Origin of the sequence: Blastomonas sp. CCH9-A1 (assembly GCF_001557175.1) — a bacterium.
In the GTDB taxonomy this organism is placed as follows: domain Bacteria; phylum Pseudomonadota; class Alphaproteobacteria; order Sphingomonadales; family Sphingomonadaceae; genus Blastomonas; species Blastomonas delafieldii_A.
Genome location: NZ_LSHM01000008.1, coordinates 1 through 52042 on the forward strand (window position 1 = coordinate 1; position 52042 = coordinate 52042).

46 protein-coding genes and 2 pseudogenes are annotated in these 52042 nt (G+C 64.8%); 23 read left to right on the top strand and 25 right to left on the bottom strand.

Going from position 1 to position 52042, the window contains the following annotated elements:
- Window positions 1-924 precede the first annotated feature (924 nt).
- On the bottom strand, window positions 925-1923 hold the full coding sequence (locus tag AX725_RS02605) for an adenosine kinase (protein WP_060978048.1): 999 nt from the start codon (window positions 1921-1923) through the stop codon (window positions 925-927).
- A 120-nt stretch (window positions 1924-2043) separates the two neighbouring features.
- On the opposite strand from AX725_RS02605, the gene AX725_RS02610 reads away from it, so the two are divergent.
- Both AX725_RS02610 and AX725_RS02615 read left to right on the top strand, forming a co-directional pair.
- Complete coding sequence (locus tag AX725_RS02610) at window positions 2044-2727, top strand: EI24 domain-containing protein (protein WP_231729253.1); 684 nt, start codon at window positions 2044-2046, stop codon at window positions 2725-2727.
- On the top strand, window positions 2727-3089 hold the full coding sequence (locus AX725_RS02615; RefSeq protein WP_060978049.1) for a hypothetical protein: 363 nt from the start codon (window positions 2727-2729) through the stop codon (window positions 3087-3089). The genes AX725_RS02610 and AX725_RS02615 overlap by 1 nt, the downstream gene beginning before the upstream one ends.
- A gap of 1 nt (window position 3090) precedes the next feature.
- Here AX725_RS02615 and tatC read toward each other — a convergent pair whose 3' ends face one another.
- The 9 genes from tatC to AX725_RS02660 all read right to left on the bottom strand — a co-directional run bounded on the left by tatC (window position 3091) and on the right by AX725_RS02660 (window position 10361).
- The gene (tatC, locus tag AX725_RS02620; RefSeq protein WP_060978050.1) at window positions 3091-3915 is read right to left on the bottom strand and encodes a twin-arginine translocase subunit TatC; all 825 of its coding nucleotides are present in this window, start codon (window positions 3913-3915) and stop codon (window positions 3091-3093) included.
- Window positions 3912-4274 (bottom strand): Sec-independent protein translocase protein TatB, encoded by a 363-nt coding sequence (tatB, locus tag AX725_RS02625; RefSeq protein WP_060978051.1) that lies wholly within the window; start codon window positions 4272-4274, stop codon window positions 3912-3914. Before tatB ends, tatC begins: the two co-directional genes overlap by 4 nt.
- A gap of 49 nt (window positions 4275-4323) precedes the next feature.
- Complete coding sequence (locus tag AX725_RS02630) at window positions 4324-4572, bottom strand: twin-arginine translocase TatA/TatE family subunit (protein ID WP_060978052.1); 249 nt, start codon at window positions 4570-4572, stop codon at window positions 4324-4326.
- Window positions 4573-4602: 30 nt separating this feature from the next.
- On the bottom strand, window positions 4603-5238 hold the full coding sequence (scpB, locus tag AX725_RS02635; protein ID WP_060978053.1) for an SMC-Scp complex subunit ScpB: 636 nt from the start codon (window positions 5236-5238) through the stop codon (window positions 4603-4605).
- Window positions 5235-6059 carry a segregation and condensation protein A gene (locus AX725_RS02640; RefSeq protein ID WP_082731373.1) on the bottom strand — a complete coding sequence of 275 codons (825 nt, stop codon included), beginning with the start codon at window positions 6057-6059 and terminating at the stop codon, window positions 5235-5237. The genes scpB and AX725_RS02640 overlap by 4 nt, the downstream gene beginning before the upstream one ends.
- Complete coding sequence (gene nagZ, locus AX725_RS02645; RefSeq protein ID WP_060978054.1) at window positions 6056-7063, bottom strand: beta-N-acetylhexosaminidase; 1008 nt, start codon at window positions 7061-7063, stop codon at window positions 6056-6058. Before nagZ ends, AX725_RS02640 begins: the two co-directional genes overlap by 4 nt.
- Window positions 7064-7096: 33 nt before the next feature.
- Window positions 7097-7723: an SPOR domain-containing protein gene (locus tag AX725_RS02650; RefSeq protein ID WP_060978055.1), complete on the bottom strand. Its 627-nt coding sequence runs from the start codon at window positions 7721-7723 to the stop codon at window positions 7097-7099.
- Between the two features lie 48 nt (window positions 7724-7771).
- Window positions 7772-9496 carry an arginine--tRNA ligase gene (argS, locus tag AX725_RS02655; protein ID WP_060978078.1) on the bottom strand — a complete coding sequence of 575 codons (1725 nt, stop codon included), beginning with the start codon at window positions 9494-9496 and terminating at the stop codon, window positions 7772-7774.
- A gap of 199 nt (window positions 9497-9695) precedes the next feature.
- Entirely contained in the window at window positions 9696-10361 is a 666-nt protein-coding gene (locus tag AX725_RS02660) for a hypothetical protein (RefSeq protein ID WP_060978056.1), read from the bottom strand.
- Between the two features lie 181 nt (window positions 10362-10542).
- Here AX725_RS02660 and ispH point away from each other — a divergent pair, with 181 nt between their 5' ends.
- The 3 genes from ispH to rnhA are packed head-to-tail and all read left to right on the top strand — an operon-like array spanning window position 10543 to window position 12955.
- The gene (ispH, locus tag AX725_RS02665) at window positions 10543-11508 is read left to right on the top strand and encodes a 4-hydroxy-3-methylbut-2-enyl diphosphate reductase (protein ID WP_066114379.1); all 966 of its coding nucleotides are present in this window, start codon (window positions 10543-10545) and stop codon (window positions 11506-11508) included.
- Window positions 11508-12479, top strand: coding sequence for a homoserine kinase (gene thrB / locus AX725_RS02670; protein ID WP_060978058.1), 972 nt, complete (start codon window positions 11508-11510; stop codon window positions 12477-12479). The genes ispH and thrB overlap by 1 nt, the downstream gene beginning before the upstream one ends.
- Window positions 12480-12514: 35 nt before the next feature.
- A complete protein-coding gene (gene rnhA / locus AX725_RS02675; protein WP_060978059.1) occupies window positions 12515-12955 on the top strand; it encodes a ribonuclease HI in 441 nt (146 codons plus the stop codon).
- Between the two features lie 9 nt (window positions 12956-12964).
- Here rnhA and AX725_RS02680 read toward each other — a convergent pair whose 3' ends face one another.
- Together AX725_RS02680 and AX725_RS02685 are read right to left on the bottom strand one after the other, a co-directional pair.
- A complete protein-coding gene (locus AX725_RS02680) occupies window positions 12965-14116 on the bottom strand; it encodes a glycosyltransferase family 4 protein (protein WP_060978060.1) in 1152 nt (383 codons plus the stop codon).
- Between the two features lie 20 nt (window positions 14117-14136).
- The gene (locus tag AX725_RS02685; protein WP_060978079.1) at window positions 14137-15039 is read right to left on the bottom strand and encodes an alpha/beta fold hydrolase; all 903 of its coding nucleotides are present in this window, start codon (window positions 15037-15039) and stop codon (window positions 14137-14139) included.
- Between the two features lie 37 nt (window positions 15040-15076).
- On the opposite strand from AX725_RS02685, the gene AX725_RS02690 reads away from it, so the two are divergent.
- Complete coding sequence (locus AX725_RS02690; RefSeq protein WP_060978061.1) at window positions 15077-16492, top strand: protein adenylyltransferase SelO family protein; 1416 nt, start codon at window positions 15077-15079, stop codon at window positions 16490-16492.
- Between the two features lie 154 nt (window positions 16493-16646).
- On the opposite strand, the gene AX725_RS02695 is transcribed toward AX725_RS02690, so the two are convergent.
- The 5 genes from AX725_RS02695 to AX725_RS02715 form a co-directional block, all read right to left on the bottom strand.
- Entirely contained in the window at window positions 16647-17903 is a 1257-nt protein-coding gene (locus tag AX725_RS02695; RefSeq protein WP_208597901.1) for a DUF445 domain-containing protein, read from the bottom strand.
- A gap of 17 nt (window positions 17904-17920) precedes the next feature.
- On the bottom strand, window positions 17921-21079 hold the full coding sequence (locus AX725_RS02700) for an efflux RND transporter permease subunit (protein ID WP_060978062.1): 3159 nt from the start codon (window positions 21077-21079) through the stop codon (window positions 17921-17923).
- Between the two features lie 184 nt (window positions 21080-21263).
- Window positions 21264-22484, bottom strand: a complete 1221-nt coding sequence (locus AX725_RS02705) for an efflux RND transporter periplasmic adaptor subunit (RefSeq protein WP_081097143.1) — start codon at window positions 22482-22484, stop codon at window positions 21264-21266.
- A 309-nt stretch (window positions 22485-22793) separates the two neighbouring features.
- Entirely contained in the window at window positions 22794-23063 is a 270-nt protein-coding gene (locus AX725_RS02710) for a GlsB/YeaQ/YmgE family stress response membrane protein (protein WP_060978063.1), read from the bottom strand.
- 128 nt (window positions 23064-23191) lie between these two features.
- Window positions 23192-24238, bottom strand: a complete 1047-nt coding sequence (locus AX725_RS02715) for a hypothetical protein (protein ID WP_060978064.1) — start codon at window positions 24236-24238, stop codon at window positions 23192-23194.
- A 66-nt stretch (window positions 24239-24304) separates the two neighbouring features.
- Here AX725_RS02715 and AX725_RS02720 point away from each other — a divergent pair, with 66 nt between their 5' ends.
- The 3 genes from AX725_RS02720 to AX725_RS02730 all read left to right on the top strand — a co-directional run bounded on the left by AX725_RS02720 (window position 24305) and on the right by AX725_RS02730 (window position 26651).
- Entirely contained in the window at window positions 24305-25489 is a 1185-nt protein-coding gene (locus AX725_RS02720) for an aspartyl/asparaginyl beta-hydroxylase domain-containing protein (RefSeq protein ID WP_060978065.1), read from the top strand.
- A gap of 136 nt (window positions 25490-25625) precedes the next feature.
- Complete coding sequence (locus AX725_RS02725; protein ID WP_066046116.1) at window positions 25626-25916, top strand: hypothetical protein; 291 nt, start codon at window positions 25626-25628, stop codon at window positions 25914-25916.
- 60 nt (window positions 25917-25976) lie between these two features.
- Entirely contained in the window at window positions 25977-26651 is a 675-nt protein-coding gene (locus AX725_RS02730) for a spermidine synthase (RefSeq protein ID WP_060978067.1), read from the top strand.
- Window positions 26652-26657: 6 nt separating this feature from the next.
- Here AX725_RS02730 and AX725_RS02735 read toward each other — a convergent pair whose 3' ends face one another.
- A complete protein-coding gene (locus tag AX725_RS02735) occupies window positions 26658-27911 on the bottom strand; it encodes a Coenzyme F420 hydrogenase/dehydrogenase, beta subunit C-terminal domain (RefSeq protein WP_060978068.1) in 1254 nt (417 codons plus the stop codon).
- 139 nt (window positions 27912-28050) lie between these two features.
- Here AX725_RS02735 and AX725_RS02740 point away from each other — a divergent pair, with 139 nt between their 5' ends.
- The 4 genes from AX725_RS02740 to AX725_RS02755 are packed head-to-tail and all read left to right on the top strand — an operon-like array spanning window position 28051 to window position 32352.
- A complete protein-coding gene (locus tag AX725_RS02740) occupies window positions 28051-28386 on the top strand; it encodes an STAS domain-containing protein (RefSeq protein WP_060978082.1) in 336 nt (111 codons plus the stop codon).
- 46 nt (window positions 28387-28432) lie between these two features.
- Complete coding sequence (locus tag AX725_RS02745) at window positions 28433-29407, top strand: MBL fold metallo-hydrolase (RefSeq protein WP_060978069.1); 975 nt, start codon at window positions 28433-28435, stop codon at window positions 29405-29407.
- The gene (locus AX725_RS02750) at window positions 29382-31460 is read left to right on the top strand and encodes a CHASE2 domain-containing protein (RefSeq protein WP_082731371.1); all 2079 of its coding nucleotides are present in this window, start codon (window positions 29382-29384) and stop codon (window positions 31458-31460) included. The genes AX725_RS02745 and AX725_RS02750 overlap by 26 nt, the downstream gene beginning before the upstream one ends.
- 19 nt (window positions 31461-31479) lie before the next feature.
- Window positions 31480-32352 (top strand): HpcH/HpaI aldolase/citrate lyase family protein, encoded by an 873-nt coding sequence (locus AX725_RS02755; RefSeq protein ID WP_060978071.1) that lies wholly within the window; start codon window positions 31480-31482, stop codon window positions 32350-32352.
- On the opposite strand, the gene AX725_RS20305 is transcribed toward AX725_RS02755, so the two are convergent.
- Window positions 32353-32517, bottom strand: coding sequence for a DUF2256 domain-containing protein (locus tag AX725_RS20305; protein WP_081096952.1), 165 nt, complete (start codon window positions 32515-32517; stop codon window positions 32353-32355).
- Window positions 32518-32572: 55 nt separating this feature from the next.
- Here AX725_RS20305 and AX725_RS02760 point away from each other — a divergent pair, with 55 nt between their 5' ends.
- Window positions 32573-34228, top strand: a complete 1656-nt coding sequence (locus AX725_RS02760; protein ID WP_208597902.1) for an amidase — start codon at window positions 32573-32575, stop codon at window positions 34226-34228.
- A gap of 121 nt (window positions 34229-34349) precedes the next feature.
- On the opposite strand, the gene AX725_RS02765 is transcribed toward AX725_RS02760, so the two are convergent.
- On the bottom strand, window positions 34350-35861 hold the full coding sequence (locus AX725_RS02765; RefSeq protein WP_060978072.1) for an alkaline phosphatase family protein: 1512 nt from the start codon (window positions 35859-35861) through the stop codon (window positions 34350-34352).
- A gap of 154 nt (window positions 35862-36015) precedes the next feature.
- On the opposite strand from AX725_RS02765, the gene ppc reads away from it, so the two are divergent.
- Complete coding sequence (ppc, locus tag AX725_RS02770) at window positions 36016-38706, top strand: phosphoenolpyruvate carboxylase (RefSeq protein ID WP_060978073.1); 2691 nt, start codon at window positions 36016-36018, stop codon at window positions 38704-38706.
- A 15-nt stretch (window positions 38707-38721) separates the two neighbouring features.
- Here ppc and AX725_RS02775 read toward each other — a convergent pair whose 3' ends face one another.
- The 4 genes from AX725_RS02775 to AX725_RS02785 form a co-directional block, all read right to left on the bottom strand.
- The gene (locus tag AX725_RS02775) at window positions 38722-39141 is read right to left on the bottom strand and encodes a hypothetical protein (protein WP_060978074.1); all 420 of its coding nucleotides are present in this window, start codon (window positions 39139-39141) and stop codon (window positions 38722-38724) included.
- A 42-nt stretch (window positions 39142-39183) separates the two neighbouring features.
- Window positions 39184-39609: a hypothetical protein gene (locus tag AX725_RS02780; protein WP_066117356.1), complete on the bottom strand. Its 426-nt coding sequence runs from the start codon at window positions 39607-39609 to the stop codon at window positions 39184-39186.
- A 1-nt stretch (window position 39610) separates the two neighbouring features.
- The gene (locus tag AX725_RS20310) at window positions 39611-40483 is read right to left on the bottom strand and encodes a DNA/RNA non-specific endonuclease (RefSeq protein WP_081097145.1); all 873 of its coding nucleotides are present in this window, start codon (window positions 40481-40483) and stop codon (window positions 39611-39613) included.
- Between the two features lie 203 nt (window positions 40484-40686).
- A complete protein-coding gene (locus AX725_RS02785; protein ID WP_060979347.1) occupies window positions 40687-40965 on the bottom strand; it encodes a hypothetical protein in 279 nt (92 codons plus the stop codon).
- Window positions 40966-41195: 230 nt separating this feature from the next.
- Between AX725_RS02785 and AX725_RS02790 the strand changes: the two genes are divergently transcribed.
- Window positions 41196-42710, top strand: a complete 1515-nt coding sequence (locus tag AX725_RS02790; protein WP_060979346.1) for a lipopolysaccharide biosynthesis protein — start codon at window positions 41196-41198, stop codon at window positions 42708-42710.
- 21 nt (window positions 42711-42731) lie between these two features.
- Here the strand turns inward: AX725_RS02790 and AX725_RS02795 are convergent, their stop codons facing one another.
- Window positions 42732-44864, bottom strand: coding sequence for a S46 family peptidase (locus AX725_RS02795; protein ID WP_060979345.1), 2133 nt, complete (start codon window positions 44862-44864; stop codon window positions 42732-42734).
- Window positions 44865-45326: 462 nt separating this feature from the next.
- On the opposite strand from AX725_RS02795, the gene AX725_RS02800 reads away from it, so the two are divergent.
- The 7 genes and pseudogenes from AX725_RS02800 to AX725_RS21740 form a co-directional block, all read left to right on the top strand.
- Complete coding sequence (locus AX725_RS02800; protein WP_060979344.1) at window positions 45327-45638, top strand: STAS domain-containing protein; 312 nt, start codon at window positions 45327-45329, stop codon at window positions 45636-45638.
- On the top strand, window positions 45635-46003 hold the full coding sequence (locus AX725_RS02805) for a response regulator (protein WP_081097116.1): 369 nt from the start codon (window positions 45635-45637) through the stop codon (window positions 46001-46003). Before AX725_RS02800 ends, AX725_RS02805 begins: the two co-directional genes overlap by 4 nt.
- A complete protein-coding gene (locus AX725_RS02810; protein WP_060979342.1) occupies window positions 46000-48051 on the top strand; it encodes a chemotaxis protein CheA in 2052 nt (683 codons plus the stop codon). Before AX725_RS02805 ends, AX725_RS02810 begins: the two co-directional genes overlap by 4 nt.
- A gap of 4 nt (window positions 48052-48055) precedes the next feature.
- Entirely contained in the window at window positions 48056-48577 is a 522-nt protein-coding gene (locus AX725_RS02815; RefSeq protein ID WP_060979341.1) for a chemotaxis protein CheW, read from the top strand.
- Window positions 48578-48592: 15 nt separating this feature from the next.
- Window positions 48593-50536, top strand: coding sequence for a methyl-accepting chemotaxis protein (locus tag AX725_RS02820; RefSeq protein ID WP_066110724.1), 1944 nt, complete (start codon window positions 48593-48595; stop codon window positions 50534-50536).
- A gap of 111 nt (window positions 50537-50647) precedes the next feature.
- Window positions 50648-51178 (top strand): annotated as a pseudogene (locus AX725_RS21735) (MCP four helix bundle domain-containing protein); the annotation flags it as partial.
- 78 nt (window positions 51179-51256) lie between these two features.
- Window positions 51257-52042: pseudogene (locus AX725_RS21740) on the top strand (methyl-accepting chemotaxis protein); the annotation flags it as partial.

The window sequence follows — 52042 nt, forward strand, 5'->3', positions numbered from 1 at the left end:
CCTCCCAACCCTCCCTCCTAAGGGGAGAGGGCTTAACCGCCGTTCGCGTCTCCGCGTGAACAGATGTTTCGCGAAGACATGGAGGGGAACGCTTCCCGCCCGCCACATCACCCGATCCCCTGAGAAGGCAGGGGCCCATCTCCTGAAGGTTGCGATCAAGTGCGAGGGCAGGAGATGGATGCCTGCCTGCCTGCGCAGGCAAACGGAAAATCAACAGGTCCTCCCGCTCAGCCTGGACAGTGGGCACAACCCGCGACCGTTAATGGCCCCTTGCCCACGGTGGCCATATAGCGGGGCCTGTGACAGGCTCAGGCTGAGCGACGTTGGTGGTAATTTTGGGAGCGCTTTTAAAAAAAATCCGCCCCACTGGGAACGACGCCATTGCGGATGGGCACATCGCGTGTATGCCTACGCAAGAAATTGGAGCACCAAGGAAGTGCGGACCGTGAGCATTCTGAGATCAATTTCGCATTTGATTGAGAGAGAGATGAAGTTTTGGGGACGGCCGGTAATATCTATGCTTATCGGCTTAACCCCAATCATTCTCCTGGAACCTGTTTTTGAAGGACCGCCTTCGGCTGCGCCAGCCCCATATCTATATCTGGCACTGGGACTTACAGCCATTTTTGAGGCATTCGTCTTTTGGCTTTCAATAAAATTTGAAATTCAGAAATGGCGCGACCTACGAGCGCTCGATAAGGCTGAGCGGTCGGCAAAGAACAAGCGCTAAGCCTTCACGGCTTGCGAATTACCGCAACAACTCAATTCCCGAAAGCCTGCCAAATCTCTCCTGTTGCCACAGATCGAACTTACCTAAGTCCTTTCTTACGGCAGACATGACCAACAGCCGCAGAAAACTGCGACCTCCGGCTATTATTCCAATTTGGCCAACGGTCCGGCGATCACCCACGGACTCTTGCACCCTCAACCCAGCTTCTGAGCCACCAGCGCCTTCAAATCCGCCGAAGACCGTGCGCCGAAGTGCGAGATGATCTCGGCGGCGGCGATGGCGCCCATGCGCAGCGACGTTTCGACATCGCGGCCCTGCGCTTGGCCTGCCAGGAAACCGGCGGCGAACAGGTCGCCCGCGCCGGTGGTGTCGACGACCTTGTCGATCGGCTCGGCGGCGACGGCATAGCGCTGGCCCTCGTGGATCGCGATCGCGCCCTTTTCGCTGCGGGTCACGACCAGGGTCGGCAGCTTGGCCGAGACGGTGGCGACCGCCGCCTCGAAATCGTCGACCTCAGCGAGCGAGCAGATTTCGGCCTCGTTCGAGAACAGGATGTCGATCTGGCCGTTGCCCAGCAGATCGAGGAAATCGGCGCGGTGGCGGTCGATCACGAAGGCGTCGGACAGGGTGAAGGCGACCTTGCGGCCTGCCGAACGGGCGGCGTCGATCGCGGCGCGCATCGCGGCGCGGGGCTCTTCGGGGTCCCAGAGATAGCCTTCGAGATACAGCACCGCCGCTTCCTGGATCATCGCGGCGTCAAGCGCGCTCGCGGGCAGGAACTGCGAGGCACCGAGGAAGGTGTTCATCGTGCGCTGGCCGTCGGGCGTCACCAGGATCAGGCAGCGCGCGGTCGGCACGTCGCTTCCGGCGCGCACGGGCGTCGCGTAATCGATGCCGAGCGCGCGCACGTCATGCGCGAACACTTCGCCGAGCTGATCGTCGGCGACCTGGCCGATGAACGCGCACTTGCAACCCATCGCCGCCATGCCTGCGAGCGTGTTCGCCGCCGAACCGCCGCTGATTTCCTGCGCCGGGCCCATCGCCGCATAGAGCGAGGTCGCACGATCGGCGTCGATCAGCATCATGCCACCCTTGGTCAGGCCTTCCTTTGCCAGCAGCGCATCATCGGCGGGGGCCATCACGTCGACTATGGCATTGCCGATGGCGAGGACGTCGAAACGGGGGCTGGTCATGAAGGCTGTGCTTTCGATCTGGCGGAAAAACGGTTGCCGCGCGCCTATCGACTTGAAGCCAGCGGTTCAAGCCCGAATGCGGCGCGATTGACCGGGGGCGGGAATTGTCCGACACCGGCCATGATGCTGAACGCGTTTTTCAAGAGCCTGGGCCAGCTAGGCGACCGCGCGATCCTGGGCGCGCTGTTCTGGACGATTCTGTGTGCGGTGCTGATCTTCGTCGCTACCGGATGGGCGCTATGGCAGGGCCTCGCCTGGGTGATGGCGGAATATGGCGGGCCATTGTCCGGCTATGCCGCATGGACCGGCGTACTGGCGGCGGTGGCGACGATCATCGCCTTCTGGTTCTGGTGGCGCGTCGTGGCGATCGCGGTGCTGCAACTGTTCGCCGACCGCATCGTCATCGCGGTGGAGCGCAGGCATTACCCGCAAGCCGCCGCCAGCGCGCGCGACCTGCCGATCGGCCCTTCGATCGCGATGGCCTTACGCAGCCTCGGCCGCGCTCTGCTGTACAATGCGATCGCGCTGCCTTTTGCGCTCATCCTGCTGTTCACCGGAGTCGGCGCGCCGATGCTGTTCCTGGGCGTGAACGCGGTGCTGGTGGGACGCGATCTCGACGAGATGGTGGCCGCGCGGCACCCGCATCTGGCGCAAGAGCGCGCATCCCGGACCAGCCGTTTCGTGCTTGGGCTGATTGCCAACCTGCTGCTGCTCGTACCCTTGGTCAATCTGCTCGCGCCGATTATAGCCGCCGCGATGGCCACGCACCTCTTTCACCAGCGCGCGGCCGGGGGGAAGGTCTGATGCGTTATCCTGTCGTGCTGGCGCTCAGCGTCGGGCTGGCCGCCTGTGCCGCGCCACAAAAGGCGGTTGCACCGGTGCGTCCCACGCTCCCGGCGCGCAGCACGACCTTGCCGACCAAGGGGCTGGAGGCGGTGCTGGGCAAGGGGCAGCGCGATCTCGAGCGGATGTTCGGCACGCCCCGGCTCGACGTGCGCGAATTCGATGCGCGCAAGCTGCAATTCGTCGGCAATGCATGCGTGCTCGACGTGTTTCTCTATCCTGAAGGATCGGGCGGAACGCAGGTCGCGACCTATGTCGATGCGCGGCGCAAGGACGGCCAGTCGGTCGATCGCGCGGCGTGCGTGGACGCCTTGCGCAAATAGGCTATTCGGCGGGTTCCGACTGGGCAGCCGCTGGCGCTTCGGCTTCGGCGTCCTCGGCAGGCGCGTCCTTCACCGCCTTGCGATCGGTGAACCAGATCGCGAGGATGCTGAGCTCGTAGAGCAGGACCAGCGGGATCGCGAGCATCAGCTGCGAGACGACATCGGGTGGGGTCAGCACCGCCGCGACGATGAACGCGGCGACGATCATGTAGCGGCGCAGGCTGATCAGCTGTGCACGGCTGACGATGCCGGCGCGGTTGAGCAGCATCAGCAGCACCGGCAGCAGGAAGCTGATCCCGAAGGCGAGGATGAACTGCATGACCAGCGACAGATACGCATCGGTGCTGGGCAGCGCTTCGATCGAAAGTCCGCCCGCCTGTCCCTGGAATTTCAGGAAGAAATGGAAGGCCGTCGGCATCACGACATAATAGGCGAGCGCCGCGCCAGCGGTGAACAGCACTGGCGTCGCGAACAGGAAGGGCAGCAGCGCACGCTTTTCCTGCCGGTAGAGCCCGGGCGCGACGAACGCCCAGAGCTGGTTCATGATCACCGGGAACGACAGGCAGAACGCCGCGAAGATCGCCACTTTCACCTGCACGAAAAATGCCTCGTACAGTTTGGTATAGACGAGCTTGCCGCCGCCATCGCCAAAGGCTTCTTTCAGCGGCACGACAAGGAACGAGAAGATGTGCTCGGAAAAATAGAAGCAGATGCCAAACGAGACCAGCAGCGCGATGACGCAGCGGACCAGCCGCTGGCGCAGCTCGATCAGATGATCGAGCAAGGGCGCGCGCGAGGCGTCGATATCGTCATCGGTGGCGCTCACCTTTCGCCCTCGGTCACCGGTGTGGCGGGCGCAGGGATGGCCACAGGGGTTTCGGGCAGCGGTTCCATCGCCGGGGCCGGTTCGGATGCGGGCGCCGAAACCGGAGCCGCAGCGGGATTGGCGGCGGCATATTCGCGCATGATGCGCTCGTTATCCGCCTTCCACTTCTTTTCCATTTCCTCGAGTTCGACCTCGCGCACCATCGCGTCGATGCCACTGCGGAAATGGCGCGCCATGCCCTTGGCCTTGCCGATCACCTGCCCCACCTTGTAGAGCGCGCGCGGCAAGTCCTTCGGGCCGATCACCACGATCGCCACGATGACAATCATCAGCAATTCGGTCGATCCGATGTCCATCATGACATGGTCACGCCTTCATGCGGGCCGGTGCGACGGGTCGGCCCCAAAATCAACCAGGCTTGCGCTCTTCGGTCGTGGTCGTTGCCGTACCGTCGATGGTGCGCGCCGGAGTCGCCTCTATCTGCGCGACGGGGCGCTTGGGCTGAACCGGCTCGTCCTCGTCATCGGCCATGCCCTTCTTGAAGCTCTTGATGCCCTTGGCAACGTCACCCATGATCGAGGAAATGCGTCCGCCGCCAAACAGCAGGACGATGATGATCAGCACGATAACCCAGTGCATCAGGGAGAAGGATCCCATGGCAAATCTCCTGAAGGCCTCGGCGGCTATCTAGTCCCCCTCGCCCGGCTTTTCCAGCAATGAATCGGTTTCATCCGACGAATGGTCATCGCCTTCCTCGCCGTCGTCGGTGGCCAGCGCGCCTTCCAGCGCCAGATCGACCGGATCGAGCAGCCCGGCGGCCTTGAGGTCTTCCAGCCCCGGCAGATCGCGGCGGCTGGCGAGGCCGAAATGGGTGAGGAACGCAGGCGTCGTGGCGTAGATGAGCGGCCGTCCCGGCACCTCGCGGCGTCCGGCAGGGGCGACCCAGCCCTCTTCCATCAGCACGTCGAGCGTGCCCTTGCTGACCTGCACGCCGCGAATCGCCTCGATCTCGGCGCGGCTGACCGGCTCGTGATAGGCGATGATCGCCAGCGTCTCGGTCGCGGCGCGCGACAATTTGCGCGTCTGTTCGGTCTCGCGCCGCAGCAGCCAGGCGAGATCGGGCGCGGTCTGGAAATGCCAGCGCCCGCCGCGCTCCACCAGTTCGACCCCGCGGCCCGAATAGTCGCTGGCAAGCCGCTCGAGCGCGCCCGCAATATCGGCCTCCTCGCCGATCTGCGCGCGCAATTGCTCCGCCGTCTGCGGTTCGGTCGCCGCGAACAGCGCTGCTTCCACTGCCCGCACGATGGGATCGGGCGCGGTCATCCCGCCCGGCGCACCTGCAGCGGCGCGAAGGCCTCTTCCTGCGCCAGCTCGACCCGCCCCTGCCGCGCCAGTTCGAGCAATGCGAGAAAGGTCGAGGCCTTGGCCGAGCGCTTGAGCTGCGGATCGGCGGTCTCGGGCAGAAAGGCGCTGAGTTCGGTCCAGTCGAGCGCGGTGCCGAGCATGAAGGAGAGACGTGCCAGCGCATCTTCCAGCGTCATCACCTTGCGCGACTTGACCATGTGCACCACCGGCTCGCTGCGCTGCTTGACGCGGCCATAAGCGGCGAGCAGGTCGAATAGCGAGCAATCGTGGCGGGTGCGGGTAAGCAGCCGCAAGCCCTCGGCCTGGCCATGCACAAAGACATCGCGCCCCAGCCTGTCGCGCCCCAGCAGCCGCGCCGCCGCCTCGCGCATCGCCGAGAGCCGCTGGAGCCTGAGTTGCAGCCGCAGCGCCAGCTCTTCGGGCGAAGGTTCCACCTCGGGATCGCCGGGCAGCAGCAGCGCGGATTTGAGATAGGCGAGCCAGGCCGCCATGACGAGATAATCGGCGGCCAGTTCCAGCTTCAGGCTGGTCGCGCTCTCGATAAAACCGAGATACTGGTTGGTGAGTTCGAGGATCGAGATCTGGCGCAGATCGACCTTCTGCCGCCGCGCGAGATCGAGCAGCAGGTCGAGTGGGCCTTCCCAGCCGTCGACATCGATCAGCAGCGCCTCGGCCGCCGCGGTGGCTGGGGGCACGGGTTCGCGAAAGAAGATATAGTCGCCATCCGCCGGAGCGAGCGCCGATGGCGGCGCACCGGTGATGAGATCGGTCTCGTTCACGCCAGTGCCAGCAGCGCGTCGCGCCGGGCGATCAGCTCGGCCTGATGCGACCAGTCGGTTACCGGATTGATCGCCGCCCTGGCCCGATCGAGCCGTGCGCGCGACGCCTCCGAAATGTCGGGCAGCGCGTTCACGATGCCGATCATCTCGTCTATCCGCGCCCAGCAGTTGAGCGCGATATCGCAGCCCGCGTCGATCGCGCGCGCCGCGCGGTCGGGCACCTCGCCCGCAAGCGCCTTCATGTCGAGATCGTCGCTCAGCAGCAGACCGTCAAAGCCGATGCGCTTGCGGATGATGTTCTCGATGATCCACTCGGAATGCGTGGCGCACCGCTCCTTGTCCCAGGCCTCGAACAGGATATGGCCGGTCATGCCGATCTCGGCCTGGTTGAGCGCACGGAACGGGGCGATGTCCTGCTCGAGTTCGTCCTCGCTCGCGGTGACGCGCGGCAGTTCCATATGGCTGTCGACCATCGCGCGGCCGTGCCCCGGCATGTGCTTGATCGTGCCCAGCACGCCGCCGCGCTTCAGCCCGTCGAGCACCGCGCGGCCGAGTGCAGCCACGCGCAGCGGTTCCTGGCCCAGCGCGCGGTCGCCGATCGCGGGCGTGCCACCGGGAATCGCGACATCGAGCAGCGGCAGGCAGTCGACGGTGATGCCGACCTCGGCCAGATCGAGCGCCAGCGCCTCGGCATTGGCCCGCGCCGCCTCGATCGCGCTTGCCGGTGCAATGTCATAAAGCTTGTCGAAGGCACCGCCCGGCGGAAAGGCGAGCCATTCGGGCGGCTTCATGCGGGAGACGCGCCCGCCTTCCTGGTCGATCAGAATCGGCAGCCGGTCATCGCCGTGCAGATCGCGCAAACTATCGGTCAGCGCGCGGACCTGCGCGCGCGTGTCGATATTGCGCCCGAACAGGATATAGCCCGCAGGCTGGCTGTCCTTGAAAAAGGCGGCTTCGTCAGGCGACAGGCTGTGGCCGGCAAGGCCGAAGATAACGGGCTTCATGTGCCCCGGTTTACGACCGGACCGCTCGGGAAATCAACGCACGACGAGGCAGTTTTGCCCAGCTTTCTTCAGCTGGTCGCAAACCTGGTTCGCACTGGCGGGGGTGTCGAGCACCACGCTCAGCCGGAACACGGTGCCGCCATCGACCGTCGCCTGGACGATGCGCCGGTTGAGACCCGAGAGCACCTCGTGCCGCTGGGTCAGCTTGCCCCAGCCGTCGAGCGCGCTGGCCTCGTCGGTATAGGCACCCAGTTGCACCAGCGCGCTGCCCGCAGGCGGCGGCGCGCCAGCCGCATCGGCCAGCTGACCGGTCGGCTGCTCGCCCTGGCTGACCGCGAAGCTCGAATCGCCCGTGCCTTCGACCTTCTGTTCCTGACTGTCCTTGGGGCGCACCTTGTAGTCGCCCTCGGGCGCGGCGATCAGGCTGCCATCGCCTTCGGGCGCGCTGCCCGATCCGCCCAGCCAGTAGACCGCCGCGAGCACGATCGACAGCCCGACCAGGCCCATCAGGACAAATCCGAGAATCCGGGCGCCATTGCCGTCGTTCGAGGGCACGTCATCGACCGATTCCAGCCAGGGCAGCCGATCGTCGTCAGCATCCAGCCCCAATGGCTGGTCCCTCAGCTCGCCATCCATGCCATCATCCAGCCGGTTGCTCATCGATCCGCCCCATATTCGCACAAGTGCCTGGCCTCGGCGGGCGCGGCATCACATCTGCGTCGCCGCCTCCACCGCCATCAGACCCAGGCCGTTGGCGATGACTTGCCCGATATTCGCCGCCATGAAAAGCCTTGCGCCACTGGTCGCAGGATCATGCGCCAGAACGATACGCTTGTCGGTGCGATCATTGCCCAGATTGAAGAACGCATGGAAGGCCGCTGCCAGATCGCCGAGATAGAAGGCGATACGGTGCGGCTCGCGGTTGAGCGCTGCAGCTTCGACGATGCGCGGGAATTGCGCCGCGAGCGCGACCAGCGCCTGCTCTTCGGTGCCCAGGCTTTCGAGATGATCGGCAGAGGGCGCAAGCCCCTCGCCTGCGGCCTTGCGCAGGATCGAATGGATGCGCGCATGCGCGTACTGCACATAGAAGACCGGATTGTCCTTCGAGGCCTCGACCACCTTTTCGAAGTCGAATTCCATCTGCGCATCGGCCTTGCGGGTCAGCATGGTGAAGCGCACGACATCCTTGCCGACCTCGTTCACGACATCGGCGAGGGTCACGAAATTGCCCGCGCGCTTGGACATCTTGAGCGGCTCGCCGCCGCGCATCAGCTTGACCATCTGGACGAGCTTCACATCGAAGCGCGCCGCATTATCGGTCAGCGCCGCGACCGCCGCCTTGATCCGCTTGACCGTGCCGGCATGGTCCGCGCCCCAGATGTCGATCAGCTCGTCGGCATCCTGCAGCTTCTGGAAATGATAAGCGAGGTCCGCGCCGAAATAGGTCCAGCTGCCGTTCGACTTGCGGATCGGGCGATCCTGATCGTCGCCGAACGCGGTCGAGCGGAACAGCGGCAGCTCGACCGGCTCCCAGTCCTCGGCCACCTTGCCCTTGGGCGCTTCGAGCACGCCGTCATAGACCAGGCCCTTGTCGCGCAGCACGGCTTCGGCCGCCTCGGGCTTGCCCGCCGCCTGCAGATCGGCTTCGGACGCGAACACGTCGTGATGGATGCCGAGCAGCGCGAGATCGGCGCGGATCATGTCCATCATCGCGGCGACCGCGCGCTTGCGGAAAGGCACGAGCCATTCGCTCTCGGGCGCATTGGCCTGCACATCACCGAGCTCGGCGGCGAGTTCCTTGGCCAGCGGCACCAGATAGTCGCCCGGATACAGGCCTTCGGGCATCTCGCCGCTTTCTAGCCCCAGCGCCTCGCGATAGCGCCAATGCACCGAGCGCGCGAGTACATCGACCTGGCCGCCGGCATCATTGATATAATATTCGCGGATCACCTTGTGGCCCGAATATTCGAGCAGGGTTGCGAGCGCGTCGCCGACCACCGCGCCGCGGCAATGGCCCATATGCATCGGACCCGTCGGGTTCGCCGAGACATATTCGACATTCACCGTCTTGCCCGCGCCGAGCTGCGAACGGCCATAATCCGCACCCAGCGCCGCAATGGCATGGAGTTCGTCCGCCCAGACCGAGGGCGCAAGGCGCAGGTTGAGGAAGCCGGGCCCCGCGATCTCGACCCCGGTTACCGCCTCGATCTTGCGCAGCTCCGCCGCCAGCGCCTCGGCCAGCGCACGCGGATTGGTGCCCGCGGGTTTGGCGAGCACCATCGCGGCGTTGGTGGCAAGGTCGCCATGCGCCGCATCGCGCGGCGGCTCGACGGTCACGGCTGAGCGATTCAGCCCCGCGGGGAGCGTACCGGCGGCTTCCAGCGCGTCGAGCGCTTCATGCAGATGCTGGGTGAAACGGGTGTAGAGTGTCATGGTGTTGGCCTTGTCATCCAAACTCCTCGCCCCTTCAGGGGAGAGGACAACGAGACTTGGCCTGCTTGCAGGCCTAGTCACAGTCGGAGAGGGGCAAGAGCGAACCGCCAACGCGGCTCCCCTCTCCAACACGGCCTAGGTCAGCAAGCTGACAAGGCCATGTATCCTCTCCCCTGAAGGAGAGAGGACTGCGTGAACTTCATCGGGTCGCGTTATATTGCAGCTGTTCCTGGGTCAGCTGAAAGCCGATCAGCAGTTCGAAACTGGTGCGCTGCAACGCGGTGCGCACCTCGGGGATCGACAGCGGATCGATCGCCGCATCGGGGTCGCCCGACTTGCGGCGGCGGGTGATGCGTTCGCGAATATCCTCGGGCAGCGTCGCTGCCGCCTTGTTGATATAGCCCGCACCGCTCGCCTGGGCCTGCGCGCGATATTCGCCATCGGCGAAATTGAGCGTCACCGAACCCAGCCTTTTGGCGACCACGGTGTTGCCGCCGCGCATGATGGTCGAGAAATAGGGCAGCGTCACCGTCCGTGCGCCCCGGTTGTCGCTGCGCCGCGCCAGCACGTCGAACGTGGCGGTCGCATAGATTTCCGCGCCGGTCTCGTCACAGGCCGGACGCACATTGGTGATGGTGGCAACGACGTCGATCGCAGCGGCATCGCGGCTGCTCGGCGGATTGAACACGGTTACGTCGCCGGTATGTTCGGGGATCGCGGTATTGGGGCAGGCCGATAGCGAGGACGTAACGCCCACGCCCGTATCCACCACCAGCTGGTTCTTTTCGGCGCAGCCCGCAAGACCGAGCAGCGCAAGCCCCGCCCCCATGATGGCGATCGACGGTTTGATGGGCAGATTGGGCATATGCAAACAGAAATCCTTCGAGGCCACAGTGCATCGCTCCTTATCTGCCGACGCCGCCCGGCGCAACGGCCAGATTTGGCGCATCTGCCCGGCGCAATATGGGCAGGCTTGCCGGGACAGGCTTCCCACCAGCCCCCGCTTCGCCTAAGAGTCCTGACGAACTACGAAAGCCTTTCTGAACATGAGCGAAACCGCCAAGCCTCCGCTTCTCGTCAAGATCGCATCGCCGCGCGGCTTTTGCGCAGGGGTTGATCGCGCCATCGAGATCGTGGAACTGTCGCTGCACAAATATGGCGCGCCGGTCTATGTCCGGCACGAGATCGTGCACAACAAGTTCGTCGTCGACAGCCTGAAGGCCAAGGGCGCAGTGTTTGTCGAGGAACTGGACGAGGTGCCCGATGGCGTGCCCGTCGTCTTTTCCGCGCACGGCGTGCCCAAGGCGGTGCCGCACAAGGCGGCCGAGCGCGGGCTCAACTATCTCGACGCGACCTGCCCGCTGGTCTCCAAGGTCCACCGCCAGGCCGAGCGCCAGGTCGAGGCAGGACGCCACATCATCTTTGTCGGCCACAAGGGCCATCCCGAGGTGGTCGGCACCTTCGGCCAGGTCGAGCCGGGCCACATGACCCTGGTCGAAACGGTCGAGGATGTCGCCAAGCTGGCGTTCGAGGATGACACCAAATTGTCCTTCCTCACCCAGACCACGCTGTCGGTCGACGATACGGCCGAGATCATCGCCGCGCTGAAGGAGCGCTATCCGGCGATCAAGGGCCCCAAGGCAGAGGACATCTGCTACGCCACCAGCAACCGCCAGGCTGCGGTCAAGGTGATGGCCGATGATTGCGATCTGGTGCTGGTGATCGGCGCGCCGAACAGCTCCAACTCGCTGCGTCTGGTCGAGGTTGCCGAGCGCGAAGGTACCCGCGCCAAGCTGATCCAGCGCGCGGTCGAGATCGAACTGCGCTGGTTCGAGGGCGTCAAGACGCTGGGTCTCACCGCCGGGGCGAGCGCACCGGAAATCCTGGTGCGCGAGGTCGTGGACATGCTGGGCCGCCATTTCGACGTCTCCGAAGAGCGGGTCAAGACGGTGGACGAGCGCATCACCTTCAAGCTGCCGCGCGCGCTGGCCAGTGAGGCCGATGCTGCCTGATGGCTGTCTATACGCATGTCAGCGCCGAGATGATGGCGCGGTTTCTGGACGACTATGACACCGGCGAGCTGATCAGCTTCAAGGGCATTGCCGAGGGCGTCGAGAACAGCAATTTCCTGGTCGAGACGCGCGGTGGCAAGGATGGCCACCGCTTCATCCTGACGCTTTACGAAAAGCGCGTCGCGCCGGAGGACCTGCCGTTCTTCATGGCATTGCTCGACCATCTGGCCGCGCGCGGCTGCCGCGTGCCGCGCGCGATTGCCGATCGGAGCGGCGTGCAGATCCGCGAGCTTGCCGGACGGCCCGCCTGCCTGATCGAGTTTCTCGAAGGCATATCGCTGACCGCCCCCAGCCCGGCCCAGGCATATGCGGCGGGCGAGGCGCTGGCGAAGATGCACCATGCGGTCGCGGACTTCCGCGGCGCGCGGGCCAACAGCATGGGGCTTGCCAGTTGGCACGATCTGGCAGGCAGATGTGCAGGGCAGTGGCAGCAGATCGATCCGGCGCTGGAGGGCCTGGTGGAGAGCGAGCTGGCCTTTCTCTCCACACATTGGCCGCATGACCTGCCGCAATCGGTGATCCACGCCGATCTGTTCCCCGACAATGTGCTGATGCTGGGCGATCGTGTTTCCGGGCTGATCGATTTCTATTTCTCGTGCCGCGATGCGCGCGCCTATGACCTTGCAGTGACGCACAGCGCCTGGTGCTTCTCGCCCGATGGCCGCAGCTTCGAATCGGCCGTATCGGATGCGCTCTTGCAGGGATATCACGCCAATCTGACGCTGAATCCCGAGGAAATACAGGCGCTTCCCATATTGGCACGCGGATCGGCGCTCCGCTTCACGCTGAGCCGCGCTTATGACTGGATTAATACGCCGCCCGATGCTTTGGTGACGCGCAAGGATCCGATGGCCTTTGCCCGGCGGCTGACATTCTATGCGGACCCGGCGCATGCGGGGCTGTTCGGCTGACCGGTCCATCGGTCTGGGGCATGGATAGAGCAGAGATGAAGACGGTCGAGATTTACACTGATGGCGCGTGCAAGGGCAATCCCGGCCCCGGCGGCTGGGGCGCGATCATCCGCTATGGACGCCACGAAAAGGAACTGTCGGGCGGCGAGCGCGACACGACCAACAACCGCATGGAGATGATGGCGGCGATCCGCGCGCTCGATACGCTGATCGAGCCCTGCCATGTGCTGCTCTATACCGACAGCAGCTATGTGAAGGACGGCATCACCAAATGGGTCGATGGCTGGAAGCGCAACGGCTGGCAGACCGCCTCGAAAAAGCCGGTGCGCAACGCCGATCTATGGCACGAACTGATCGGCGCAGTCGCCCGCCACACGGTCGAATGGCACTGGGTCAAGGGCCATGCCGGCCATCCCGAAAACGAACGCGCCGACCGGCTGGCGAGCGACGCGGCCGAAGCGATCATGCGGAGCTGACGCGCGCTTTCAGCGCCCGAATTCGGGCCTGCCCATCGCGCGGCCGTAAAGCGCGGCATAGCGATCCAGCATCAGGCGCTCGTCGAACTCGGCCTCGGCTTTCGCGCGATTGGCGTTGCCGAGCGCGGTGCGCAGCGCCGGGTCTTCGGCCAGGCGTCGCAGGTTGTCGATCAGCCCCGCTTCGCTACCCGGCTCGCCGAGCAGCATCGCATTGTCGGGCGCGACCATATGCGCGACATCGCCGACCATGGGCGCGGCCACCGGCAGCCCCGCCGCCATGGCCTCCATCACCGAGATCGGCTGTTGCTCGCTGTCTGACGATAGCGCGAAGATATCGAACAGGCCGACATAGCGCGCGGGGTTCTTGAGGAAGCCGGGCATCAGCAGCCGGTCGGCGATGCCGAGACGCGCGGCCTCCGCCTCGATCGCCGCGCGCTCGGGTCCCTCGCCGACGATCACCAGCCGCACCGGCCGATCGAGCGCGGCGACCGCGCGAACCAGCCGCGGCAGGTTCTTGACCGCGCGCAGCCCCGCCAATGTGCCGATCACGATCTCGCCATCGCGGCGCTGGAAGCCGGGGATCGCGCCCTTTTGCGGGCGTTTGGCATAGGCTGAGACATCGATGCCGTTGGAGATGCGACGCACCCGGCTGTCGGGCTGCTTCCACACCTTGAGCGCAATCTGCTCCAGCGTGTGCGAAGGCACGACCAGCGCATCAGTGCGCGCCAAGGCCACCATGCGGAACCAGTTGCGCTTGAGCTTGAGCTTGACCGCCTCGTCCTGGTTGAACCCGTCCTCATGGTGGATGACCGGGGGCAGCGGCGTGATCGAGTTGAAGATGGTGCGCGCCATCACGCCGTCCATCGCGCCCCAGTTATAGCTCAGGATCAGGTCGAAATTGGCGAAATAGTCGGCGAACTTCCGGTAGCGCGCGAGGTTCGGCTTGCCCGCCAGCGACGGCGCGTTGTTCGGAAAATCGGCACGGATGCCGGGCGCGATCGCCGCGCGCGCGCCGAGCGCATCGGGCACGGCAGTGAGGATCGTGTGCTGCGCTGCCTGGCCGAAATGGTTCATCAGGCGCACCGCCCGCGCCTCCTTGCCGCCAAGGTCGAAGGTGCTGTGCAGGTGCAGGATGCGCGCGGGCCGCGTGTTCGACTTCATGGTTTCAGGGCTATAGCCGGTCAGGCCTGGGTCGCAAGCGCCGCCGCATCGACTTTTGCCAGCATCCGGTCGATCGCCTGCGCCACCTCGGGCTCTTCAAGCGAAGGCGCATGGCCCTTGTTGGCGATCGTGAGCAGTTCGCCATGCGGTAGCATGGTCAGCATCCGCTCGGCCGTGGCTTGCGCGAACACATCGGACAATGCGCCGCGCACGATCAGCACTTGCGCCGGAGCGAGCCCTGTCAACGCGGGCCACAGATCGACCCCCGCCTCGCCGCCGGGCACCGCGAAGGGTTCGGCGATCTTCATGTCATAATCGTAGACGATGCGCCCGCCGGGACCGATCTTCATCGTCTTCTTGGCCATGTCGAGCCATTCGCTGACGCCATAGCCGGGGAAGACCGAACCTTGACCTTCGGACAAGGCTCGTGCGGCATGCATCCAGGTAGGGAAGGATCGGCCCTGCCCGACATAGTCGCGGATGCGCGCCAGCCCCTCGGCCTCGAGCTGCGGCCCGACATCGTTCAAGAGCGCGCCGACCACCCGGCCCGGCCGGGTCGAGGCGAGCAGCATGGTGATGAGCCCGCCGAGCGACGTGCCAAAGGCGACGAAGCGCTCGATCGCCTGCTCGCGCAGCAGCGCCTCCATGTCCTGGACATAGGTGAGCGGCACATAGCTCATCGGATCCTTGGCATAGGCGCTGTCGCCGCGCCCGCGCAGATCGACGCAGATCACGCGCCACTGGCCCGCCAGCCGCTCGGCGACCTTCTCGAAATCGCGCGCATTGCGGGTCAGGCCTGGAATGCAGATGATCGGCGGGCGATGCGCATGCTCGGGCGCTGCCGGATAATCGCGGAAATGCAGCCGCAAGCCGTCGTTCGACCACCAGAACCCGTCGCTATAGCTCCGATTGTCGCTCGCCATGGTTGCGCAGGCTCCCTTCACGCCCCACTATCGCCCGATGACCGCAGAACCGCAAGCCACATCGCCCTATCCGCAAGCCTACCGCGCCGACCCCGCCATCCTGACGATCGCCGATGCGATCGCGCATCCGGTCAAGGCGGCGAACTTCCCTGAAGCCACGCTCCGCTTCCGCAATGATCGGCACGCCGCGAGCGTGGGGTTGGAGACGCTCGACGACAAACGCTGGGTCCACCATTTCGGGCGGTTCAACCCGCTGCCGGGCAACCTGCCTCAGCCGCTGGCGCTGGCCTATCACGGGCACCAGTTCCGCGTGTACAATCCGCAGATCGGCGACGGGCGCGGCTTCCTGTTCGCGCAGATGCGCGACGGCAAGGACCGGCTACTCGACCTCGGCACCAAGGGTTCGGGCCAGACCCCCTTCAGCCGCGATGGCGATGGGCGGCTGACGCTGAAAGGCGCGGTACGCGAGATCCTGGCGACCGAGATGCTCGAAGCGCTCGGCGTTAACACCAGCAAGACCTTCTCGGTCATCGAGACCGGCGAGAGCCTGTGGCGCGGCGACGAACCCTCCCCCACCCGCTCGGCGGTGCTGGTGCGGCTGAGCCACAGCCATATCCGCTTCGGCACCTTCCAGCGCATCGCCTTTGAGGATGACGAGGCGAAGATGCGCCGCGTCGTGCGCTATGTCCTCGATACGCTCTATGGCGGCCAGACGGAGGAGAACGAGGCGGCGCTGCTGCTGAACCTCGCGGTCGAGCGGATGGCCGATCTGGCGGCGAGCTATATGGTCGCAGGGTTCGTGCACGGGGTGCTCAACACCGACAATATGAACATCACCGGCGAGAGCTTCGATTACGGCCCATGGCGGTTCGCGCCCAAATGGGACCCGGGCTTTACCGCCGCCTATTTCGACCATTCGGGCCTCTATGCCTTTGCCCGCCAGCCCGAGGCGATTCACTGGAATCTCGGCCAGCTGGCGGTCGCGCTGCGGCTGATCAGCGAGGCTCCGCCGCTGATCGCCGCGCTCGAACGGTTCGGACCGCTCTATCAGCAGGCGCTGGCGCGGCGCTTCTGCTGGCGGCTGGGCGTCGTGCCGCAAGGAGTGGAGCAGGACCGCGTGCTGATCGCCGCCGCCGAAGCGCTGATGCTGAAAGGCGGCGTCGGCATTGACGATTTCTTCTTTGCCTGGATGGGCGATGCGGCGCCCAAATGCCCGGCGGCGCTGATCGGCGAGCCGGGCGAGACCTTGTGGGCGGATTTCGGCGCGGTGAAGGCGGGCTATGCCCCGGCGCGCGACCGGTCGCACCCTTATTGGCAGGGCGATGCGCCGCAATCGATGCTCATCGATGAAGTTGAGGGCATCTGGGCGGCCATTGCCGAGCGCGATGATTGGGAACCGCTATACGCCAAGGTCGAGGCGGTGCGCGCAATGGGTGAGGCTTTGGCGGGCTGACACGGGGGTTCTTCAAACGTCATCCTGAACTTGTTTCAGGATGCATCGCGCCGCAAAAGCCGAAGCCGCGTGACGAAAGATGGACCCTGAAACGAGCCTGTCCTGAGCGAAGTCGAAGGGTTCAGAGTGACGGGATGAGGTTACAGCTGCGCCTTCACCCCAACCACACCGTCGCGGCGTGGATCGTCAGGCCCACCAGCCCGCCGACCAAAGTCCCGTTGATGCGGATGAACTGCAAATCCTTGCCGACCGCATTCTCGACCCGCCCGGTAATCGTCTGCGCGTCCCAGCGGCGAACCGTTTCCGACACCAGCCGCACGATCTGGTCGCCATAGCGGTTGGCGATGCCCACCAGCGTCCTGCGGGCGAAGCGGTTGATCTGCGTCTGCATGCGCGCATCGTTGATCAGCGATTCGCCGATCTGCTTCAGGCCATCGCCGAACTGGCCCGAAAGCGCATTGTCGGGATCGCGTGCAGCGCGGAGCAGCGCGGCGCGGCTGCGCTCCCACAGCCCGTCGAGCCAGCGCGCCATCGCCGGGTTGGCGAGCATCTCGGCCTTGATGCCACGCACCTTGTCCTGCATCTCGGGGTCGTGGAGCAGGCGATAGGCGAGCGTCTCCAGCCCCTCCTCCACCTTGTGGCGCAGCGGATGGTCGACATCCTCCGCCATGTCGAACAGCAAATTGTGCAGGCCATCGATGATGCCGGTGGCGAGCCGCTCGTCGAGCCCGGTCCAGCGCATGATCGAATTGGCGCGCGATCGCACCATGTCCTTGAGCAGCTCCTCGTTGGCGAAAAGCGTGCGCTGGGTCCATTTGACGATGCCGTCCATCAGCGGCAGGTGGCGGTTGTCGGCGATCGCGGCGCTGAGAATCTGACCGAGCAGCGGCGCGACGTCGAGCTTTTCGAGCTGGACCTTCAGCGCTTCCTTGGCGTTTCCGCCGAGCCGGTCCTGGTCGAGCGATTCGAGCACATCGGCGACCATGTTCGATGCGCCGAGCCGTAGCCGCCCCTCGCCCCCGGTGGGCTGCACCAGAAAGCGCCCCGCCGCTGCGGCGACATTCATGCCGCGCATCCGCCGCGCGACCACCAGAGGCGTCAGGAAGTTGCTGCGCAGGAACTGCGCCATCGTGTCGCCGATCCGGTCCTTGTTGCGCGGGATGATCGCGGTGTGCGGGATCGGCAGGCCCAGCGGATGGCGGAACAGCGCGGTGACCGCGAACCAGTCGGCCAGTCCGCCAACCATCGCCGCTTCGGCAAAGGCGCGCACATAGCCCCAGCGGTCATCGACATGCCCCTCGGCCCAGTGCGTCGCGAGGAACACGCCCGCCATCACCACCAGCATGCCGGTAGCAATGGCCCGCATGCGCCAGGCCGGATCGGTCTGGCGAAGCGCAGGCACTGGCTGCATTCTCAGATCCGGACCACTCACTCGGCCGGCTGGACCTCTGGCGTGTCGTGGCGGTTATCGCCCGGCTTGTAGGTGAGCAGCCGGTTGCGCAGCCACGGCCCGACGCGCTTTTCGACGCCATCGGCCAGGCTGAAGCCTGCCGGCACAATCACCAGCGTCAGCAGCGTCGAGACGATCAATCCGCCGATCACCACCGTACCCATCGGGGCACGCCATGCACCGTCGCCCGAGAGCGACAGCGCAGTCGGGATCATGCCGAACACCATCGCGACCGTGGTCATGATGATCGGCTGCGCGCGCTTGTGCCCGGCATCCATGATAGCCTCGTGCTTCGGCACGCCCCGATGCATTTCCTCGATCGCGAAATCGATCAGCAGGATCGAATTCTTCGACACGATTCCGAGCAGCATCAGCACCCCGATGAGCACCGGCATCGACACCGGCTGCCCGACAACCCAGACCAGGAATATTCCACCCAGCGGCGCAAGCGCCAGAGAGCCCATGTTGACCAGCGGCGACATCAGCCGCTTGTAGAGCAGCACCAGCACCGCAAAAACGAGCAGCACGCCCGAGACCAGAGCGATGATGAAGTTGAGGATCAGTTCCGCCTGCCATTCCTGCTCGCCAAAGGGCTTGTTGCTTACCCCGGTCGGCAGGTTCTTCATGATCGGCAGGTTGTTGATCTTCTCCATTGCCTGGCTGGTCACGACGCCCTGGGCAAGATCTGCGCCGACGAACACGCGGCGCTCCTGATTGTAGCGCTGGATTGTGGTCGGGCCCGAACCGAACGAGATGTCGGCGACACGGCTGAGCGGCACGGACCCGCCAGCAGCGGTCTGCACCGGCAGGTTCTGTATGGTCTCGAAATCGTAGCGCGATTCCTTTGGCAGGACGACGCGGATCTGGATCTGACGATCAGACAGCGAGAATTTCGCTGCATTCTGCTCGATCTCGCCCAGCGTCGCAATCCGGATGGCCTGACTGAGTGCGGCCGTGGTGATGCCCAGCTGCGCCGCCAGGTCGGCGCGCGGCTTCACGATGATTTCAGGCCTGCGCATGTCGGCGTTGACACGCGGTCCGGTTACCTCTTTCAGCCCTTTCATCTGTTCGACAAGCGTAGCTGCCGCGCTATCCAGCTTGTCGGGGTCAGAGCCAGTAAGCATGATCGAGATATCACGATTGGTGCCGCCACCACCCGATTGCGATGCGAAGGTCACCCGCGCGTCGGGAATGGCCTGAAGCGTCGGGGCCAGATCTCGTTCGAACTCAAACGACTTCTTCTTGCGATCCTTCTTGAGCGTGACGAAGATGGTGCCATTGCCTTCGCGAATGCGGATCAGTGCGCGCTCGACTTCGGGCTGCTTGTACATGATCGCGGCGACCTTGTCGGCCACCACCTCGGTCTGCTCCAGCGTCGTGCCGGGCACCATCTCAATCTGGATACGGCTGTTATCCTCGTTGATCGTCGGCTGGAACTGAGCCGGCGTAATCATGAAGAGGACAACGGTGAGCACAAAGGCAAGCATGCCGATTCCCATCATCCAGACGCGATGATCAAGGAACAACGCGACCAGCTTGCGGCCTAGGCTGGGATTGGGTCCCCTAAAGGCCTTGGCCCGGCTCTGGTCGAGCGAGAAGCCCAGAACCTTCATGTACATGTCCATCAGGCGGCCCTCGCCGTGCGAGGCGTGGCCCTTCGCTTCCAGAAAATAGGCCGCGATCATCGGCGTGATCATGCGCGCGACAGCAAGGCTCATCAGCACCGAAACGACGATGGTGAAGCCGAAATTCTTGAAGAACTGGCCCGAAATACCAGGCATCAGGCCCACGGGCAGGAACACTGCGACGATACAGAACGATGTCGCGACCACCGCCAGGCCGATCTCGTCCGCCGCGTCGATCGATGCCTGATAGGCCGATTTGCCCATGCGCATGTGCCGGACGATATTCTCGATCTCCACGATCGCGTCGTCGACGAGCACGCCCGCGACCAGGCCGAGCGCGAGCAGCGACAGGAAATTCAGGTTGAAGCCGAGCAGATCCATGAACCAGAATGTTGGGATCGCCGATAGCGGAATGGCAATCGCCGAAATGATCGTCGCACGCCAGTCGCGCAGGAAGAAAAACACCACGACCACCGCCAGCACCGCGCCTTCGACCATCGCCGAGATCGAGCTTTCGTACTGACCCTCGGTGTATTCGACACTGGTGCCGAGCGGGATGAACTCGATTCCAGGATTCTCCTTCTTGAGCTCGTCCATCGCCTTGAGAGCTTCGTAATAGACGGTCACGTCCGAAGCTCCCTTGGACCGCGTCATGGCAAAGTTCACGACCTCCTTGTCGCGCACCTTGCTGATCGAGGTCGGCTCGCCATAGCCGTCAGTGACGGTCGCGATATCGGTGAGCTTTACGGTGCGCCCGTTGCCGAGCGGCACCTGGGTCTGCGACAGGTCGAAAGCAGTATCGGCATTGCCGAGCACGCGGAGCGACTGCTTGGTGCCACCAATATCTGCACGGCCACCGGCAGCATCGATATTGATCTGGCGCAGCGCGTTGTTGACCTGCGAGGCCGTAACACCCAGCGACTGCATCTTCTGCGGGTCCAGCACCACGCGGATTTCTCGGTTGACCCCGCCAAAGCGGTCGATTTCGGCCATCCCGTCGATCGCGAGCAATCGCTTGGTCACCGTATCATCGACGAACCAGCTCAGCTGCTCGATCGTCATGTCGTCGGCTTCGACCGCATAATAGGCGATTGGCTCGCCAGTAGCGTCGACCTTGGTCACCGATGGCTCCAGAATGCCCTCGGGCAAGCTGCCGCGGATCTGGTCGACCGAATTTTTGACCTCGTTCACCGCTTCGATGACATCCGTGCCGATCTCGAATTCGACAAAGGTGCTCGACGAGCCTTCGCTGGCGGTCGAGCTGATATTCTTAACACCATTGATCGACCGAACGGCGGATTCGATACGCTGGGTGATCTGGTTCTCGATCTCGGTCGGGGCTGCGCCGGGCTGCGAGATGACGACCTGCACCGCCGGGAAGTCAATGTCCGGATTGTTCACCACATCCATGCGCATGAAGCTGAGGATGCCGGCGAACAGCAGGCCGGTGAAGAAGACGAGCGGGATGATCGGATTGCGGATCGACCAGGCCGACATGTTCCGGAAGTTCATCGCTTTTTCCTCGTCCCGCCGGGCGCTGCGCCCGGTCCAGCTACGTTATCCCAATACGGCCAGATGCAGGCCCCATGCAACCCGTGCGGCCCGGCAGGAACGCCACCGGGCAGCCCCTCTCGACCAACGCACGCACCCTTTCGACAACCGGCAGCGGCAAGGGCCGCGCGCCGTACCCGCCAGGTCAGCCGCGCTTGCCCTGCATCTGCGGGCGCACCGTCTCGCCGGGATTGAGGAAGCCGCCTGCATAGAGCACGACGCGTTCCTTGCCGCTGATGCCCGTCGCGATCGCGATGCCGCGCGGCGTCACGGTGCCGGTGGTCACGTTGCGCCGCTCGACCTTGTTGTCCTTGTTCACGACATAGACATAGCTGCCCTTGTCGTCGCTGAGCACGGCGGATTCAGGCAGCACGGGGGCCTGGCTCGATCCGCTGATCACCGCAGCGCTGGCAAAACCGCCCGGACGCAGCGCCTTGTCATAGCCGAGCGCGATGCGCGCAATGCCCTGACGTGAGGTCTCGTTGATGATCGGCGCGACTTGCCAAACCCGGCCGCTGAAGGTCCGGTCGGTGCCGACCGGGCGCACATCGGCGCGCACGCCGACGCTGAGCGCGGCAAGATCGGCCTCGCCCATCTGCGCGCGCAGCTCCATCTCGCCGCCAGCAGCCATGCGGAACAGAACGCCGCTGCCGCCGCCGACCACCTGACCGGGTTCGACATTGCGCTCGAGCACCAGGCCCGATTCGGGCGCGCGGATGCTCAGGCGGCCATTGCGCGCCTGCGCCTCGCGCAGCTGAGCCTTGGCCACCTCGACGCGCGCCACCGCAGCATCGCGCGTCGCGCGTCGGCGATCAACATCGGCCTTGGAGATGAATCCGCGACCCACCAGCTGCAGCGCACGGTCGAGCTCGTTCTGCGCGAGCACCGCATCGGCCTGGCTGACCTCGATCTGCGCCGCCAGCGAGCGGGCCTGCTGGGTCTGGACATCCTGATCGATGACCGCGAGCACTTGGCCCGTGCGCACCCAGTCGCCCGGCTGCACCAGCACGCGGATCACCTGGCCGCCTTCGCCTGCGATGCCGATCGGCATTTCACGCCGTGCAGCCAGCGTTCCTGTGGCGTTGATGACGCGCTCGACCGATCCCGATCCGGGAACGATCACGGTCACTGCCGGTGCCTGCGATTCGCTCTCGCCCGCGCCGGCCTTCGCGCCCTCGCCTGCAGCCGTCTCGGGCTTGCCGCCGAAGAAATACACCCCCGCCGCCACCAACAAGGCGAGGACAACTATGGCAACGATGATGTTGCGACGCCGCCCCGAACGGGCCTCGACGTCACCTTCCGATCCATAAAGATCTTCGCTGCGTGCGGTGATGGTGTCGCCGCCAAAGCTGCTTTCGTAATTCATTGCCCGATCCGTCCAAACCTCGTGGCTCTCCGCAACAGTCCGCATCGATCGACGCGCGACCGATCTTGCGATCTTCGGAGACCATGCCCCCCGGAAACGCCCATGCGCTCGGGAAACGTCATGGCACTGTGTTATCCAATTAAGTCACCACGCGCAAGCCATAATGCTGCGCTGCACGCGGCGCGCTTTAGAACCTGTCAGGCAAGATGGCAATTGTTGGAGGTTAATGCTCGCAGCAAAAAGGGCACCGGAGCCATGCACCGGTGCCCTTTGTGGATGGATAAGCCCCGCTTTGCGGGCGGTGGGCTGTTAGCGTGCGCGACCGCGCTGCACCAGGTTGACGATCGCCAGCAGGACGACCGCACCCAGGAACGAGGTCAGCAGGGTCAGCGGATCAAATGCGTCCGCGCGCAGGCTGCCGCCGCCGATCAGTCCGCCGAACAGGAACCGGCCCAGAACCGAACCGATACAGCCGACCACCACGTTCCAGAAAATGCCCATCTGCGCGTCGCGGTTCATCACCTTGCTGGCCAGCCAGCCCATGATGCCGCCCATGATCAGCGCCAGAATCAAACCCATGTCTTCCTCCTGTTTTGTCCCGATGCCGCGGCCCGGGAAAAACGGGGTCGGTCATCCTGGCTGGGTTACGGCAGAGCGACGGAACGGTTCCCCGCCACGACGAACGAATGCCGGGAACAGCAAGGATTTTACAGGCTGAGCGGATGGGGCAGATCGAGTGCAATGCCGTTCACCCGGGCCACCTCGAGCGCCCAGACATGCACCTTGTCGATCTCGTCGCCATAGGCGCGGCGGGCAAAATCCTGCTCGGCCGCGCGATCTTCGGCGCTGAATGCCTGGCCGAACTTGGAATGGCTGGTGAGCGCAGGGTTGGCGAGCATCGCCTGTTCCAGCGCAGGGGAGAGTTCGAGGCCGAAATGGCGTGTCAGCGCCCTGAGATGCTCGGGCTTGGCAGCGGTCAGCGTTTCGCTGTCGAGCGTCGCCACCCGCGCGGGGCCCAGCGCGCGCGCAATCTGCCCGAACTGGCGATGCTGCACGAGCCAGCCGACCGCCGCGACCTGCAGATCGCTCTGACGGAAGAAATCCGCCGGGCCGAAGCCCAATTCGACCCCACCCTCGCGCAACTGGCCCTCGAGCAGCTCGCGCGCCCAGAGGCGGCACCAGAGCCCCTTGCGCGCGACCGAGGCGAGGAACACCGGGAGCGGTGCGTACAGCAGCAGCGCGCGGCTTTCGGGGCGAAGCGCCATCACCGCCTGGATCAGCGGGTTGAAGATGTTCGACGGCTTGACCACCACCGCTTCGCCGGGGCCGAACGGGCGCTGGAGCAGCGCAAGCGACGCATCGAGCACGGCGGCGACCTGGCGCCGGTCTGCCCCGCGCCAGCGCCAACCCATCATGTCGTTGCACAGCATCGGCTCGGAGAGGCCCATGGCAAGGCCAGGTACGTCGAGCGCGCGCACCAGCATGGTCGACGCGCAAAAGGCCGAGTGGAAGATGAAATGGAGCGGCGCACGATCGGCGCCGGCAGCAAGCACCTGCTGACGCGGCACAGGAATGATCCGGTCGGTCTCGCCAAGATACTCGTCGGTGAGGAAGGTGGCCCGGCGGTGCTGCTCGCGCGCGACATGGCGAAACTGGAACGCATCCTGCGCCGCGTCATAGCGATGCGCATGCCAATGGGAATCGCGCACCAGGACGGCCGTGTCGGCGGGCATGTAAGGTGGGGGATCGGGCATCGCACCAATCCTTGCCAATCCCCCGGCAGCGTGGCAAGCAGGATGTGGTCGGGGGACTAGCAACATATGGCAGTAACTGCACAAAATGATCCGGTAGCGTTGAACAGCGCCGGGATGGCGGCTTTGCGCGAGGGACGCTTTGCCGAGGCTGCGCGCGCCTTCGAGGCAGCGACGCGGGCCGATCCGGCCGCTACCGCCTTGTGGCGCAATCTGGCGACGGCCCGCCGATCGCTTGGCGACGACCAGGGGGAGCTTGCCGCACTCGACGCCGCGCTCGACATCGATCGGCGTGATTTCATGGCGTGGCTGCGCAAGGCCGAGGCGCATCAGCGAACCGGCGACGACGCCAATGCGCTGGCAGCCTGGCAGGCTGTGCTTCAGCTTGCCGCGCATCTGGACCCGTTGCCCGATGCGCTGGTGCCCGTGCTGCAGGCGGGCCGGGATTTCTGCGCTGCCTGCACGAGCCGCATCGAATATCAGGTCATGGATGCGCTCGGCGACTTTCAGGCGCGCATGCCGACAACCGCCGGACGCCGGGCGCGTGCCTTTGTCGACGCCGCGATGGGCAAGCGCAAGATCTACACCAACGAATGCAACGGCCTGTGCTATCCTTTCTTGCCTGCGGACGAGTTTTTCGAGGAAGCGCATTTCCCCTGGTTTGCACAGGTCGAGGCCAGGACAGACGCCATTCGTGCGGAAATGCTGGCGCTTCTCGCCGATCCCGGCGATGCGCTGCGCCCCTATGTGCGGATGGAAAAGGGCGCGCCGCAGAGCAAATGGTCACCGCTCGACCAGTCGCTTGCCTGGGGCGCCTGCTTCCTGTGGGAATATGGCAAGCCCAATGCCGCCGTGCTGGAGCGCTGTCCCGCCACCGCGCAGGCGCTTAGCGGAATCCCGCAGAGCATCATCCCCGGCCGCGCGCCGACCGCCTTTTTTTCGATCCTCAAACCGCGCACCCGCATTCCGCCGCATACCGGCGTCACCAACACCCGCGCGATCGTCCACCTGCCGCTGATCGTTCCCGATAGTTGCGGCTTTCGGGTGGGCGGCGAAACGCGCGAATGGAAGGTCGGCACGGCCTTCGCGTTTGACGATACCATCGAGCACGAAGCGTGGAACGACAGCGACGAGATGCGCGCCGTCCTGATCTTCGATGTGTGGAACCCGCATCTCACGCCCGAGGAGCAGGAAGTGATCGCAGGCTATTTCGCTGCAGCCGATGCAACCGGTTTCAATACCAATCTGGATTGATTTCGCTGCAATTGCACGGATTTGTATCTTGCCTGGGCGAGTGATAATGGTACCGTATGGCTTTGAAAGTCGCATCCGACTGCGGCATCAAGCGAAATTGCGCCCGAAAGCGGCGCCAACTTACGGAAGCGACATCATGAAAAAGACTGCGATGATCATGGCCGCTGCTGCGTCTTGCTTATGGATTCCGATTGCCACCACCAACGCGGCTGCAAAAGACAGCGCCGCCAAGGAAGAAGGCCAGTCGGGCGACGAGAAGATCCGCTGTCGCAAGATCGCGGTGATCGGTTCGCTGGTGAAGAAGACCAAGGTCTGCAAGACCGTGGCGGAGTGGCGGATGATCACCGATCGCGGCAACCGCAACGCGCGCGATGTCATGGAAACCGGACAGGTCTGTGCCGGTGGCCCGGCGTGTAACGGCAGCTGATCCGCGCTTTCTTGCATTTGCCTGAACTGTGTCTGACCTGACCGGACGGGATCATACCGCATGACCCCGCGCGAACTCATCGCCAAGGCTCAGGTGCCGGGAGGAGACGAGCCGCTGCGTCTGATCCGCAGGGGCAGCGAATATTCGATCATGCTCGGCGCGAACGAGTTGATGAACAGTCGGCTCAGCGGCTCCGAGGAGGCGATGAGCACGCTCGCCGCTGCACGAATCGCCGGGGTGGCCGCGCCTCGCGTGCTGATCGGCGGGCTTGGCATGGGATTTACTTTGCGCACCGCCCTGCGGGCGTTCGGCACCCGCGCATCGATCGAGGTGGCAGAGCTGGTCCCCGAGATCGTCGACTGGGCACGCGGGCCGATGGCGCATCTGCACGCAGGCACGCTCGACGAGCCGCGCGTCAGCATTCATATCGGTGATGTCGGCGCTCTGATCCGCAACAGCGCTGGGCGCCTCGATGCCATCCTGCTCGATGTCGACAACGGCCCGGACGGGCTGTCGCGCGAAGGCAACGATGCGCTCTATACCGCACAAGGGCTGCAACACGCTCGGGCTGCGCTGAGGCCCGGCGGCGTGCTGGCGGTGTGGTCGAGCGGCCCCGATCCGCGCTTCACCTCAAGCTTGCGCAAGGCCGGCTTTGCGGTGGAGGAGGAAATTGTCCGGGCACGGCGGACCGGCGGCGGCGCGCGGCACACGATCTGGCTGGCGCAGCGCCGCTGACCCGGCTCACAGGTCGGGCGTATGCCGCTCGTCGCTTCGCTCGCCGGGGCGCGGTTCCAGTCCGTAGCGCTTGACCAGGTCCCAGACATGATCGGGGATCATCGATTTCATCCGCGCCGGGGCCGATCGGCGCAAGTGCAGCACGGTCTCGATCGCCTTCATCTCGACCCTTGCACGCGCGAATTCCGCCCCGCGCGGCCCGATGCGCGGCATCAGCCAGCCAAAGATCCCGCGCAGCACCTTGGGCATGCGGCGCAGCGGCAGGCCGCCCGCGGCGCGCTCGGTATTCGCCAGAAAGCCCTTGACCGGCCCGGCGCGATTGCCCGCGCTGGTAATATCGCGGGTGCGCAGTTCCTGTCCCAGCAGCTCGACCAGTTCCTCGCCGCGCTCATTGCGCACCACCAGCCATTGCTTGCCGCCGCCTGCCATATAGCCGATCGTGATATCGGCCAGGACGTTGGTATAGTCGACACAGGTACGGCAGGTCAGCGGGAAGAAGTCCGAAGGCAGATCGGCAATCGGCAGCTGCAGGAAGGGCACTTCGCGCACGCTGCCATCGTCGAAGCGCAGTTCGACATGATAGTCGGAGCGGAACTCGAGATAGCAGATGCTCTCCGGCGCATCCGACAGCAGCTTCAGGAACAGGTGGAAATTCTCGGTCGTGGTGTTGTCGGCGCACGGTGTTCCGATCACGTAGATCCGCTCGAAACCCAGCTCGGCCTCGAGCGCACGCAGCGCGTGCACCTGGCAGGGAATGCCGATGAGCGCGATCCGCTTGTGTCCTGCCGCGCGCGCCGGTTCGAGCAGCGCCAGCAGCGGCGCATAGCCCATGCGCATCCCGCGCACCCCGGCCATGTCCTCTGCCCGGGTGATCAGGACCGGATTGGGCCGCCAGCGATCCTCGGGATGCGGCCCGATCGCCAGCACGGCATCGACCGCGCCGGTTTCCAGCAACCGCTCGCCCAGTCGGGACACGATTCCAGTCCATTGCGCCCCGGGCGACGGCGTGATCAGTTCGCCCGCGACCATGCGACGAAAGGGGCCGAAGAACAGCTCATCGGGCCGCCCGGGATCGCGCGTGCGACCATGCACCTGGCGCTCGAGCGCTTCGTAGTCCGGCTTGAGAAACTGGCAGACACGGCCGCAGGCCTTGGGATCGCTGCTGCGCGAAATGCCGCAATCGGTGCACAGACGGCGCGGGGCCGCAGGCGCGAATCCTTGCAGTTCGGCAAAGCGTATGTCGGTTTCCCCCTGGGCCATTACGTGGCTTCTTACCCCCCTTTTCCCCATCACGACACAATTTTCCCGTTATTGTACAGGCTGTAACGGCAACATTCGGGGCAACTTCCCACACGGTGAATTTGCCGCTAAGTTCAATCCCATGCGAAAGGCGGAAAACATGCAGTGGTCCAGTAGCGAGCAGCAGGGATGCGTGGTTGCCAGCCCCGATGGCCGCGTGGATGAGGCAACGGCCGAGGCGTTTACCGAACATCTGGCCGCCAGCGTGACCATGGCCGCCGATTCGCCGGGCAAGAAGCTGATCGTCGATTTTGCTGGGCTCGATTACATGTCGTCGCGCGGTCTGCGCGCGCTGACGCTCGCCAAGCGCCAGGCCGACGCGGCCGGCGTCGCGATGGCGCTGGCGCGCCCTAACGCGGTGATGCGCGAAATTCTGGCGATCAGCCGGTACGACAAGCTGTTCGCGGTCTCGGACAGCATCGAGGCCGCAATCTAGCACGCCGGCGACACGGGGACGCCGCGCAACAAGCAGGGGGGATGCGATGCTGGTCCGTTTCTGGGGAACACGGGGCTCCTTGCCCGTCGCCGCCACCGCATCGATCGTGCAGGACAAGGTCGCCCACGCGCTGCTCGCCGCATCGGGCCGCAGCTTTGCCGATATCGAGGAAGCGCGCCGCTTTGCCCAGGGCGAGCTGGATTTCGCCATCAGCGGGACATTCGGCGGGGCCACCACCTGTGTGGAGATCGAGGCGGGCGATCCTGCGAATGGCGACCCCTACATCATCTGCGACATGGGCAGCGGGCTGCGCGGCTTCGGTCTCGATGCGATGCGTCGCTGCGCTGCCGGTCATGCGCGGGTCTATCACTTCTTCATGTCGCACCTGCATTGGGACCATATCATGGGCTTCCCGTTCTTCGTGCCGGCGTTCGACCCCAATGCGCATATCGTCATCCATGCCGGGCACGAGGATGCCGAAGAGGCGCTGCGCCGCCAGCAGGAGGAAATCTCCTTCCCGGTCAAGTTCGACTGGCTGCGCGCTAAAATCGAGTTCCGCACGCTCAAGGTGGGCGAGACCTATCAGATCGGCGCGGTGCAGGTGGAGCTAATGGAGCAGCACCATTCGCACAGCAGCTTCGGTTATCGCTTCACCGATGCCGAGGGCAAGGTGGCGGTGTTCAGCACTGACAGCGAGCACAAGCTCGACCGGATGGAGGGCGAGGCCGATGTCGAACAGTTCTTCCGTGCGGCGGACCTGGTCATCTGCGACACGATGTATTCGCTCGCCGACAGCGTTTCGATGAAGGAAGACTGGGGCCATTCCAGCAACATCGTCGCGATCGACCTGTGCCATGGCGCGCGGGCGAAGCGGCTGGCGCTGTTCCACCACGAACCGGTCTATTCGGACGCCGATATCGCGCGCATGCACGCCGAGAGCGTGCGCTACGAGGAGCTGACCCGCGAGCACGATCCGCTGGAGGTGCTCTGCGCCTATGATGGCCTCGAAGTCCAGCTCTAGCGCGGTTCGGATCAGCAATCCTCCGCGCAGCCTGTGGCTCGCGGCGCTGGTCGGATTCGTACTGGCCGCCCTGCTCAGCCTCGCACTGGGCGCGCGCGAGCAGAATATCGTGTTCGATGGCTGGCAGCGCATGGCCCCGCGCGACCTTTCCGAAAGTCAGGTCCGCATTGTCGCGATCGGCGATGAAAGCCTGGAGGTGATCGGCAGCTGGCCCTGGCCGCGCCGCGTGCTGGCAACGATGACCCGGCGCATCGCGCAGGGTGGCGCAGCAGCGATCGGCTTCGACATCCTGTTCGTCGAGCCCGACGCGGTCAGCCCGACGCGCTTTTCGCGGCTCTATGCGCCCGACGACCCGGCGATCAAGGCGTGGATGGACGGCCTGGACAGCATGGACAGCGAATTTGCCGACGCGATCAGCGCCGCGCCGGTGGTTCTGGGCCGCGCAGGCGTGAGGCTCGGCGGGGTCGACCCGGCGGGCCTTACCCAATGGGCGACGATCAGCGGGTCCCCGCCACCTGCCCTGCCCCGCTATCCGCTGGTGCAGAGGAATCTCGAGGCGCTGGAGGCGCGCGCACCGGGCTTCGGCCTGCTCAACGGCGCGCCCGATGGCGATGGCGTGGTGCGCAGCGTGCCGCTGGTCATGAAGACCGGCGAAGCGCTGGCGCCCGGGCTGGCGCTGGAAATGATGCGTGTCGCCATCGAGCAGCGCACCGGCACCGATCCCGAGATCACGCTGACGCCCGGCAGCGTGACGATCGGCCAGCGCCGCATACCGGTGGACGATTCCGGGCGGATGCGGCTGCATTTCGCCGAAATCCCGCAAAGCCAAGTGTACTCCGCGATCGAGATCATGTCCGAGGAGTTCGACCTTGGCCAGCTCAAGGACAAGATCGTCGTCGTTTCGCTGACCGCAGAGGGCACGCAGGATATTGTCGCGACGCCTTTGGGCTCCGAAATGTTCGGCGTGCTGGTCCAGGCCCAGGCCGCCGACACGATCAACCGCGGCGGCTGGCTCAATCGCCCCTGGATCAGCCCCGCAGCCGAATGGGCGGTCGGAGGGCTGCTCGCCATCATCCTGCTGCTGCTCGCCACCGGCCAGGCCCCAGCGCGCAGCCGCTGGCTGGTGCTGCTGGGTGCGGCGGCGAGCCTGCCGCTGGCGAGCTGGCTGCTATTCCGCTTTGGCGACCTGCTGTTCGATCCGATCCGCCCCTTGCTGCTCGGCAGCGGCAGCGCGCTTGCGGTGTTCGCGGCGCTGTTCAACGAAGCACGGCGCGAGCGCGCGGCGCTGCGCGATGCGCAGAACCGCAGTGAGGGCGAGCTTGGTGCGGCCCGCTCGATCCAGCTCGGCATGCTGCCCGATCGCACCGCACTGGCAAGGCTCGACCCGCGCATCGATATCGCCGCGCAGCTCGAGGCGGCCAAGTCGGTCGGCGGCGATTTCTACGACATCATCCGGCTCGATCACGACCGTATCGTCATCCTGATCGCCGATGTCACCGGCAAGGGCGTGCCCGCCGCGCTGTTCATGGCGCTGTCCAAGGCCTTGTCGCGCAGCGTGATGCTGCGCGCGCCCGGCGAGCTTGCCGATGCCGCCGCGCAGCTCAACGAGGAGCTGATGCGCGACAGCGGCGATGCGCTCGGCCTCACCATGCTGCTGGGGATCATCGACCTTTCGACCGGGCGCGCCGAGTTCGTCAATGCGGGCCATGACAATCCGCTGCGCATCACCACCGACGGGCAGGTGATCGAGGAGGCGATGGAGGGCGGCCCGCCCTTCTGCATCATGGACTATCCCTGGCCCGCCGAGGAAATCGTGCTGCAGCCCGGCGAGGCCCTGGTGCTGATCACCGATGGCGTGACCGAGGCGCAGAACCGGCAGGATGAGCTGTTCGGCAATGATCGCACCCGCGCTGCGCTGCTTGCCGACCAGAGCAGCGCCACCGCGATGGTCGCGAGCCTGCGCGGCGCGGTGCGCAGCTTCGAGGACGGCGCGGATGCGAGCGACGACCTGACCGTGGTTGCCTTCCGCTATCTGGGTGCTAATCCCGCCTGATCACCGGCAGGAGGCCCCGATGTCCGATACCGCACGTCCCCGGCGCAGCGCGCTCTACATGCCCGCATCGAACCCGCGGGCCCTCGCCAAGGCGCGCAGTCTTCCTGCCGATGTCATCATCCTCGACCTCGAGGATGCGGTCGCCCCCGAGGCCAAGGAGGACGCGCGGGCAGCGGCAATTGCCGCGGCAGCAGAGGGCGGGTTCGGCCATCGCGAGCTGATTATCCGCATCAACGCGCTCGATACGCCCTGGGGGCAGGATGACCTTGCCGCCATAGCAAAGGGGGATATCGACGGCGTGCTGGTGCCCAAGGTGATGCGCCCCGCCGACATCACTGCGTGCAATGCCGCGCTCGCCGAGGCACCCTCGCGCCTCAAGCTCTGGGCGATGATCGAGACCTGCGCGGTGGTGCCGCATCTCGATGCGCTGGCGGCGCTCGGAGGGTCGACCCGGCTGTCGACCTTCGTGATGGGGGTGAACGACCTTGCCAAGGAAATGCGCGCACGGCTGACGCCCGAGCGCACACCGTTCCTGCCTATCCTGAGTTTGGCTGTCGCTGCCGCCCGCGCGCATGGCGTCGCGGTGCTCGACGGCGTGTGCAACGAGTTTCGCGACCTCGATATGTTCGAGGCCGAGGCGCGCCAGGGGCTGCTGTTCGGCTTCGACGGCAAGACGCTGATCCATCCCGATCAGGTCGCGCCATGCAATGCCGTCTTCTCCCCCGGCGAGGAGGAACTGGCCTGGGCGCAGGCCGTCATCGCTGCGTTCGCCTTGCCCGAAAATGCCGGCAAGGGCGCGATCCGGGTCGAGGGGAAAATGGCCGAGCTGCTTCATCTGGAACAGGCGCGGCAGCTGGTGGCGATCGCGGAGCGGGTTGCCGCCTTGGGCTAATCAGCCCGCGCGGTTCTTGTGGCGCAAATCGCCCTTGCAGCGCTCGGAACAGGTCTTCACATTGTCCCAGTCGCGGGCCCATTTCTTGCGCCAGGCAAAGGGCCGCCCACAGGCTTCGCAGACCTTCTCGGGCAGGGTCGACTTGGTATAGCGCTTGTCCGGCATGGGCGGCGATATGGGCGTGGGCGGGGGCGTGCGCCAGAGGCAGCGCAAAAATCGCATGCCCCATCTTGCCGGGCCGCCGGTGCGCGCTATCGTGGCGCCCATGCGCACCCTTGCCCTGGCTCTTGCCGCCCTCACCCCCATCGCTGCCCATGCCCAGACGGAGCCCCCGCGCATCGCGCGCCTGGCGGTTCAGGTCGAGGAGAAATCGATCCCCGAGCTGGCCGCGATGCTGCGGACCGGCGCGGTCAGCAGCGAGATACTGGTCCGGGCCTATATGGATCGAATTGCAACGCTGGACCGCCAGGGACCGATGCTCAACAGCGTAATCGCTGTCATGCCCGGCGCGATCGAGGACGCCCGCACCCTCGACGCCGAGCGCAAGGCCGGAAAACTGCGCGGCCCGCTGCATGGCATTCCAGTGCTGATCAAGGACAATATCGAGGCGAAGGGCCCCATCCCCACCACCGCCGGATCGACCGCGCTGCTCGCCAATGTCACCGACCGCGATGCGCCGCTGGTCGAACGGCTGCGCGCCGCCGGGGCGATCATCCTGGGCAAGACCAACCTGTCGCAATGGGCCAATATCCGCTCGAACGATTCGGTCAGCGGCTGGTCGAGCGTCGGCGGGCTGGTGAAAAACCCCTATGCGCTCGACCGCAACGCCTGCGGCTCGTCCTCGGGCAGCGGCGCGGCTGCGGCGGCAAGCCTTGCGGCGGCGACGATCGGGACCGAGACCGACGGGTCGATCATCTGCCCCTCGTCCATCAATGGCCTGGTCGGGTTCAAGCCAACGCTCGGCCTGGTCTCGCGCACGCACGTGATCCCGATCAGCCATAGCCAGGATACGGCGGGTCCGATGGCGCGCTCGGTCACCGACGCGGCGCTGCTGCTGACGGCGCTGGCCGGGACCGACCCAGCCGATCCGGCGACTGCAGAGGCCGACAAGCGCAAGACCGATTATGCGGCGGGGCTGTCGCCCGATTATCTCAAGGGCGTGCGCATCGGCGTGCTGATGGACCGGCGCGGCGGCAACGCAAAGGTTCAGGCGGCCTTTGCCGGGGCGCTCGAGAGGCTGAAAGCCGCCGGTGCCGAACTGGTCGAGATCGCGGACAGCCGCACCGGGCTCGAAGGGTTGGGCGAGGCCGAGTTCAAGGTGCTGATGGTCGAATTGAAGGCCGACCTGAACGCCTATCTAGCGACCACACCGCCTGAGGTGACCGCGCGCACGCTCAAGCAGGTGATCGCCTTCAACACCGCGAATGCCGAAACCGAACTGGCCTGGTTCGACCAGTCGCTTTTCGACCTCGCCGAAAGCCAGAAGGGGCTGGATGACCCCGAATATAAGGAGGCACTGGCCAAGGCAAAACGGCTGGCAGGCGCAGAGGGCATCGACAAGCTGCTGAACACCCACAATGTCCGCTTCCTGATCGGTCCCAGCAATGCGCCCGCTTGGGTGAGTGACCTGGTCAATGGCGATCACAGCATCGGCCCCAGCCAGAGCCAGCTGCCTGCGGTCGCGGGTTATCCGCACATCACCGTGCCGATGGGGCTGGTCGCCGGGCTGCCGGTCGGCCTGTCGATCATCGGCGGACAATGGCAGGACCATGAGGTGATCAAGGCGGGGTACGCGTTCGAGCAGGCGAGCAAGGCGCGGGTCGCGCCGAGCTATGCACGAAGCGCGGATGCGAAGGCGGATCCGATAGGGAAGTAACTGGTCACCCTCACCCTTCCCACCCCGCTTCGCGGTGCGGGCCCCTTCCCTCTCCCGGCGGGAGAGGGAGGGAGCGCCGAAGGCGCGGAAGGGTGAGGGCGACGCGCGATTGCGTGTCCGATCAAAGCCCCAGAATGTGCTTTGCGATGTGGTAGATCGTGTGCTGCTCGATCGTGCCGTGGAACAGTTGCGCCTGCGGCCCCGCCGCCTTGACCACGACATCCTCGCCGCCATGCGTCTCGCCCGAGGTCGGCACCAGCGACTGCTGCAGATAGTTGAGCGCCTCGGTATCCTCCTGCGCGGGGTCGGCGCGTTGTTCGCCTACCTTGGCACCGGGGCCGTTGGCATAGCCTAATGTCGTGTACGCCTTGCCGTCCTTGGCGGTGATCGGCTCGCCGTCCTCGGTCACGCTGGCCAGCCCGAAGATCGAATTGCCGCGCGGCGGATAGCCCGCAATCGTGAACACATGGCTGTGATCGGCGGTGACCAGCACCAGCGTCTCGTCCAGATTGACCATCTCCAGCGCCTTGGCGATCGCCGCATCGAACGCGACGGTATCGTCGAGCGCACGGTGCGCATTGCCGCCATGATGCGCATGGTCGATTCGCCCTCCTTCGACCATCAGCACATAGCCCTGCTCTGACGTGCCGAGCTTCTTCACCGCCAGCTCGACCATCTCGGCCAGCGCAGGCTCACCCGCCTTGTCGCCCGCGCGATCGGCTTCGAACTGCATGTGGCTGGGCTCGAACAGGCCGAAGACCGGCGCGTTGTCCGCCGGGTTCAGCGCCGCGAACTGCGCCGCGTTCCAGACATACTGGCCCTTGGGGTGCTTCTTCTTCCATTCGGCGATCAGGTCGCGGCCATCGGCGCGGCTGCCCTTCTTGCCCGCATATTCGGGATCGGTCTGGTCCTTGGGCATGAATGCCGCGCGACCGCCGCCGAGCACCAGCTTCAGCCCCTTGGCATGCGGCCATTCGATAAGCTGGCGCGCGATATCGCGGCAGCTGGCTCCGGCGGGCAGCTCGCTGTCCGCTTCCCAGTTGCGGTCGACGCTGTGCGCATAGGTCGAGGCGGGCGTCGCATGGGTGATGCGCGCGGTGGAAATGACGCCGAGCGCCTTGCCCGCGCTTTCTGCCTGTTCGAACAATGTCGGCACGTCCTTGCCCGCCGCCGTTTCGCATTTGCCGCGCAGCGCCGCCGGCGCGACCGACAGCATGCCTGATCGCGTCTTGGTGCCCGTCACCAGCGCGGTAGCGGTCGCGGCGGAATCGGCGACCTGGAAGTCATGGCTATAAGTCTTCACCATCGCCGAATAGGGCATGGCATCAATCGCGGTCTCATTCGATTCGCCGTCGCGCCCGGCCTTCTGCCCTTCCCATATGCGCCCTGCGGTGAGCGTGCTCACCCCCATGCCGTCGCCGATGAAGATGATGAGGTTCTTTGCCTTGCCGGTGCGCGCTGGCATTGCCAGCCGCGCCTGTAGCTGCGCCTGGCCCTGTGCGGCATAATCGGCTGCGGTCTGCTCGCCCCGCTCCTTGTCCGGCGCGGCTTCCTTGGGTGCATTGTGCTGAGCCAGCACCGGCGCCGACCAAAGGGCGGCGAGGCACAACAGGGTGGCAAGCGGGCGGTTCATGGCGCAATCTCCTCCAAAGCTGCCGCCGCTCTGTCACGAAGCCATGACAAATTCGAGACTTTTCGGGACTGCATGCGCCCAATTGGTTACAATCGATTGCATAAGTCCTGCACACATACTTGACCCGATCCATTTTGCAGCGCAGCATGCGCGCATGGCCGACATTGACACCGCTCACCTCGCCCCGATCAGTCAGAACCCGGATATCCGCTATCTCGGCCGGATATTGGGCGATGTCATCCGCGCTTATGGCGGCGAGAAGCTGTTCCGCCAGACCGAATATATCCGCTCGGCCAGCGTCGATCGGCATCGCGGCGTTGCGGGCGCGGACGAGATCGATACCGGGCTCGAGGCCCTCAACCTCGACGACACATTGTCGTTCGTGCGCGGCTTCATGCTGTTCTCGATGCTCGCCAACCTTGCCGAGGACCGGCAGGGCGTGGCGCAAGAAAAGGGCGCGACCCTCGCCGAGGCGGTCGAGCGACTGCGCGAGCATGGTGTCAGCGACACCGCAATCGGCGACCTGCTGGGTCACAGCCTGATCGTTCCCGTGTTGACCGCGCACCCGACCGAGGTGCGGCGCAAGTCGATGATCGATCACAAGAACCGCGTCGCCGACCTCATGAAGCTGCGCGACGCGGGGCTGAACGAGACCCCCCATGGCGACCGGATCGACGAGGCGCTCCACCGGCAGATCGCGCTGCTCTGGCAGACCCGCCCGCTGCGCCGCGAACGGCTGTTCGTCGCCGACGAGGTCGAAAATGCGCGCGCCTATATGCAGGACGTGTTCCTGCCCGTGCTGCCGATGCTGTATGCACGATGGGAACGCGTGCTCGGCCATCGCCCGCCTGCCTTTCTGCGGCTGGGCAGCTGGATCGGCGGCGACCGCGACGGCAATCCTTTCGTCACCGCAGAGGCGCTGCGCCACGCGCTCGGACGGCAGGCGGAAACCGCGATCGTCCATTATCTGGATGGCGTCCACGCGCTGGGCCAGGATCTCAGCATCGCCACCGGCCTGTCGCAGACCCCCGACGCCGTGCAGGCGCTTGCCGAAAGGAGCGGCGACAATGCGCCGAGCCGCGCAGACGAGCCCTATCGTCGCGCATTGGCCGGCATTTACGCCCGGCTGTGCGCCACGCATGTGGCGCTGACCGGCAAGCAGCCGCCGCGACCCTCTGCCATCGAAGGCGAAGCCTATGCCACGCCCGGCGAGCTGCGCCACGATCTGGCGGTGCTGGCCAATGGCCTCGCCGATGATGGCGCGCGCCTGCTGGCCAGCGGCGGCGCGCTCGGGCGGCTGATCCGCGCGGTCGAAGTGTTCGGCTTCCACCTCGCGACGCTCGACCTTCGCCAGAACAGCGACGTTCACGAGCGCGTCGTTGGCGAGCTGCTCAAGGTCGCGGGGGTCTGCGCGGATTATTCGGCGCTCGACGAGGCTGCGCGTATCGCCTTGCTGCGAAGCGAGCTTGGCCATGCGCGGCTGCTGATCAACCGCTGGCACGACTATGGCGAGGAAACGGTCAAGGAGCTCGCGATCGTCGAGGCGGCGGCGCAGGCGCACGCGCTCTACGGCCCGCAGGCAATCACCGCCTACAATATTAGCAAGGCCGAAAGCGTCTCGGACATGCTGGAGGTCAACCTGCTGCTCAAGGAAGCTGGACTGTTCCGCCCCGGTCCCGTGCCGCAGGCCGCGATCATGGCGGTGCCGCTGTTCGAAACGATCGGCGACCTCGAGAATGCGCCGCAGATCATGCGCGCCTATTTCGCGCTGCCTGAAATCGCTGCTTTGGTGAAGGCGCGCGGCTATCAGGAGGTGATGGTCGGCTATTCGGACAGCAACAAGGACGGCGGCTATCTCACCTCCACCTGGTCGCTCAACCATGCCAGCCGCGCGCTGGCCAAGGTGTTTGCCGAGACCGGTATCGCGATGCAGCTGTTCCACGGGCGTGGCGGCGCGGTCGGGCGCGGCGGCGGATCGAGCTTTGCCGCGATCCGCGCGCAACCCAAGGGCACGGTGCAGGGCCGCATCCGCATCACCGAACAGGGCGAGGTCATCGCGGCCAAATACGGCACGGTGGAAAGCGCCGAGCTGAATCTCGAGGCGATCACCTCGGCCGCGCTGATCGCGACGCTCGACCATGATGGCCTCAGCGAGGCCGACGAGACGCGCTTTGCCGCAGCGATGGACATGATCTCGCGCGATGCCTTCCGCGCCTATCGCGGGCTGGTCTATGGCACCGAGGGTTTCAACCAGTTCTTCCGCGCTGCCACGCCGATCAGCGAGATTGCCGATCTGAAGATCGGATCGCGCCCCGCCAGCCGATCGAAAAGCCAGCGGATCGAGGATCTCCGCGCCATTCCTTGGGTGTTCAGCTGGGCACAGGCGCGCATCATGCTGCCCGGCTGGTACGGCGTGGGCCAGGCGCTGGGCGGCTTTGCTGACAAGGCGCTGCTCTCCGACATGGCGCAGGGCTGGCCCTTCTTCCAGGCGCTGCTCGGCAATATGGAGATGGTGCTGGCCAAGTCGGACATGACCATCGCGCGCCATTATGCCGGGCTGGTGCCCGACGAGGGCTTGCGCGAGCTTGTCTTCGGGGAAATCCGCACCGGCTGGCAGGCCGCGCATGACAATCTGCTGAGCGTGACGGGCCAGTCGCGGCTGCTGGCGAACAACCCCGCGCTCGACACCTCGATCCGGCTGCGCCTGCCCTATATCGAGCCCTTGAACCTGCTGCAGATCGAACTGATCAAGCGCCACCGCGCAGGCGAGGCGGACGAGCGGATATCCGAGGGCATCCAGCTGTCGATCAACGCGATCGCGACGGCGCTGCGGAACAGCGGGTGAGGCATATCGGCAGCGCTATCTGATCTGGGCGCTGCCGCTACCATGCGGGAAGACGATCCTTTTCACGCCGAACGCGGCCTGCGCCGCGCCGCGCCAGCGGTCGAGCTCGGGAATGTCGGTCTCGATATCCTCGGGATAGAGATAGGTGATCCGCGTGTCGCCTCCACGGACAAGATAGTGCATCTCGTCCCAGCGGCTGCCGAGCGGCTCCAGGACCCAGAGCTCTAGCAGCGTATCGCGATATTTTTCATAATCGGGCTGCGCGAAGGCGATATAACTGCCACGATCGAGGAAACGCGCGAGGCTGATGTACCGACTTTCAACTAACGCGATAAACAGCGTGCCCAGCGGACTGAAACTGGTCTCTGCGCGCAGGGTCGAGGCGAGATCAGCAATCAGTTCGCCTTTCCATCGCCTGGGCCCCACGTTCCACATTGTTTCCCCCTGTCAAACACTAGGCACGGCTCTGCCCGTCGCTCAGCGCATCTTCGTGCGCCAACCCGAACGAGGAAGTTTCTGCGCGACGCTGGGCATTGGCGGATATCTGATGGGATAATCCCCAAAATAGGAAATGACGAATGACTCCCGGTCATCATAGGGCAGCTGATCTTCGGGTACATCCTGCGGATACACTATTTTTGAGGACGCCCCGCCATCTTGGATAAAAATTTCGATTCCTAGCGGCACCTTGTCAGGCGGCGGAACGAACCTGAGATCATTGAGAAGATCGACATTCTTGAACTCGTCTTCGGTGACGAATATATACTCCACGAAGCGCTCCCGGCCTACATAGACCGAATAGCCAACGCCTCCATAAAGGTCAGCCAAAACAAGGATTCCTCGATTGTCGTCCCCATGCTTGCGGGCCAGGTTGCAGGCGACGTCATAAATGATGTCAGCCATTTCAGTTTTCCAGTCCTTCATTTTTTCTCCGTGTTTTGGGACTCACTGGAGAATGAGTCGGACGATTGTCTATCTTTTCATAGATAGTCGGCCCGCCAGCGCTATACCAGATATGGACAAAGTCAGGCCGTCTTGATCCTTTTGGATAATCGATCCTCATTTTGAACGACACATCCTTGCCTTCCGCTTGGGCGTCAGCCCATCTCTGTTCAACCACGCGGTAACGGCCACGGTTCGACGACCTGTCCTGTGCAAAATGGTTGAAGGCATCATTCGGACCATTAAAACGATGCGCGATGAAATGGCCTCCATCATCGGTGGGGAGCCGGTCAGGCTTGCCCGCATTCCGCTGCGCCGATCGTGAGCGTGGCGTCTGCGCTTCGGTGCCCAGCTTTGGTACCTCGATTTCATGCGGGTCGCCATTTTCATCGAGGTGATATGTATATCCGTTGCGCTTGACGGGTCGCAGCGGAGGCGTTCTGTCCGGACGGACTGGCGCAGGCCTGACAGGAGGCCTTGGCCACGGCGCGGGTTTGGCAGGAAGACTGCCTGGCAGATGCCGGCGCTTCTGTGGCGCTGGCCTTGGCTTTGGCTTGACCGGTGCCGGCTTTCCAAACGAGCCGCTTGCACCCGCACCGCCAAACGGTCCGCTGCCCGGATTGCCGCGTTTGCGCGGCTTCGCGCCGCTGGAAGGTGCGGCGCCGCCGGGACCATAGCGCCTGCCCTGGCCCGCGAAGGTGAAGCGCCCGTCGTCCGGGTCGTGCCACGGGTTGAACTTGCGCTCGATCGCGGCGCCTGCACCAGGATCGGGCCAGCGCCCCGTCCGCATCCAGAGTGCAAAGCCGCTTTGCTGCCCACGCGCCGAATCCCGCATCTTGCCGCTCCTGTCAGGAAAAACGGCAAGAACATATCAGCAACATTTTCCAACAGGTCAATCGCGAGCTGGCATTCTGGGCCTGTTCACAGCACCTGACTGGTCCGTTTCGGATGCAGATCCATGACTCTTGTGATGACAAACAAAAAACGGCGGCGAACCCATAGGGTCCGCCGCCGCCTGTTACCTTCGAAGGGGAAGGTTTACTTGTTCTCGGTGGTCGTGCCGGGAACCTCGCTCGGAGCGATTTCGCCGTTGTCGTCCATCGCGTTGGCCTTTTCTTCGCCAGCTTCTTCGACCGCGTCAGCCTGGGCTTCCATGGCGTCTTCCTGCATTTCGGTCGGGGCCTGGTCGGCGGCATCTTCCATAGCGTCAGCCTGGGCTTCCGCCTGGTCTTCGACCTGGTCGGCCTGTTCGCTCTGGCAAGCGCCGAGGCTGATAAGGCCGATGCTGGCAACGCTGGTGAGAATCAGTTTACGCATATTTCGCTCCACTACCCTGTTTCATGCACGATGCATGAACGCCACTACGGGTGGGTCCACAGGTGGTTGCAAAGCCCTGTAAAAAATTTTCCCGCACGGTGCGTCAGCAGTGCCCGCCACGCGCCGCCTAGCCAAAGCGTGCCAAAGCTGCTTAAGAGCGTGCCGGGATTGGGCCTGGAAAGCACGTTTTGACATCATCGCCACCGCAGAATGACCCTGGCTCGCCGGATATGGTATCCGGGCCGGGCAAGGCTGTGCCGGAGGGCGGAGCCGAAGCGCAGAGCGGCGACATTCAGGCACTCGCCAAGGGCGGGCGGACCAATTTCCTCGGCTTTCTGCTGCGGCTGGCCGCGCGCCTTCCCTTCCTGTTCATTGCCGGGCGGCTCTACGGGGCCGAGGCGCTGGGCCGCTTCGCCTATGCGGTGCTGGTGGTCGAGTTCGCCGCGCAGATCGCGACCCTGGGGCTGAAACGCGGTCTTGCCGCCCAGCTCGCGCGCACATCGCGCCCGCACACCCAGGTCGTGGCCGACGGGCTGCTGGTAAGCTTCATCGCCTCGGCCCTGGCTGCAACCTTTCTGCTGCTGCTGCCCGAGATCATGTTCCCCAACAGCACCGCAGGCGAGATCGACCGATTGCTGCCGCTGGTGATCTTTGCGGTGGCGGGATCGGACGTCGCGCTGGCCGCGCTCGCCTATCGGTTCGACATTGCCGCCACAGTCCGCGCGCGCTCGATCATCGAACCGTGGACGATCAGCATCACCGCCTGGATCTTCTATTACCTCACCCCCGATGACGGTCTGATCCTGTCCTATATCGCCTCGATGGTCGCCGCGTTCATTGCCTCGATCATCCCGATGCTGCGCAATTACGGGCTGCCGATCGGCTGGCAGCCGCGTCCGCTCAAGCTCGCCAACATGGCGCGGCGCAACGCCCCGCTGGCCGCAGCCGACGCGATCGAATGGGGCAGCCGCCGACTCGATCTGGCGGTGCTCGGCCTGTTCGCCTCGCCGGCCGTTGTCGGTATCTATTATATCGCGCAGCAGGTCGCGAGCCTGCCGCAGAAGCTCAAGACCAGCTTCGACCCGATCCTGGGCCCGGTGATCGCGCGCAACCTGCAGAGCGGCAAGATGACCGAGATCGCGCGCCAGGTCAGCCAGGTCGGCTTCTGGATCATCGCCGCACAGCTCGGCGTCGCTCTGGCGCTCGGCATTCCGGGCGAGGGCGTGATGGGGCTGGTGGGCCCGAATTTTGTCGGAGGGACGGGTGCGCTGGCATTCCTGCTGGCCGCAGAGGTGGTCGCGGCCACCGCCGCCGTGAGCGAGGCCGCGCTCGTCTATATCGCGCGCCACCGCAACCTGATGATCTCGCTCGCCATGCTGGCGCTGCAGGGCGGTTTGAGCGTCGCGCTGATCCTCACCGCACAGGCGATGGGCCTTCCCCCGCTGTTCCAGGCGGCGAGCGTCGCGCTGGCGCTCGCGCTCGCGCTCGGCTTTGCCTCGATCGTCAAGGCGCGGCTGCTCTCGAAGCTGCTGGATGCGCCGGTCAATGGCTGGCGATGGGCTTTGGTCTGGGCGGCAGCGGCGGCGACGGCAGTGGGCTGGGGCTTTACCAAGCTGCCCGAATGGGCCGAGCTCGCCTTTGGCATCCCCGCAATTCTGGGCGTCTATGGCTGGGTGATCTGGCGGCGCGGGTTCGGCCCTGAAGACCGCGAGCTGTTCCGCACCCGAAAGGGCAGCGCCGGATAGCGCTGCCCCTGTAGAGAAACCTTACTGGCCGACGCCCATTTCGGTCAGCAGGCGCTGCGCGCCATCGACCTTGTCCATCGTCCACAGCATGAAGCGGCTGTCGACATGGATGGTGCGGTTGATTGCGGCATCATAGGACCAATCCGACACCACTCCGTCGAGCGTGCCATCGAACGCCAGTCCGACGAATTCGCCGCGCGCGTTGAGCGTGGCCGATCCCGAATTGCCGTTGGTGATGTCGACGGTAGAGAGGAAATCGACCGGCAGCGTGCCCAGCTTCTCGTCGGCATAGCGCCCGAAATCGCGCGCCTTGAGCTTGTCGATCGCGGCCTTGGGCGCATCGAATTCGCCGCGTCCGGTCTGCTTGGCGACCAGGCCTTCGGCGGTGGTGAACGGCGTCCAGATCAGGCCATCGCGCTGCTTGCCCGTCACCTTGCCATAGGTGAAGCGCAGCGATCCGTTGGCATCGGGATAGAGCGTGCGGCCCTGCTCCCTGGCGAAGGCGAGCTGCCCCGCCATCACTGCCGAGCGTGCCGCCTGCAGGCGACCTGCACGCTCCTTCGCCTTTTCCTCGTCGGCCTTTTGCCCCGGATAGGCCGCGACGGCGAGCTGGATGAAGGGATCGCTCGAAGCCTCGAATTCAGCGGCGGGCTTGTCCATCCAGCCGAGCCGGTCGGCGGTGACGCCGAGGCGCGTATCGGCATAGAGCCGGTCCATGCCCAGTTCGGCGATCTTTGCTTCGAGCGGCGCGTTGCGCTTGTCGGCTGCGACCTTGGCATATTCGCCCAGCGCCTGCTGGAACAGCACCCGGTCGACGCCTGCATCATAGCGGCGCTCGACCTGAGTCAGCCGCTCGCGCATCGAAAGGCGATCACGATCCTGGAAACCCGGCTCGCGCTGGGCATCGGGCTTTTCACGCTCCTTGGCCCAGCGATAGAGCAGCTGCGCGGCGGACAGCAGCTGCGCGCGGTTGATCGTGGCGAGACGCAGATTGTCCACCCGCGCCTGGTTCGACTCGGCGACCAGCGCGTCGAGATCGGTCAGCGCCTGACCGTACATCTTCCTGCGTGCAGGGTCCGCTGCCACCCAGGCACGGAAATCGGCATCGGCCTTGTCCTTACGACCCAGCAGGTCGATGGCATCGGCACCGGCAATCTCGCCGAGCAGCTTCTTCTTGTAATTGTCCGACCCCTTTAGGATCGAGGCGTACTTGATTTCGGCATCCTTGTTGCCCTTCACCGCCTTTTCGATCGCGGCCGAGTAATCGGCGCGCAACTGCTGGTCGATCGCATAGACCTGCTCGAAATTATGGCGCACCTCGGCAGCAGTCCAGTGGCGCTGGGTCACGCCTGGAAAGCCTGCGACCATCACGAAATCGCCTTCGCGCAGCGGCTTGTCGGCGATCTTGAGCCAGGACTTGGGCTTGTACGGCACGTTTTCCTTGGCATAGGGCACGGACGAACCATCAGGCGCGACATAGGCGCGGTAGAAGCCGAAATCGCCGGTATGGCGCGGCCATTGCCAGTTGTCGGTCTCGCCGCCGAAATTGCCGATGCCACCCGCCGGCGCATAGACCAGGCGCACGTCCTTGATCTCGAGCTGCTGCTGCAGAAAATAGGTCTGCCCGCCGAAATACGGGCGCACGTCGCAGCGACGATTGGCCTGCTTCTCGCATTCGGCGATCAGCGCCTTGCGGTTCGCTTCCAGCCGGTTGTAACGATCGAGCCCCGAAAGCTTGGTGGTGATGCCCTTGTTCATCACCGCCGTCACGTCGCGCAGATCCTCGATCACATAGATGCGCGATCCGGGTGCGGCGGGCAGTTCGTCGCCATAGGTCTTTGCGAGAAAACCATCGGTCAGATAGTCCTGGCCGGGCTTCGAATTATACTGGATCGACCCATAGACGCAGTGATGATTGGTCGCGACCAGCCCTTCAGGGCTGACGAACGACGCCGAGCATCCGCCCAGCGATACAATCGCATTCAGCGGCACCGCCTTGAGGTTGCCGAGATCGGCAGGCGAAAGCTCCAATCCTGCCGCTTTCAGCTTGTCGCCCAGCGCGGGCGTCTGGCCCGGCAGCCACATGCCCTCTTCGGCAAGGGCAGGTACAGACATCAGCAGGGCGGTAGAGGCAAGCAACAGGGAATGGCGCATCAGAAACTCCGCAACGGGGGCCGGGAAATGGCAGGCCGTCCAGATAGACCGCTGCCCGAAACGGGGCAAGCATCCACGTCTGGGGTCCCGGCTGTCGGCCAGGGCGGATCGTGACGAATCGCTACCATTCGTCAGCCAAGTTGATCACCAATATAGAACTTGTAGAAATTCGGTTTTATCTTCATTTCTGCGCTATACCGGAAATTAACTGCCCTGTACCGCAGCTTTGTGCGGCTCCTTGATGCCTTGTCACACTGGTAACCCGACCTTCATCATGGGTTTTTACTGCCAATTAAAACCGCGATTTTAGAGCAGAATTCCAGGATTGGCCGAACACGTGGCCCCTCTGACCCGTTCGCCTTCCCAGGCCCACCCGTCATCAGGGTTATGGTTGCTCCGGCGTTAACCATTATTTGACGAAGTCAGACATAAAAGTCTGTCAAGTTCCGGGGGGACGATATCATGCACAAGACCTTTAATGTTGGCAGCTCTGCCAATATCCAGAATTCCGCCGCGTTAAAAGATCAGCTCCTGACGGCGCTGGGCGAATGTGACAAAGTCACAATCGATGCATCGCAACTGCAGGAAGTCGACCTTTCGTTTTTCCAGACGGTCTATTCCGCGCATGTGTATGCGGTAAAGCATGGAAAAACCGTCGCATTTACCGACGACGCCAATGACAAGCTCGCCGCGACCCTGGCCCGTGCCGGCCTCGCCGATTTGCTACCAACTGCTAACCTCAATTCCTGGCTCCATGGAGGACTCCCGCAGTGACTGCCTCGATCCTGACTGTTGACGATTCATCCAGCCTTCGCATGGCCATCCGCATCGCGCTCAATGGCGCGGGCTATGATGTCAGCGAGGCCGTGGATGGCCTGGACGGCCTGAACAAGGCCAAGGCTGCCAAGTTCGACATGATCATCGCCGATCTCAACATGCCCAACATGAACGGGCTGGAGATGATCCGCGAAATCCGCAAGCTGCCGATCCAGCTCGGAACACCGATCATCTTCCTCACCACCGAATCCGATGAGGCGATGAAGCAGGAAGCGCGCGCTGCCGGGGCCACCGGCTGGCTGGTCAAGCCGTTCGTGCCCGAGCAGCTCCTCCGCATCGCTGCCAAGGTGCTCGGCCGGTGACCGCGCAGGATCCCATCGCCGCATTCCGCGTCGAAGCCGGCGAGCTTCTCGGCGACATCGAACAGGCGCTGCTCGACCTCTCGCACGATCTGACCAGCCGCGATCTGGTCGACAGCGTGTTTCGCGGTCTCCACACGCTCAAGGGGTCGGGGGCGATGTTCGGCTTCGATGCTCTGGCCGGCTTCACCCATCATTGCGAAACCGCCTTCGACCGCGTTCGCAAGGGCCAGGTGCCCGCCACCGAGGAACTGGTCGCCGTGATCCTGTCCGCGATGGATCACATGCAGGCGCTGGTCGATGGCGATGGAGCAGGACTCGAGGCGGTCGGCGACGAAATCCTCGGCCGCCTGCACCAGGCGATCGGTGCCGCAGACGCGTCCGTGGCTGCCGAGCCCGCCGCCGCATCCGCTGCTGCCCCCGTTTCCGCGCCCGCCGCTGCTGGCTGGCGCATCACCTTCCGCCTGCCGACCGATTGCATGACCAATGGCACCAACCCTCTGATGCTGTTGGACGAGCTGCGGTCGCTGGGCGACGCGAAAGTCACCGCGCAGACCGACCAGATCCCGTCGCTTGACGAACTGGATGCCAGCCAATGCCATCTCGGCTGGCAGGTCGAACTGCGCGGTGATGCCTCGCGCGCGGATATCGAGGATGTGTTCATCTTCGTGATGGACGACATGACGCTCGACATCGTGCCGATCGAGGCGGACGACGCCGACGAAACGCAAGCCGAAATCGCGCCGGCCACCGAATTTGTCGCGGACACCGGGGCGGCCGCAAGCACACCGGCGACGCCAGCCGCTATGGAGCCAGGGACCGGCGACGCCGCGCGCAACGCCAAGGCCGCCCCGGCAAAGGCGCAGGAAAGCGTGCGTGTTCCGGCCGAACGGCTCGACGTGCTGATGGACCGCGTGGGCGAGCTGGTGATCGTGCAGAGCCGATTGGCGCAGCTTTCCAACCAGGGCGTTCGCGGCCCGGCGGGCGAACTGGCCCTGCGCTCGGTCGCCGAGGATATCGAGCGGCTCGCCAGCGAACTGCGCGACACGATGATGGTGCTGCGCATGGTTCCCGTCGCCAGCCTGTTCGGCCGATTCCGCCGCCTGGTGCACGATCTGGCGCGCGAGACCGGCAAGACCATCGAGCTTTCGACTCATGGCGAGACCACCGAGGTCGACAAGACGGTGATCGAGCGCCTGGCCGATCCGATGGTGCACCTCATCCGCAATGCCTGCGATCACGGGCTTGAAACGCCGGAAGAGCGCGTGGCAGCGGGCAAGCCCGAGGCCGGGCATGTCACACTCAGCGCGCATCAGGCGGGCGGCGAGGTGCTGATCACCATTCGCGACGATGGCCGCGGCATCAACCGCGAACGCGTGCGCGCCAAGGCCGAAGCGCAAGGCCTGATCGAGCCCGGCGCGCAGATCAGCGATTCCGAACTGCTGCACATGATCTTCCATCCCGGTTTCTCGACCGCAGCGCAGGTGACCAACCTGTCCGGGCGCGGCGTCGGCATGGACGTGGTCAAGCGCACGATCGAGAGCCTGCGCGGCACGATCGACATCACCTCCAACCCGGGTGACGGATCGACCGTGGTGCTGCGCATTCCGCTCACCCTGGCGATCATCGAAGGCCTGCTCGTGCGTGTCGGCGAGGGTTGCTATGTCATCCCGCTGGCGGTGGTCGAGGAGTGCATCGAGCTCAGCCTGGAAGAGGACATGCGCTCACGCGGACGCAGCTTCATCACGCTGCGCGACCGGCTGGTGCCCTTCATCCGGCTGCGCGAGATGTTCGCCACCGGCACCAAGCCCGATCCGCACCAGAAGATCGTGGTCATCACCACCGGCGGCGAACGCGTCGGTCTGGTGGTCGATCAGATCATCGGCAGCCACCAGACCGTCATCAAGTCCATGTCGCCACTGCACCGCGATGTCGCGACCTTCGCCGGCGCGACCATTCTGGGCGACGGCAGCGTCGCGCTGATCCTCGATGCGGTCCAGCTCGTCGCCTTTGGCCAGGAACAGGAGGAGCGGCTGCGCGCCGCCGGATAAGCCCATGCAGGACACACTCACCCCGATATCCGCAGCGAGCTGGGATGCCGATGGCCAGCTGGAAGTGCTGACCTTCGACCTGGCGGGCGAAACCTTTGCGGTCGAAGCGATGCTGGTCCGCGAGATCCTCGATCTGCTGCCCGAGACGATCGTGCCCGGCGCCTCGCCGCTGGTGCGCAGCGTGGTCAATTTCCGCGGCAAGATCATCCCGATCGCCGACCTGCGGCTGGCCTTCGACATGCCGGCAGCCGAGAACACCATCGACAGCCGCATCATCGTGATCGAGATCGCCATCGACGGCGAGCCGACCCAGATCGGCATCCGCACCGACAAGGTGCACGAGGTCGCGACGCTGAACCACGCGGATAGCGAAAAGCCGCCCGTGGTCGGAATGCGCTGGCGCCGCGAGTTCGTGCACGAACTCGTCCGCCAAGCCGGCGGCATCGTCGTGCTGCCCGATCTGTCCGCCATCTTCAATACCAAGTCGCCGGAGAGCGGCACCGCCTATCCCGCCGTGGCACATTAGAGAGAGGATCAAGCCATGCGTCCGTATGTTTCCCTGAAGTCGAGTTCGCATTTCGACCATGCCACCGAAGAGGTCCAACGCGTCACGCGCGCCTTGGCCGGGGGAGACAGCGCGGCGCGGGCCGATGCGATGAGCGCCACCGGCGGCGCGCGCGCGATGCTGCTGGCGGTCAACGAACTGCTCGACACCGCACACAGGCCTGTCCAGGCACTGCGCACCGGGGTGGACCATGTGCTGGCCGAACATGCGCGCGGCGATATCGACGTCGCACTGCGCCCGGCAGATTATCCGGGCGAATATGCGGTGATCGCGCAGAAGGTGAACGAACTGGTCGAGGCGCATATCACGGTCAAGAAGAGCGCGATGGCCTGCATCAAGGAATTCGCCGGCGGCAATTTCGATGTCCCGTTCGAAAAACTTCCGGGCAAGAAGGCGTTCATCAACGACACTATCGAGCAGCTGCGCGGCAATCTGCGCGGGCTGATCCGCGAGATGAACACCATGTCCGCCGAGCATGATCGGGGCGATATCGACGTGTTCGTGCCCGTCGGCAAGTTCGAGGGCGATTTCGCCAAGATGGCCGAAGGCATCAACCTGATGGTCGCCAACCATATTGCCGCCAAGAAAAAGGCGATGGCCTGCATCCAGCAATTCGGCGAGGGCAATTTCAACGCGCCGATGGAGCAGCTGCCCGGCAAGAAGGCGTTCATCAACGACACGATCGAGCTACTGCGCGCCAATTTCCAGGCAATCATCGGTGAAATCCAGCGCCTGATCGACGCGTCCGCCGCTGGGCGGCTGGAAGAGCGGGGCAATGCCGGCGACTTCCCGGGCGATTTCGGCCGCGTCGTTGGTTCGATCAACGGCATGCTCGATGCCATCCTGCTGCCGATCGCCGAGGGCAACCGGGTGCTCGATCTGGTGAGCACCGGGGTGCTGACCGAGCGGGTCGAGATCGAATGCGAAGGCGACCATCGCCGGATGAAGGATTCGATCAACAACCTGATCGAGAGCCTGACCGGTTTTGCCTCGAACGTGACCGATGCCGCAGCGCAGGTCGCCGCTGGCAGCCAGGAACTCTCGTCGAGCTCCGAACAGGTATCGCAAGGCGCGACCGAGCAGGCCGCCGCTGCCGAACAGGCCTCTGCGGCGATGGAAGAGATGGCTGCGAACGTCAAACAGAATGCGGACAATGCCGCGCAGACCGAAAAGATCGCGCGCCAGTCGGCCAGGGATGCCGAGGTCAGCGGCGAGGCGGTGAACAAGGCGGTGGGCGCGATGCAGACGATCGCCGACAAGATCGGCATCGTCCAGGAAATCGCGCGCCAGACCGATCTGCTCGCGCTCAACGCTGCGGTCGAGGCCGCGCGTGCCGGCGAACATGGTCGCGGTTTCGCGGTGGTGGCCTCCGAAGTGCGCAAGCTCGCCGAGCGCAGCCAGGGTGCCGCGGCCGAAATCAGCCAGGTCTCGTCGGAGACCGTCAAGGCCGCCGCAGAAGCCGGCGAGATGCTGAACAAGCTGGTGCCGGACATCCGCCGGACCGCGGAACTGGTGTCCGAGATCAGCGCCGCGTGCCGCGAACAGGATATCGGCACCGAACAGATCAACGAGGCGATCCAGCAGCTCGACAAGGTGACGCAGCAGAATGCCAGCGCTTCCGAGCAGATCAGCTCCACCTCCGAGGAACTGGCCAGCCAGGCCGAGGAGATGCAGCAGACCGTGTCCTTCTTCCAGCTTGACGAGCGGCAAGCCCCCCGCTCCCGGCCCAAGACGCCCAGGCCTGTCGCTGCCAGAACCGCCAGGCCCGTCGGCAAGACCGCCAAGCCCGTCAGGCCCGCCGCTGCCAGGCCGAAAGCCGATAGCGTGGCGCATCAGCAGGAGCGGGTGAAGGGCTTTGCGCTGGATCTTGAACGCGGCGTGGCCGACGATGATGATGCCGATTTTGGAGAGGCAGCATGATCCGGCCTGTCTGACGCAAGACCCCATCCGAATTTTTGACACCCATTGACCACCCCAGGTGGCGAGCGTCCCCGCGCGCCCACCCCATTCGACCGAAGTGAGACTGAACCCATGCGTGCAACCATCAAGGCAAAACTGGCGGGCGCCTTCGCCTTCCTGCTGCTGATCACCGGCATTCTCGGTGTTTTCGGCATCACCAACATGTCGACCATCAACGACAAGTCGACCGATCTGGCGAAAAACTGGATGCCCAGCATCGATGCCATCCACCGGCTCAACACCGCAACCTCTGACCTGCGGATCAAGCAGTATCGCCACGTCGTCTCGACCGACCCAGAGGAAATGCGCAAGGTCGAGGGCGATATCGACGCTATCGCCAAGCAAATCGAAACGCAGAGCAGCCGCTACGAAAAGCTGATCTCGTCCGATAGCGAGCGTGAGATCTACGAGAGCTTCGAAGAGAAGTTCGCGAAATATCAGCGGGCTAGCGAACGTTTCCTTGCGCTGTCGCGCAACAATCAGAATGCCGAAGCCACCGCAATGCTGATCAGCAGCGTCACGCTGTTCGACGACTTCTCCAACGATCTGCTCAAGCTCGTCAAGCTGAACGTGGAGGGCGGCGAAAAGGCCAGCGCCGAGGGTGATGCAGCCTATGCGGACGCGCGCAACCTGTTCATCGGGCTGCTGGTTGTCGCCATGATCGCGAGCATTGCCGCCGCCATCTGGATCTCGCTGACCATCTCGCGAGGCCTGAAGAATGTCAGCACGGCCATCGATGCCGTTGCCATCGGCGATCTCGACAAGGATGTCGTGGTTACCACCAACGACGAGATCAAGGACCTGGTCGATACCGTCAACCGCATGACCGCCAATCTGCGCCAGACCGCGGCGCTCGCCGAAACCATCGCGCATGGCGACCTGACCGTGCAGCACACCGCGCTGTCCGATGAGGACAAGCTGGGCCATGCGCTGATCGCGATGGTCGAGCGGCTGCGCATCGTCGTCGCCGACACCACCGCCGCCATCGGCAACGTGGCCGCCGGCAGCCAGGAACTGTCCTCGAGCTCCGAACAGGTCTCGCAGGGCGCGACCGAGCAGGCCGCTGCCGCCGAACAGGCCTCTGCCTCAATGGAAGAGATGGCTGCGAACATCAAGCAGAACGCCGACAATGCCGCGCAGACCGAGAAGATCGCGCGCCAGTCGTCCAGGGATGCCGAGAGCAGCGGCGAGGCCGTCAACAAGGCGGTGGGCGCGATGCAGATGATCGCCGAGAAGATCGGCATCGTCCAGGAGATCGCCCGTCAGACCGACCTGCTGGCACTCAACGCTGCAGTCGAGGCGGCACGTGCCGGCGAGCATGGCCGCGGCTTTGCCGTCGTCGCATCCGAAGTGCGCAAGCTTGCCGAGCGCAGCCAGGGTGCCGCGGCCGAGATCAGCCAGGTCTCGTCGGACACGGTAAAGGCTGCCGCCGAGGCGGGCGAAATGCTGGGCCGACTGGTCCCGGAT

What these genes read in the sequence shown, in the direction of transcription:
- AX725_RS02710 (WP_060978063.1), bottom strand. Translation starts at nt 23,063, where the DNA reads ATGGGTTTGATTCTGGCGCTGATCATGGGCGGCATCATGGGCTGGCTG.
- AX725_RS02705 (WP_081097143.1), bottom strand. Translation starts at nt 22,484, where the DNA reads ATGAATTACGAAAGCAGCTTTGGCGGCGACACCATCACCGCACGCAGC.
- AX725_RS02755 (WP_060978071.1), top strand. Translation starts at nt 31,480, where the DNA reads ATGTCCGATACCGCACGTCCCCGGCGCAGCGCGCTCTACATGCCCGCA.
- AX725_RS02735 (WP_060978068.1), bottom strand. Translation starts at nt 27,911, where the DNA reads ATGGCCCAGGGGGAAACCGACATACGCTTTGCCGAACTGCAAGGATTC.
- AX725_RS20305 (WP_081096952.1), bottom strand. Translation starts at nt 32,517, where the DNA reads ATGCCGGACAAGCGCTATACCAAGTCGACCCTGCCCGAGAAGGTCTGC.
- tatB (WP_060978051.1), bottom strand. Translation starts at nt 4,274, where the DNA reads ATGATGGACATCGGATCGACCGAATTGCTGATGATTGTCATCGTGGCG.
- AX725_RS02740 (WP_060978082.1), top strand. Translation starts at nt 28,051, where the DNA reads ATGCAGTGGTCCAGTAGCGAGCAGCAGGGATGCGTGGTTGCCAGCCCC.
- AX725_RS02605 (WP_060978048.1), bottom strand. Translation starts at nt 1,923, where the DNA reads ATGACCAGCCCCCGTTTCGACGTCCTCGCCATCGGCAATGCCATAGTC.
- AX725_RS02615 (WP_060978049.1), top strand. Translation starts at nt 2,727, where the DNA reads ATGCGTTATCCTGTCGTGCTGGCGCTCAGCGTCGGGCTGGCCGCCTGT.
- AX725_RS02745 (WP_060978069.1), top strand. Translation starts at nt 28,433, where the DNA reads ATGCTGGTCCGTTTCTGGGGAACACGGGGCTCCTTGCCCGTCGCCGCC.
- AX725_RS02775 (WP_060978074.1), bottom strand. Translation starts at nt 39,141, where the DNA reads ATGTGGAACGTGGGGCCCAGGCGATGGAAAGGCGAACTGATTGCTGAT.
- AX725_RS02795 (WP_060979345.1), bottom strand. Translation starts at nt 44,864, where the DNA reads ATGCGCCATTCCCTGTTGCTTGCCTCTACCGCCCTGCTGATGTCTGTA.
- AX725_RS02630 (WP_060978052.1), bottom strand. Translation starts at nt 4,572, where the DNA reads ATGGGATCCTTCTCCCTGATGCACTGGGTTATCGTGCTGATCATCATC.
- AX725_RS02785 (WP_060979347.1), bottom strand. Translation starts at nt 40,965, where the DNA reads ATGCGTAAACTGATTCTCACCAGCGTTGCCAGCATCGGCCTTATCAGC.
- AX725_RS02800 (WP_060979344.1), top strand. Translation starts at nt 45,327, where the DNA reads ATGCACAAGACCTTTAATGTTGGCAGCTCTGCCAATATCCAGAATTCC.
- AX725_RS02610 (WP_231729253.1), top strand. Translation starts at nt 2,044, where the DNA reads ATGATGCTGAACGCGTTTTTCAAGAGCCTGGGCCAGCTAGGCGACCGC.
- ppc (WP_060978073.1), top strand. Translation starts at nt 36,016, where the DNA reads ATGGCCGACATTGACACCGCTCACCTCGCCCCGATCAGTCAGAACCCG.
- AX725_RS02680 (WP_060978060.1), bottom strand. Translation starts at nt 14,116, where the DNA reads ATGAAGTCGAACACGCGGCCCGCGCGCATCCTGCACCTGCACAGCACC.
- AX725_RS02725 (WP_066046116.1), top strand. Translation starts at nt 25,626, where the DNA reads ATGAAAAAGACTGCGATGATCATGGCCGCTGCTGCGTCTTGCTTATGG.
- rnhA (WP_060978059.1), top strand. Translation starts at nt 12,515, where the DNA reads ATGAAGACGGTCGAGATTTACACTGATGGCGCGTGCAAGGGCAATCCC.
- AX725_RS02780 (WP_066117356.1), bottom strand. Translation starts at nt 39,609, where the DNA reads ATGGCTGACATCATTTATGACGTCGCCTGCAACCTGGCCCGCAAGCAT.
- AX725_RS20310 (WP_081097145.1), bottom strand. Translation starts at nt 40,483, where the DNA reads ATGCGGGATTCGGCGCGTGGGCAGCAAAGCGGCTTTGCACTCTGGATG.
- argS (WP_060978078.1), bottom strand. Translation starts at nt 9,496, where the DNA reads ATGACACTCTACACCCGTTTCACCCAGCATCTGCATGAAGCGCTCGAC.
- AX725_RS02820 (WP_066110724.1), top strand. Translation starts at nt 48,593, where the DNA reads ATGCGTCCGTATGTTTCCCTGAAGTCGAGTTCGCATTTCGACCATGCC.
- AX725_RS02700 (WP_060978062.1), bottom strand. Translation starts at nt 21,079, where the DNA reads ATGAACTTCCGGAACATGTCGGCCTGGTCGATCCGCAATCCGATCATC.
- AX725_RS02695 (WP_208597901.1), bottom strand. Translation starts at nt 17,903, where the DNA reads ATGCAGCCAGTGCCTGCGCTTCGCCAGACCGATCCGGCCTGGCGCATG.
- AX725_RS02660 (WP_060978056.1), bottom strand. Translation starts at nt 10,361, where the DNA reads ATGCCCAATCTGCCCATCAAACCGTCGATCGCCATCATGGGGGCGGGG.
- AX725_RS02720 (WP_060978065.1), top strand. Translation starts at nt 24,305, where the DNA reads ATGGCAGTAACTGCACAAAATGATCCGGTAGCGTTGAACAGCGCCGGG.
- AX725_RS02685 (WP_060978079.1), bottom strand. Translation starts at nt 15,039, where the DNA reads ATGGCGAGCGACAATCGGAGCTATAGCGACGGGTTCTGGTGGTCGAAC.
- AX725_RS02750 (WP_082731371.1), top strand. Translation starts at nt 29,382, where the DNA reads ATGATGGCCTCGAAGTCCAGCTCTAGCGCGGTTCGGATCAGCAATCCT.
- AX725_RS02730 (WP_060978067.1), top strand. Translation starts at nt 25,977, where the DNA reads ATGACCCCGCGCGAACTCATCGCCAAGGCTCAGGTGCCGGGAGGAGAC.
- scpB (WP_060978053.1), bottom strand. Translation starts at nt 5,238, where the DNA reads ATGACCGCGCCCGATCCCATCGTGCGGGCAGTGGAAGCAGCGCTGTTC.
- AX725_RS02765 (WP_060978072.1), bottom strand. Translation starts at nt 35,861, where the DNA reads ATGAACCGCCCGCTTGCCACCCTGTTGTGCCTCGCCGCCCTTTGGTCG.
- AX725_RS02715 (WP_060978064.1), bottom strand. Translation starts at nt 24,238, where the DNA reads ATGCCCGATCCCCCACCTTACATGCCCGCCGACACGGCCGTCCTGGTG.
- AX725_RS02760 (WP_208597902.1), top strand. Translation starts at nt 32,573, where the DNA reads ATGCCCCATCTTGCCGGGCCGCCGGTGCGCGCTATCGTGGCGCCCATG.
- nagZ (WP_060978054.1), bottom strand. Translation starts at nt 7,063, where the DNA reads ATGAAGCCCGTTATCTTCGGCCTTGCCGGCCACAGCCTGTCGCCTGAC.
- thrB (WP_060978058.1), top strand. Translation starts at nt 11,508, where the DNA reads ATGGCTGTCTATACGCATGTCAGCGCCGAGATGATGGCGCGGTTTCTG.
- AX725_RS02790 (WP_060979346.1), top strand. Translation starts at nt 41,196, where the DNA reads ATGGTATCCGGGCCGGGCAAGGCTGTGCCGGAGGGCGGAGCCGAAGCG.
- ispH (WP_066114379.1), top strand. Translation starts at nt 10,543, where the DNA reads ATGAGCGAAACCGCCAAGCCTCCGCTTCTCGTCAAGATCGCATCGCCG.
- AX725_RS02690 (WP_060978061.1), top strand. Translation starts at nt 15,077, where the DNA reads ATGACCGCAGAACCGCAAGCCACATCGCCCTATCCGCAAGCCTACCGC.
- AX725_RS02650 (WP_060978055.1), bottom strand. Translation starts at nt 7,723, where the DNA reads ATGAGCAACCGGCTGGATGATGGCATGGATGGCGAGCTGAGGGACCAG.
- AX725_RS02815 (WP_060979341.1), top strand. Translation starts at nt 48,056, where the DNA reads ATGCAGGACACACTCACCCCGATATCCGCAGCGAGCTGGGATGCCGAT.